This is a genomic window from Xylanibacter ruminicola (genome assembly GCF_900107775.1).
GTDB lineage: Bacteria > Bacteroidota > Bacteroidia > Bacteroidales > Bacteroidaceae > Prevotella > Prevotella ruminicola_C.
On record NZ_FNRF01000002.1, the window covers coordinates 57,672 to 115,342 of the forward strand.

Below are 57,671 nucleotides of genomic sequence, written 5' to 3' on the forward strand. Positions count from 1 at the left end.
ACTTATCAGATACGAATGTTGAGTAAAGAGTCGGGAAAGAGCTTGTGGCAATTGGCTATAGGGGCTACTTGTCGTTATATTGATTTGACAATCAACGGTAATCAAATGACAACTAAGTCATACGGAAAATTTGAAGTGTCTGCCGTTTCTAATTTTATTATCAATTCAGTAACTGTAAGCGAGAATTGTGAAGTAGGTAAGCCAATAACAATTACCGTAAACGTAACAGATAAGAACAAGACAAACAATGCCCCATTGTTCCTGTATGGTAATGCCAGCTTAGAGCAGGGAGCTGATAAGTTCCAACTCTTGACAGGAGGCGGTACCAACCTTGAACCTGGTGAGACGGGCGATGTTGTGCTCGAATATACACCTCAGCGCGCTGGTAAATTTGTGTTCTATTTAAGTGGTAATAGTAGTGAGCTCACAGATTCACTCTATCGTTTCGAGGCTAATGTTTCGGGATTGGCATTAGTGATGGATCTGGAAGTCGAAGGTGCAAAGAAATCCTCTTCTGTTTGGAATGAAGCATCTACAGGAACTGTTTTGAAGGGTGTTGCGCACATTACGAATTACGGTTCGGAAGATTATAATAACAATATTGGTATTATATTGTATGGCGGTAAGGCGCCGAATGAAATTGAGCATATATCTACTGTAGGAAAATCGGTTAATATTGCTATTGGCGCAACTGTGGATGTTCCATTCAGTTTCGAGAATCTTACGGTCGGTAATTATTACCTGCCGCTGTTCTATGGGCGTAATGGCGATGATATATTCCCGCTTAATTTCGAACTCTTTGAGGAGAATGGTGAACAGTATTTCTCATACAGCTATGATTCAGTCTATCTTTTGTTAGAGGATACAGCCATTCAGGGTATCGTGCAGGATGCACCTGACGCCGACGTTTATGACATGCGTGGCGTAAGACTGGGTAAGGCTTCTGAACTGAAGAGTCTGCCTAAGGGCGTATATATTATTAATAAGAAGAAAGTGGTAAACAAATAAACGATTATGATTGATTATATCATGCAACATCTCTGGCAGTTATGGGCTGCTGTAGCACTCATCTGTCTGATACTCGAACTGACGGCGGGCGATTTCTTCATCATCTGCTTCGCTATCGGAGCTGTACCTGCAGCTATCGTGGCAGCTATTGGTGCGGGCACTTATTATCAGATTGTGGTGTTTGCGGTTGTAACACTCGTTAGCTTGTTTTATGTGCGCCCCTTTGCTAAGCGCTATCTGCATAAAGGCGAAGACAAACGCATTAGTAATGCCGATGCGTTGCTGGGTCGACAGGGCAGGGTGGTAGAGCCTATCCAAGCTGATGGTTTCGGACGTGTGCAGATAGATGGCGACATCTGGAAAGCTGTAACCAAGAGCGAGACCGACATCCCAGAGGGTGCCAACGTTGTTGTGGTGGATCGTGCGTCAACCATCATTACGGTGGAGAGAATGTAAAAATTTAAAAATTAAAGAATTAAAAAATGGATATAATGTCTTACATCCTGATAGCCATTGTGGTATGCGTGGTTATCTTTGCCAAAATGGCACTTGTGATTATTCCTCAGTCAGAAACCAAGATCATCGAACGTCTGGGTCGTTACTATGCTACGCTCCAGCCAGGTATCAACATCATTATTCCGTTCATCGATCGTGCTAAGTCGATAGTTGTTCTTCATCACGGACGCTATATGTACTCTACCACCATCGATCTGCGTGAACAGGTATACGATTTTCCAAAGCAGAATGTGATTACAAAAGATAATGTACAGACAGAGATTAACGCGCTGCTGTATTTCCAGATTGTAGATCCTTTCAAGGCTACCTATGAGATTAATAACCTGCCCAATGCTATCGAGAAACTTACTCAGACCACTCTGCGTAACATCATCGGTGAGCTGGAGCTCGACGAGACGCTGACATCTCGCGATACCATCAATAAAAAACTCTCTGCCGTACTTGATGATGCTACCGATAAGTGGGGCGTTAAGGTTAATCGCGTAGAGCTGCAGGATATCACACCTCCAGATTCGGTACTTACAGCGATGGAGAAGCAGATGCAGGCCGAGCGTAATAAGCGTGCCCAGATTCTGACCTCTGAGGGACAGAAGGCTGCCGAGATTCTGGCTTCTGAAGGTGAGAAGACAGCTATCGTTAACAAGGCCGAAGCTGCTAAGCAGCAGGCTATCCTGCAGGCCGAGGGTGAGGCTCAGGCTCGTATCCGTAAAGCCGAGGCCGAAGCAAAGGCTATTGAGCTGATTACTCAGGCTGTAGGTAAGAGCACCAATCCTGCCAACTACCTGCTGGCTCAGAAGTATATTCAGATGATGCAGGAACTTGCAGAGGGCGACAAGACAAAGACCGTCTACCTGCCGTATGAGGCCACTAACCTCCTTGGTTCAATCGGCGGCATCAAAGATTTATTTAAAGCAGAATAATAGCAACACAATTATACATGGTACATAACATTTTTAAAGGTCTGGGCATTGCGCTCATTACCCCATTCAAGGAAGACGGTTCGGTTGACTACGATGCGCTGATACGTCTGGTTGACTATCAGCTTAACAACGGTGCTGACTTCTTTTGCATCCTCGCTACAACAGGTGAGACACCTACGCTGACACGTGAGGAGAAACAGAAGATTAAGGATTTAGTAGTAGACTACGTGCAGGCGCGCGTACCTATATTAATAGGATGCGGCGGCAACAACACCGCTGCTGTCGTAGAAGAGTTACAAACAGCCGACTTCAAGGGCATCGACGGCATTCTTAGCGTTTGTCCTTATTACAACAAGCCTTCGCAGGAGGGCTTGTACCAGCACTTTAAAGCCATCGCAGCTGCTACCCAGTTGCCCGTTGTGCTTTATAATGTGCCTGGTCGTACAGGTGTAAACCTTCAGGCTGCAACTACTGTTCGCCTGGCTCGCGACTGTCAGAATATCGTGGCTATCAAGGAGGCCAGTGGTAATCTGGAGCAGGTTGATGAGATTATCAAAAACAAACCTGCTGATTTTGATGTAATCTCTGGCGATGATTCGCTTACATTCCCTATGGTTAGCTGTGGCGCCGTAGGCGTTATCTCTGTTATTGGTAATGCGCTGCCAAAGGAGTTCTCGCGTATGATCCGTTTGCAGATGCGTGGCGAGTACGATCCTGCGCGCACTATCCATCATCGTTTTACCGATCTCTTCTCGCTGCTGTTTGTAGATGGCAACCCAGCTGGTGTAAAGGCCATGCTTTCGGAAATGGGCTTTATTCAGAATGTGCTCCGCTTGCCATTGGTGCCCATGCGTATCAATAACATGCAGCGTATGTCTGAGATTCTCAAAGAACTGAAGATTTAAGATATGATTGAAAGCAAGGTTATCCATGAGATTACCCAGTTGACGGGAAAGGATGTGCTCTATATTGCCGAACGACATAAAAAAGAGTTCACCTATCCCATCCATAACCATAAGGTTTTCGAACTTAACTTCGTAGAGCATGCCCCAGGCGTTCGTCGCATTGTGGGCGACTCTAACGAGGTGATTGGTGATTACGACCTTGTGCTGATTACCAGCCCCGATCTGGAGCATGTTTGGGAGCAAGGCAGTTGCACCAGCGATGATATCCACGAGGTAACCATACACTTTGAGTTCGACTTCTCTGAGAATAGTATCTTTTCGCGCAATCCCTTCATCTCTATTCAGCAGATGATGCAGGAGGCACGAAAGGGACTTAGCTTCCCGATGGACGCTATCATGCGGGTTTATCAGCAACTCAATACACTTTGCTCCGTAAAGGATGGTTTTTATGCTTTCCAGCAGTTCCTTACCATTCTGTACGAACTTTCAAAGTGCGATGGTGCCCATACGTTGGCCTCAAGTAGCTTTGCTAAGATCGAGGTAACAAGCGATAGCCGACGCGTAACGAAGGTAAAGAACTATATTGAGCAGAATTACACCAAAGAAATCCGATTGACAACACTTGCCGACCTGGCAGGTATGAGTCCTTCGGCTTTCAGTCGTTTCTTTAAGTTACATACCGGTCGTAATCTGAGTGAGTATATCATCGACCAACGATTGGGTTATGCCAGCAGAATGTTGGTGGATAGTACTAATTCGGTATCCGAAATCAGCTATGCTTGTGGGTTCAATAACCTGAGCAACTTTAATCGTATTTTCAAGAAACGTAAGGGCTGTAGTCCCTCTGAGTTCCGCGAAAACTACCATAAAACGCGAATTATCGTGTAAAACTGAACTTTTTTCGAAAAAAGTCCGCCAAAAGTTTGGTGGTTCCAAAAAAAGTCAGTACCTTTGCACCCGCAAATCGGAAATGGTTCCGTAGCTCAACTGAATAGAGCATCTGACTACGGATCAGAAGGTTGTGGGTTTGAATCCCGCCGGAATCACAAAAACGGTTGCAAAATAAAGGAACAATGGTTCCGTAGCTCAACTGAATAGAGCATCTGACTACGGATCAGAAGGTTGTGGGTTTGAATCCCGCCGGAATCACCAAGAGGAGAGAAAATCGAAAGGTTTTCTCTCCTTTTTTTTGTGTATATCGAAATACTTTCGTATCTTTGCAAACAAAAAGAGATTGATATGGAAGATTCAGCATTAAACAGATATTTGGACGAGATTGGGCGTGAGCAGTTGCTAACCAACGAAGAGGAGCGTGAGTTGGCCGAACGGATAGCTAAAGGCGATGAGCGTGCGCTGTCGAAGTTGATCGAGGCTAATCTTAAGTTTGTAGTATCTGTAGCTCGCCAATACAAAGGCAAAGGTGTTGATATGGAGGACCTGGTGAGCGAGGGTAATCTCGGATTGATGAAGGCAGCTACAAAATTTGATGCCAGCAAAGGTGTGCGCTTTGTTAACTTTGCTGTTGTTTACATCCGTCAGGCCATCGAGAAGGCTATCGACCAGCAGGGTGGCCTTTATCAGGTGCCAAAGGACGTTAAGCAAGAGGTTGCACGTCAGCAGTCACAAGCCGTATCTGTTGATGCGCCATTAGGTCATCGTACCAATATGAGTCTGTTGTCGGTATTGGTTAATAAGGATGCGCCCTTGGCTGATGAACGTGTACACTCTGAAGCTATCGAGGATGCTATAGAATTTGCTTTAGGTACGCTTGATGAGCGTGAGCGCCGTGTGATTAATGCCTTCTTCGGCATTAATCAGGAGCACGAAACGATGGCCGAGATAGCCGAGGATATGGATATCAAACGCGAGCGTGTACGCCAGATTCGTGAAAAAGCGGTTCGTAAGTTGCGTAAAGCTTATCGCAACAAGCTTAAATCGCTATAATTTTCTTTCGGTTAATTTGTGTTAATTTTTATCATGCCAATTTGAATTCTTCTGAATAATTTCTATCTTTGCAGAAATATTACGTTCTAACTATTTGATTATAAGACCGTGGAACAATATTCTGTGAAGAAAGATATGAATAAGAAATGGTATGTATTTATTGCTGCATCAGTAGTTATACTGGTGGTTGCAGGTGTATCGTATTGGGCATTCTGCAAAGCCATGCATGCAGAGACGACTGTGCGCTATACAGGTTTGCAGCGATTGGTGTCGGCCCAATTAAATAAAACCATCGTAGCTATGGAAATGAGTGCTACGAATGTGTTTAATGCTGTTGAGAAACATTTGGATACGCCCGAAGCTGTGGTACATGCCTTAGAGGAGGAAGCAAACCTTAATCCTGAAGTACGTGGCTATTTTGCTGCGTTCGAACCCTATTTTTTCCCAGAAAAAGGAAAATGGTATGAACCTTATGTTCACCAGAACGACAGTTCGCTTTTCGAAGTGAGTATGGTTGGTTCTGCTCGGCATGATTATACACAGTCGCAATGGTATAAGCATGCTAAGGATATAAAAATGAGTTTTTGGTCGGATCCGTATTATTACTACGATGGTACCAGTATTAGTGGTCATTATTGCACTTTTGTGAAGCCGATATATGCCGAAGATGGCAAACTGGCTTGTGTGTGTGGAGCTGATATCACGTTTGAGTGGCTTACTAAGGCGTTGCAGAAGATTGACGAAGCTTATCGTCATGAACTACTGGCAAACACGCCTCAATTAGCGCGCGACTTCAACTTCTTCTCTATGGTAGTGGATCACGATGGTTCGTGTATTGTTCACCCGGATGGTATTACCACGTCATTTACCGCCCCGGATGTGTTGAGAGATTTTGAACAGCAGCAGTCTGGTGTGGTTGAGATGGAGGTGGCTGGTGTGCCTTCGCTTGTTTATTATGGTCCGATTGACGGTATCGACTGGTCGGTAGCTGTGGTGGCTCAAAAGGCTGATGTGCAGAAGCCCTTCCATTATGCTGGATGGTTGCTGCTGGTGGTATCCGTGATAGCTATCGTGGCTGTTTGGTTTATATGTAAGCGTATTAGATAATGTATAAGAAATTTAAGCTTGATCGGCTGATTGTTGGCCAAACGTTTTTGTTGTTGGCCATCTCGTTGGGTATTTTGTTCTACTTCTCGCATAAGGTGCTGCTGAAGGAGGCTATGCGCGACGCTGAACTAACGCTTGAGGCTACTGCACAAACTATCGACAATATCCTGATGAGTGTGGAGCAGAGTACAGGTAATATCTATTACGACGTGCTGGAACATATGGATGATCCCGACCGCATGTATGTTTATTGCCGTGAACTTGTTGAGAGCAATCCAAATATTGTAGGATGCGCCATCGCGTTTAAGCCTGGCTATTATCCTGGTAAGGATTTGTTTATGGCCTATGTGCATCGTCGCGCCTTTACTAACGATATCAAGAGCGACCTTGTTACGACCAATTCGTTTACCGAGCGTCCTTATACCGAGCAGTTTTGGTTTACGGCGCCAATGAATGATGGCTGGTTTGGTTGGACAGATCCTTTGAAGGGGGATGACACCGAGAACGAGCCGCTGGTTAATTTCTGTCTGCCTCTCAACGATAAAAGTGGCGAACGTGTGGGTGTGATTGCTGTTGATGTTTCCATCAGTAAGTTATCGAAGATTTTATCGGCAGTCAAACCCTCAGAGCGAGGCTATAGTTTGCTGTTGGCCAAGAGCGGATCGCTGATAGTGCATCCTGATATGGATATGCTGAAATCCGAAAGCATATTGACCAAAATGGTGGAAGGTGCCGACCATACTTATCATGATGCCATCGAAGCCATGCTGTCGGGACAGAGCGGTATGAAGAAATTCAATATGAATGGCGAATCGTGGAGCGTGTTCTATAAGCCTTTTAAACGCGTAGAGTGGGAGGGACGTTCCGACTGGCAGTTGGATTGGAGCGTTGGCGTGGTTTATCCCGATTCTGATATACATCGTGCTCACAACCAGCAGCTATTCTTGGTGGTAGGTATCGCTGTGGTGGGCTTGCTGGTGTTCTTCTTATCTTGTAGTTGGTTTATCCGTCGCGAACTGAAACCATTGCGCTTGCTAACAAAAACGGCACAATCTATTTCCGATGGCAACTACGATGACCCGCTGCCTGCCGTCAGTCGTGAAGATGAGATAGGGCAGCTGCAGAACCGATTCCGCATGATGCAGAAAGAACTGGAAAAACAAACTGCCGAATTTGAAAGCCAGGAACAGCAGTTGCAGGCACAAAGTGAACAGTTGCGTGCATCTTATGATAGGATAGAAGAGAGCGACAAAATGAAAACATCGTTCTTGCACTATATCACCAACCAGATGGCTTTACCGGCAGAAACGATCGACCGTAGTGTCACAACGTTGTGTAACAACTATCAGGATTTGAGCAAGGATGAGATAGATAATCAGGTTGATAGTATTGAGCGTAAAAGCGAAGCGCTGGTAGAACTGCTGAATCATATGGCTCATTTTACTGATAATGAAACAGGAAAGGAGGATAGTCATGATTAAAATACGTCATAGCTTATCAAGAAAACTTAGTGTAGGCATTGTGCTGCTGGCCATTCCCATATTCTTGATTGCCGTGGGTGTACTTTTCCTGCAGTCGCGATATCTGATACAGCAAGAAACAATAGAAAGTTCGCAAAGTTTGTTGAACACCACCTTGCAGCGTGTTGATAACTTCATGCAAACCATTGAAACGGCAGCCAATGTGAATGCCTGGATGATGGAAGAGAATTTTACTCCCCGTACCATTGAGGCGGTATCCAACCGTATTGTGAGCTTGAATGGTAGCGTGGCTAGCTGTTCGGTATATGCTTTGCCGAATACCTTCCCGCAGTATGGCGAAAAATACTCGGTTTATACCAAGCGGACAGGCGACAGTTTGACTACTTTCTGCGAGCCTGATTACGACTATTTCGGCAAGGCCTGCTATACTAAACCGGTAGAATCAGGTAAGGCCTGCTGGGTTGACCCCTTTATTGAATATTCTGATGGAGCGGTCGATGTTAATCAGGCGATAGCTACTTACTGCAAGCCATTGCGACAGAAAAATGGTCGTATGATTGGTGTTGTTGCAGTCGATTTCTCGTTCAGTATGTTGGCCCAGCTTATTAATTCGGATGAGCTTGATTATAATCGGGCTTACTATATGCTGATAGGTGGTGATGGACGTTATCTGATTCATCCCGACACCACTCGTTTGTTCCGCAAGACGCTCTTTTCTGATGCCGATCCAAGTGCGAATTCTGATTTGATATCATTAGGTTACGAGATGATAGCAGGCAAGCGTGGTTCGTTACTTGTTCATACTAGTAATTACCCTTGTCGTGTGTTTTATGAACCGATTGGTGGCACAAACTGGAGTTTGGCTTTGGTTATTCCCGAGCGTCAGTTAATGTCAAGTTACCACAATCTGGGATATGTTATTGTGGCAATTCTTGTTTTTGGCCTGTTTGGCATTTTGTGGTTAACTAGCCGTATGGTGAAACAAACCGTCAGACCGCTGAGCCAGTTGCTGGATGTGACGAATAGAATGATCGGGGGCCAGTATGATGATCATCTTACTGTAAATTTAGGCACGAGCCGGATAGCGCGCCTGCAGACTAGTTATGCAAAGATGCAGATGGCTTTGCACGATAAATTCGAAGGTTTGCGCCATCATGTGGATAAGATGCGATTACGTAATGATGGCTTGGAGCAGAATGTGCATCAGGCTCAGGAAAACGTCATCAAAAAGAACTGCTTTATGCTGCAAGTAACTCAGCACATGCGTTCGCCTTTGAATGTGATCAAGGGGTTTGCCAATGTGCTGCGCGAGAGTGGCGACCATAAGGAGATGATAGGTCAAGAGGAATTCGAGAATATCTCGACGATGATGAAGAGCAACGCTTTCAATCTTAACAGTATGGTGCTGATGCTGTTTGACGCCTCAGAAAGCGATGCTAACGAGGCCTTGCTATGTGTGAAGAACGACGAAGAGGCTGTTAATGCGTTAGCTCACGAATGTGTTCTTTATACGCACACCCACTTCCCCGATGCCAATATCGAGTTCTCTTCAACCGTATCCGATACGCTCTGTATCGTTACTAATCATATTTACTTGATGCGTACGCTGCGTGAGTTGCTTTGTAATGCCGCAAAATATTCGGATGGGCAGCATATTAAGTTGTGTATTACCGAAACGGATACTACCGTTAGCTATACGGTTGAGGATGTCGGTCCTGGATTGCCCGACGACAAGAAAGAGCTTTTGTTCGAGCCATTTACCCGCGAGGGCGATCTGTCCGAAGGTCTCGGCTTAGGTCTCCCATTGGCCAAACGCCATGCTAAGAGCTTGGGTGGCGATCTGGTTTTCGATGCCGATTATCATCAAGGTTGTCGTGTAACGCTCGAGTTACCTAAATAAAAAAAGGCTCCCAATCGGGAGCCTTCTTTATGCTTATTTCATTTATTTAATCAGATCAACTGAACGCTTCAGGAATGCATCGAGTGCCTCACCTTTAAGCATGCCGTTCTGCAGCAGAGCCAGGTCGATCAACTGATGAACAACCGAATTGCCCTTGGCATATTCGGCAATTACAGCCTGCTTCTTGTCTTTCTGCTCCTGTACGGCTTTCTCAGCCTCGGCCTTCTGGTCTTTATCCTCCTGTGTAAGCTCGTCGTACTTCTTCTTATCCTGCTGGGCGCGGATAGCTGCCAGTCGGGCCTCCTGACCCTTCAGCTCGGCAACGATGGGCTTCAGGGCCTCCTCGGTAGCTGCGCTGCTCTCATCAAGCACCTTCTTTACCAGCGGATGATCTGAGTTCAGAACAAGATTGAACGAGTCGGGCATCTGACCATAGAAGCTCATACCTGGCTGGAATCGGCTCATCTCCTTCATACGGCGCATGTACTCATTCTGTGTAATAACTACAGGACGTGCCTCGGCGCCGAGAGCGTCAACCTGAACCATAAACTCGGTATGCTCAATCTTTGGCAGCTGTGTACGGAATACGGCTGACAAATTGTCACTCTGATCCTCGCTCAGGTTGTTCTTAGGTGCATCGCTCTTTACAATCAGACGGTCGATGATATCGCTGTCAACACGTGTGAAGCGACTCTTCTCAAACTTCTGCTCCAGTGTCTGGATGGTGGGCACGTCGAGCTGTCCGTCGAGCAGCAGCACGCTGTAACCCTTATCCTGGGCACCCTTGATGTAACTGTACTGTTCCTCCTTGTCGGTAGCGTACAGATATACCAGCTGGTCGTCCTTATCCTTCTGGTTGGCCTCAATCAGAGTCTTATACTCGTCGAAGGTGAAGTACTTACCCTCAGTATCCTTGAAGAGTGCAAACTCCTTGGCGCGATCGTAGAAACCGTCCTCGCTCAGGATACCGTAGTTGATAAACAGCTTCAGGTCGTCCCACTTCTCCTCGTACTCCTTGCGGTTCTCGCCAAAGATGGCCTTCAAGCGGTCGGCTACCTTCTTAGTGATATAGGTAGAGATCTTCTTAACCTCGCGGTCGCTCTGCAGGTACGAACGTGATACGTTCAGAGGAATGTCTGGTGAGTCGATCACACCATGAAGCAGGGTCAGGAACTCTGGTACGATACCCTCTACCTGGTCGGTCACGAATACCTGATTGCAGTACAGCTGAATCTTGTTCTTCTGCAGCTCGATATTGTTCTTGATTTTTGGGAAGTAGAGGATACCTGTGAGGTTGAATGGGTAATCCACGTTCAGGTGAATCCAGAACAGAGGCTCGTCGCTCATGGGGTAGAGTGTGCGATAGAAGCTCTTGTAGTCCTCGTCCTTCAAGGTGCTTGGAGTCTTGGTCCACAGGGGCTCTACGCTGTTGATGATGTTGTCCTCATCGGTATCAACCTGCTTGCCGTCCTTCCACTCGGTCTTCTTACCAAAGGCCACGGGTACAGCCATAAACTTGCAGTACTTGTTGAGCAGACCCTCGAGCTTGAACTTATCGAGGAACTCCTTGCAGTCATCATCTACGTACAGGATGATGTCCGAACCGTGATCAGCGCGCTCTGCATCGTCAATCTCGTAGGCAGGACTTCCGTCGCAGCTCCACTTCACAGCCTTCGAACCTTCTTTCCAACTCTTGGTGATAATTTCAACCTTCTTGGCAACCATGAAGCTTGAGTAGAAACCAAGTCCGAAGTGACCGATGATGTTGTTGGCATTGTCCTTATACTTCTCCAGAAAGTCGGTAACGCCCGAGAAAGCAATCTGGTTGATATACTTGTCGATTTCCTCCTCGGTCATGCCGATACCGTGGTCGCTGATGGTGATGGTACCCTTATCGGTATCCAGGTTCACACGTACGGTCAGGTCGCCAAGCTCCTGCTTGTATTCACCCTGAGCGGCAAGTGTCTTCAACTTCTGTGTAGCGTCGACGGCGTTCGACACCATCTCGCGGAGGAATATCTCGTGATCAGAATAGAGAAACTTTTTGATGACGGGGAAAATGTTCTCGGTTGTAACCCCGATGTTACCTTTTTGCATAATCTATATATACTAATTTATTATTGTTCTGCCATAGGTTATGCAAATTGCGTGCCAAAGTCACAACCACCCAATCCTCCTTGTCCTAAGGAGGGCTTTTTCATTTTCTTTCTGTCACCAGAAAGAAAACCGAAACAAAAGAAAGAGTGCGAAAACGTCCTGAGCTCGGAGGCCGGTACACAAATTCTTCAAATCACTCAAAGAACTCGCTCCGCTCAAACAGCTTTTCGTATTTCGTAGTTCAGATTGCGTTCCGCAATCCGAAACTCAATATCGATTCAAAGAATTTGCATCCCTCTAAAGACCTCCTCGTGCGGAATGTTTTCGAACGTAGTGAGTAAACATGAAGCGCGTAGTGCGAGCGGGGGCATTGCCCCCTTAAGAAATATATGGCGAATCCGAAGCGTAGCTGAGGACAAAGGCTGGAGAGCCATACCAAAACTTTGATGGAGAGGGTTTTCCCTCGTAATCAACTTAAGCCCCTTTTCCTGGGATAGGGAAAGGGGAGGGGGAAAGAGTCGAGACCCCATCTTATGAAGAGGGGGCTAGGGGGTGATGGAAAAATCCTTAAGATAAGGAGGACTAAGGAGGTTGGGACGAGTGCAGGGTTCACCCAGCACTGGGGTTTGGGGGTATCCCCCAGCAGTTGAACCCTGCAATCTTTGAATGAGGACTATAAAAAAATCCCCCCGATGTGAATCGGAGGGATTGGTTTTTATAGGGTAGGGGTGAGAATTACTTCTCAGCCTTCTCCATCTTAGCCTTCAACTCAGCCAGAGCGTCGATATCACCGAGAGTTGTGCTAGCGGCGATATTCTCGATCTTTGGAGTATCGTTCTTGCGACCGCCCTTCTTAGCAGCTGCCTTCTTCTCCTCGCGAGCGGGATCCTCGAATGTGCGGCTGTGTGAAAGGATGATGCGCTTGCTGTCCTTGTTGAACTCGATAACCTTGAACTGGAGAGTCTCACCAGCCTGAGCCTGTGAACCATCCTCCTTAACAAGGTGCTTAGGAGTAGCAAAGCCCTCTACGTTCTCCTCGAGAGCTACAACGGCGCCCTTCTCGAGCATCTCGCTGATCTTACCCTCGTGGATTGAACCTACAGCGTACTTACCCTCGAATACATCCCAAGGATTCTCCTCGAGCTGCTTGTGACCGAGAGAAAGACGACGGTTCTCCTTATCGATATCCAGAACAACAACCTCAATCTGCTCACCTACCTGTGTGAACTCTGAAGGATGCTTAACCTTCTTAGTCCAGCTCAGGTCGCTGATGTGAATCAGACCGTCAACACCCTCCTCGAGCTCAACAAATACACCGAAGTTGGTGAAGTTGCGAACCTTAGCGTTGTGCTTGCTGCCTACAGGATACTTAGTCTCGATAGCCTCCCATGGATCCTCGCGGAGCTGCTTGATACCCAGAGACATCTTGCGCTCGTCGCGGTCCAGAGTCAGGATAACAGCCTCTACATCGTCGCCAACCTTCAGGAACTCCTGAGCTGAACGGAGGTGCTGGCTCCATGACATCTCTGAAACGTGGATCAGACCCTCAACACCAGGCTGGATCTCAACGAATGCACCGTAGTCGGCAATAACAACTACCTTACCCTTAACGTGGTCGCCCACCTTGAGGTCAGCATCCAGAGCATCCCAAGGATGTGGAGTGAGCTGCTTCAGACCGAGAGCGATACGACGCTTCTCATCGTCGAAGTCGAGAATAACAACGTTGATCTTCTGATCGAGCTCAACAACCTTGTGAGGATCGTCTACGCGGCCCCAAGAAAGGTCTGTGATGTGGATCAGTCCGTCAACACCACCGAGGTCAACGAATACACCGTAAGAAGTGATGTTCTTAACGGTACCCTCGAGGATCTGACCCTTTTCGAGCTTACCGATGATCTCCTTCTTCTGTGCCTCGAGCTCAGCCTCGATGAGAGCCTTGTGAGATACAACTACATTGCGGAACTCCTGGTTGATCTTAACAACCTTGAACTCCATTGTCTTGCCTACGAACTGGTCGTAGTCGCGTATTGGGTGAACGTCAATCTGTGATCCGGGGAGGAAGGCCTCGATACCGAATACGTCAACGATCATACCGCCCTTAGTGCGGCACTTGATGTAACCCTGGATGATAGCGTCTGCCTCGAGAGCCTCGTTAACCTTCTCCCAAGACTGGCTCAGACGTGCCTTCTTGTGAGAGAGGATCAGCTGACCTTTCTTGTCCTCTGCACTCTCAACGTAAACCTCTACCTTGTCGCCGATCTTCAGATCAGGGTTGTAGCGGAATTCAGAAGCGGGGATGATACCGTCGCTCTTGTAGCCGATGTTGACAACTACTTCCTTCTTGTCAATAGAGATTACTGTGCCCTCTACTACCTGATGGTCGGCAACCTTGTTCAGGGTTTCGTCGTAAGCCTTGTCGAGCTCTTCCTTGCTAACATTAGCAACTGTTCCATTCTCGAACTCGTCCCAATTAAAATCGTCGAGTGGCTTAACGTTCTTTGTTAATTCTGACATAATTAAATAAATTTGTGCTCCTCGTTTGTGTGTCGGAGCGGGATCTGTACAGACGTTTAACAGACCATATTTTAAAGGGTTAATATTGATAGGAGCGGGCGCCTGTTCCTACACCTATTGCCCCTATGGGGCGAAAATCGGGTGCAAAGGTACTGATTTTTAGCGAGATAGCTTGTGTTGGATGGTTGATAATTTAAAGATTTATGAATTATTAACAAAAAGAAGAGCCAACTCTCACGAGCTGGCCCCTCCCATTCCAGTTTTAACCTTTTATACTTTACTTTTACTAACTATTTACAAGTTAATGGCGATTTATATTGAAATTTAAACAGTTTCGTCGAGCTTACACGATGCCCTGAGCCATCATGGCGCTTGCAACCTTCATGAATCCGGCTACGTTAGCACCCTTTACATAGTTGATGTAACCATCAGCCTGTGTACCGTACTTCACGCAGTTCTCGTGGATATCGTTCATGATGCGCTTCAGATAGTCGTCAACCTCCTTAGCAGTCCAGCTCAGACGCTCAGAGTTCTGACTCATCTCAAGGCCTGATACTGATACACCACCAGCGTTCGAAGCCTTACCAGGAGCATACAACAGCTTGTTATCCTGGAAGATCTTGATAGCCTCGGGGAGTGAAGGCATGTTAGCACCCTCAGCAACAGCGATTACACCATTGTCTACGAGAGCCTGAGCCTGCTCGCCGTTGATCTCGTTCTGTGTAGCGCAAGGCAGAGCGATATCAGCCTTCTCGTGCCAGGGGCGCTCACCAGCGTGATATACAGCGTTAGGATACTCCTCTGCATATTCCTTAATACGTCCGCGCTCAACGTTCTTCAGCTCCTTAACATAAGCCAGCTTGTCGAAGTCGATTCCGTCTGGATCGTAGATGTAACCGTCTGAGTCAGAGAGGGTCATGGGGATAGCGCCAAGCTGCAGGCACTTCTCAGCAGCATACTGAGCAACGTTACCCGAACCAGAAATCAGCACCTTCTTACCCTTCAGCTCGATACCGCGAGTAGCCAGCATTGAGGTCAGGAAGTAAACTGTACCGTAACCAGTAGCCTCAGGACGGATGAGTGAACCACCGAATGAGAGACCCTTACCGGTCAATACACCCTGGAACTGGTGTGTGAGCTTCTTGTACTGTCCGAACAGATAACCAACCTCACGACCACCTACGCCGATATCACCAGCAGGTACGTCCTCATCAGGACCGATAACGCGGTAAAGCTCGTTCATGAATGCCTGGCAGAAACGCATAACCTCAGCGTCGCTCTTGCCACGTGGTGAGAAGTCTGAACCTCCCTTAGCACCACCCATAGGCAGGGTTGTGAGTGAGTTCTTGAAAGTCTGCTCGAAAGCAAGGAACTTCAGAATACCCAGGTTTACACTCTTGTGATAACGCAGACCACCTTTGTAAGGGCCAATAGCGTTGTTATGCTGGATGCGGTAACCCATGTTGGTCTGAACCTTACCCTGGTCGTCAACCCATGTGATACGGAACTCACATACGCGATCGGGGATACACAGACGCTCGATGAGGTTAGCCTTCTCGAACTCGGGGTGCTTGTTGTACTCTTCCTCGATAGTGGGGAGTACCTGACTTACTGCCTGAATGTACTCAGGCTCATTGGGAAATCTCTGTTTCAGATCTTCTACAACTTTTGCTGCATTCATAATCTTAATACCTTTTTTTAGTTGTTGTTTGTTTGTGATTTAATTTTTTAATTCTGGTTGCAAAATTACAGCTTTTTTCTGAAATAACAAACTTTTTATCACTTTTTTCTCGAAAATGCTTTCATTTTGAAAGATTATTGATTTAAGTCAATTCAAAATGGCAAAAAATAGCCCCTTTTTTGTGTTCGAGCACAAAAAAGGGGCCTATATAATATAATAATGTGTAAGCGATTATTTGCCTATTACTGACAATTTGCTCTTAATTTTGTCCACATACGCATCAATTGTCGCTACAGCCACGATATTTACGACATCTCGTACACTGGCACCAAAGTCGATAAAGTGGATAGGTTTGTTCAGTCCCATCTGGATCGGGCCGATGATTTCGGCGTCGCTGCCAAGCATCTGCAGCATCTTGTACGATGAGCGTGCCGATGTCAGGTTGGGGAATACCAATGTGTTCACCTTCTGTCCCTTCAGCTTGGTGAATGGATACTCCTGGTCGCGCAGCTCGTTGTCGAGTGCAAAGCTCAGCAGCATCTCACCGTCGATAGGCAGATCGGGATACAGCTCGTGCATCTTGGCCACGGTGTCCTTCACCTTCAGGGCGCCATCGCTGGTGCTGCTGCCGAAGTTAGAGTGCGATACCATGGCGATCACAGGCTTCTCGTTAAAGAAGCGTACGGCAGTCGAAATCAGCTTCGAGATATCCAGTAATGCCTCGCGGTCGGGGTTCTCGTTCACCATCGTGTCGGCAATGTAGTAAGTGCCCTTTGGCGAGTTGATAATGTGCATGGTTCCGAAGTGCTTGTACTCAGGACGGATGCCAATTACCTCTTTTACAACCTTAACGGTATTCGAGTACTTGGTGTACAGTCCGGTGATAAAGGCGTCGGCTTCGCCAGTCTCAACCATCATCATACCGAAGTAGTTGCGCTCAAACATCTTGTCGTTAGCCTCCTGGAAGGTGTAACCCTCGCGCTGACGCTTCTCGGCCAGTATGCGGGCATAACGCTCGCGGCGCTCCTGCTCGTTGGGGTGGCGCAGGTTCACAATCTCAATACCGTCCAGGTTCAGATCCATCTGTGCAGCCATCTTGGTAATCACCTCGTCGTTACCCAGCAGGATAGGGTAGCAGATGCCTTCGGCCTTAGCCTGTACAGCAGCCTTCAGCATGGTGGGGTGAACAGCCTCGGCAAATACCACGCGCTGTGGGTGAGCAGCTGCAGTAGCGTAAAGCTTCTGGGTGAGCTTGGTCTCCTGTCCCAGCAGTACCGAGAGCGAACGCTTGTACTCGTCCCAGTCCTTAATCTCCTTGCGGGCCACGCCACTCTCGATGGCAGCCTTGGCAACAGCCGACGATACCTCGGTAATCAGTCGTGGGTCAACAGGCTTTGGGATAAAGTAGTTACGACCGAAAGTCAGGTTGTTAACCTTATATACATCGTTCACCACATCAGGTACAGGCTGCTTGGCCAGGTCGGCGATGGCGTGTACGGCAGCCAGCTTCATCTCCTCGTTGATAGCCTTGGCATGCACGTCAAGTGCACCACGGAAGATGTAGGGGAATCCGATCACGTTGTTAATCTGGTTAGGATAGTCGGTACGACCGGTCGACATCAGTACGTCGGGACGTGCCTCCATGGCATCCTCGTAGCTGATCTCGGGCACAGGGTTAGCCAGCGCAAAAATCACGGGATCCTTAGCCATCGACTTCACCATATCCTTCGAGAGCACATTACCCTTCGACAGACCTACGAATACGTCGGCATCCTTCACGGCCTCGCCCAGGGTGTGAATGTCGGTACGGTCGGTAGCAAAGAATTTCTTCTGCTCGTTCAGGTCGGTGCGCTCCTTCGAGATCACGCCCTTCGAGTCCAGCATCACGATGTTCTCCTTTTTGGCACCGATAGCCATATACAGCTTGGTACAGCTGATGGCAGCAGCGCCGGCACCGTTAACCACAATCTTAACCTTGGTAATGTCCTTGCCTATTACCTCCATGGCGTTCTTCAGTCCGGCTGCGCTGATAATGGCAGTACCGTGCTGGTCGTCGTGCATCACGGGTATGTCGAGTGTCTTCTTCAGTCGGTCCTCGATATAGAAGCACTCAGGGGCTTTGATATCCTCCAGGTTAATACCGCCAAAGGTGGGGGCGATACGCTCTACAGCCTCGCAGAACTTCTCGGGGTCCTTCTCGGCCACCTCGATATCGAACACGTCGATACCGCCATATATCTTAAACAGCAGTCCCTTACCCTCCATCACGGGCTTGCCGCTCAGGGCACCGATGTCGCCCAGGCCCAGCACAGCTGTACCGTTCGAGATAACTGCTACCAGATTACCCTTGTCGGTGTATTTATATGCATCGTCGGGGCGCTCCTGAATTTCCAGACAAGGATATGCTACTCCTGGAGAGTAGGCTAAGCTTAAGTCTGTTTGTGTACGATAAGCCTTTGTAGGCTTTACTTCGATTTTGCCTGGTCGTCCGCTCTCGTGGTATTCGAGTGCGGCTTCTTTAGATATCTTTACCATAAAGTGTATTATTAATAATGTTATTATTCTGAAATACGACCGCAAAAATACAAAAAACTATTGAAAAACATTTTAGTTTTTAGATTTTTTTGTAACTTTGCCCCCAAATTGGAAGATTATGCAAGAAATAAAAGACATTTCGGACTACAAATTAAACTTAAAGGCAAGGATACCCGATGTAGCCATGCAGCTTTTTACCGAGCGAGGCATCAGCGCCGTGAGGATGGATGATGTGGCGCAGGCCATGAGCATATCAAAGCGTACTATCTACGAACTGTATGATAAAAAAGAGGATTTGCTGTTCGAGGTGGTTGTAAAGCACTTCAAGCAGCGTATGGATCGCATGGAGCAGGCTGTGAGTCATTGCACTAACGTGATGGAGATACTGCTCGAGGTATATCACATGAAGGTGAGCGACTTTAAGAAAAACAATCCCCTGTTCTTTACCGAGATGGTCAAATATCCTCAGGTAAAGAAGTTCCTCGACGAGCAGAACAATCTTATGCGCGATAGCAGTTATGGCTTTATTCAGCGTGGTGTCGAAGAGGGCTACTTCCGTGCCGACTTGAACTATCAGATGGCTGTGTTGCAGTTCGATGCCATGGGCGAGTATATCATGCAGAAAGAGCTCTACCGCCAATATTCCATCGAGGACATCTTCCGCAATCTCGTGTTTGTATCCCTCCGGGGGCTCTGTACCGACAAGGGCATCAAAGCCATCGACGAGATGCTGTTCCAATAAACAGCAATACAATAAATCATCCTTGTTCAAAGCGATAGGGATGTTTTTTTTGTATTGTGTCTTATTGTAAGAATCTGGTTTGTTAAAATCTTTCTTTTCCTTAAAACCTCTTCCTTAGTCGTGCTTGAGCGGGTGTAGCCATCTAAAATTTTCTGGTAGGCCTACTAAAAATTTTTCTATGGCTTGAACGCTCAATTTTGTTGCCTTTCAACAATATTGCAAAGGTACAAATAATATTTGAATTGCGCAAATATTTTGGTAATTATTTTCTAATTTTTTTAGCTTTGGACTTTGGACTTTGGACATTGGACATTTTAATTTATCAAATTCAAATACTGCCATATAAGATATTATATATATTATAATATATATAATATTAATAATTCAATATCAAAATCTACAATAATCTATATAATAGGCATCCAATGCAAATGCAAAAACATTAATGTCCAATGTCCAAAGTCCAAAGTGATTGTTCGATTTGGTGATGATTTGATTCAAGTCTCATTCCGCTTCAGGGATATCACTCCACTTGGTGGTGTAGCTTGGACTGCGGAAGTAGTGCATCGTCATGCTTTAGCTCCTAAAATAAACAATAAATCCCCGCTCTTCATGAACAGGGATTTGTTATTATGTTTAACGATATTGTTTACTGATGCTGTTCGCGCAGCAGGTCGTTAACGGTCTTAACGGGATTGAAGGTGCCCAGGGGAACCTCGACAAATACGGTGCTCCAGTTGCTCATGGCACCATTCCAAAGGCCTGGCAACTCGAGGGCCTTGAGCTCTTTACCAGCCTTTGACTTTGATGAGATGAAGCCTGTGGTCTTATCTACAAAGTCGGGCAGGTTGAATGGACGGCCCTGATAGTCCTTAACGGCGCAAACCAAATCAACGGGGTTGAAGTGGGTGCCCTGGGTGAACATCTTCATGTAGGCCTCGTTGTTGGTGTCGATCTGACTGCTCTCGAGAATCTGCAGACTAACGGTACCATCCTGGTTGTAGGTAAGGAATGGGCCGCCACCAGGCTCACCTACATTCTTAACGACACCGCACACACGCATGGGGCGATTAAGCTTGCTGCGCAGGTAAGCGGCATCTACCTTATTATTCTTGGCATCGGTACACAGGCTGTTGGCTACGAATGCGGCAATCTCCTGCAGCTGAGCCTCGCTGGCGCCTGCATCCAGCACCTTGAGGTACTCGAAGGCCTGCTTCTGCAGGGTTACCAATACGCCTGCCAGTACCTGCTTCCACTCTACAGTCTCGGGTTTCAAACGGTCGGGTACTACGTTGTCGATATTCTTAATGAAGATGACGTCGGCCTCGATCTCGTTGAGATTCTCGATGAGGGCACCATGACCGCCTGGGCGGAACAACAGACTGCCATCCTCGTTGCGGAATGGGGTGTTGTCGGGGTTAGCGGCAACGGTATCGGTTGAGGGCTTCTGCTCTGAGAAGGTGATATCGTACTTGATGCCGTATTTCTGTGCAAAGAAGTCGGCCTTCTCGGCAACCTTGGCCTTGAACAGCTCCATGTGCTCGTGACTGACGGTGAAGTGTACGTGAGCCTCGCCGTTGGATGCTGCATAAAGGGCACCCTCTACCAGATGCTCCTCCATTGGTGTGCGTGCACCCTCGGGGTACTTGTGGAACAGCAGCAAGCCCTTTGGCAGCTGACCGTAGTTCAGTCCCTCGGCCTTGAGCATGTTGGCTGCTACAGCCTTATAGTTGCCCTCGGCCATCAGGGCCTTGATGCCTTTGCCCTCGTTCTTCAGGCAAACGGCGTCGAGTGCCTCGAAGAAGGCGAAGTTCTCTATCTGGTCGAAGTATTTCTTCTCAAAGTCGGTGGTGGGCACATCGTAATCGGCATCAACAAATGCAAACATGTTTTTGAACATACGACTGGCGGCACCGCTGGCGGGCACAAACTTTACCACGCGCTTGCCTGCTGCCTTGTAATCGTTCCATGCGGCAACCAGCTTCTGGCGCTCGGCTGCGTCGGGAGCAATAATACCGTTACCGATACCTGCTGCTGACTCCAGCTTCAGGAATGGGAAACCTGTCTTAAACTCGTTCAATTGGTTTTCGATCTGCTCCTTGGTAATACCTTTCTGAGCAATCTGCTTCAAGTCTTTCTCCTTTAACATAATAAAAATGGTATTTAGTCAATAAACTACGGCAAAAGTAACCATTTTTTTCGAAAAATGCGAATTAATTCAAAGAAAAATGTATCTTTGTGGCAAAATTTGGAAATTATGGCGGAAAAATTCGCATTTACATACGAGGAAAGAAAACGAATGGCATCGCAGACGGCCGAGATCCTGACTGAGGAAATCGGTTTGAAAGGCGATGCAATACAGGCTGTGCAGCTGATACCTGAATTAGAGGCGGGAAACATTACGCTGGAAGAGGTAGGGCAGAAGTACGGCGAATCGGTGTCGCGTATATTACATGGACTGAAACGTATAGAGCAACTGTACGATAAGAACCCGGCGGTGGAGAGTGAGAATTTCAGGAATCTGCTGCTTTCGTTTGCCGAGGATATGCGTGTGATACTGATTATGATTGCCTATCGCGTGAACCTGATGCGACAGATTCGCGATACGGAGAACGTGGAGGCAAAGCTGGAGGTATCGCAAGAAGCGGCTTATCTGTATGCCCCGTTGGCGCATAAGTTAGGACTCTATAAGCTGAAGAGCGAACTGGAGGACCTGTCGCTGAAGTATATGGAGCACGATGCCTATTACCATATTCGCGAAAAACTGAGTGCTACCAAGGCGGCACGTGATGCTTATATAGACAGGTTTATTAAGCCTGTTGAGCAGAAGATGATGGAGGCGGGTATCCGTTGCCATATTAAGGGTCGTACCAAATCAATCCACTCTATCTGGCAAAAGATGAAGAAGCAGAAGTGCCCGTTTGAGGGTGTGTACGATCTGTTTGCCATCCGAATTATTATCGATTGTCCGCTGGAGCAGGAGAAAATGCAGTGCTGGCAGGCTTACTCGATTATTACCGATATGTATCAGCCTAACCCTAAACGACTGCGCGACTGGCTGTCGGTACCCAAATCGAATGGCTATGAGAGTCTGCACATTACTGTGTTGGGACCAGAGCAGAAGTGGGTTGAGGTACAGATACGTACCGAACGTATGGACGAGATTGCCGAACGTGGTGTGGCTGCCCACTGGCGCTATAAAGGCGTGAAGGGCGAGACAGGACTGGACGAGTGGCTGACAAATATCCGTACGATGCTGGAGCATGCCGACGGACTGGATGCGATGGACCAGTTTAAGATGGAACTGTACGAAGACGAGGTGTTTGTGTTTACACCTGCAGGCGATTTGTGGAAGTTCCCCGTAGGTGCTACGGTGCTTGATTTTGCCTATCATATCCACTCGAAACTGGGCAACCAGTGTACGGGTGGTCGCATTAGCGGAAAAGTGGTACCGATACGTTACGAACTGAAGAGTGGCGATCAGGTTGAAATCCTGACATCGGCTAACCAGAAACCCCGACAGGAGTGGCTGAATATCGTGAAGACCTCGCGTGCCAAATCCAAGATACGTTTGGCGCTGAAGGAAACCCAGGTTAAGGACGGACTGTTTGCCAAGGAGATGCTGGAGCGTAAGTTCCGCAACCGTAAGATTGAACAGGACGATAGCATCATGTTTAACGTGATCCGTAAGATGGGTTACAAGGAGGTGAGCGACTTCTATAAGGCCATTGCCGATGGTGTGCTTGATACAAACGATGTGCTTGATAAGTTCTTGGAACTCAGAGAAAAAGAGACTGTTGTTACAGGAGATAATCAAGCGCGTTCGGCTTCGGAATTCGAACTCGATGAGTCGAAGATTGCGGGGTTGAATCAGCAGGTGAACGATGACGTGCTTGTGATAGACCGCAACCTGAAAGGCTTGGATTACCAGCTGGCAAAATGCTGTTCGCCTATCTATGGCGACGATGTGTTTGGCTTTGTTACCGTTAATGGCGGTATCAAGATTCATCGTTGCGATTGTCCGAATGCCCCCGAGTTGCGCCGCCGTTTTGGCTATCGTATCGTTAAGGCCAAGTGGAGTGGTAAGGGTTCGTCGCAATATAGCATCGCCCTGCGTGTGATTGGTAACGACGATATCGGTATCGTGAATAATCTTACCAGTATCATCTCGAAGGAAGAGAAACTGGTGCTGCGTAGTATCAATATTGATAGTCACGACGGTTTGTTTAGTGGTAATATCGTGGTGATGCTCGAAGATACTTCACGCCTGGAGGCGCTGATTAAGAAGCTGCGTACCGTTAAGGGTGTAAAACAGGTAGATAGAATATAATGATGATAGATGCAAGTATGAGTAAAAAACTATTGTATGTTGCGGTTGGTATATTGCTGCTGTCGGCTTGTCGTGGTCGATCTCAGTCGCAGAAGTATGTTGAGGAGGAAGTTGAATATCATCCATTGGTGACTGATTCGGCAGCAATCGACTCGATTAATAGTGCTGGTATGGTAGATGTGGATGCCGCTATGGAGTATCCCGAAATGCCGTCCGACCAAAGAATCAACATGAAAGCCAACGATGATGAGATTAAGGATATAATCGATGGTACTGGTGATGGTGATATGACCAAAGAGGAGGGTAATTACTGATTACTCGCGATAGATCCAAGCCAAAAGTTTATTCACCCATCTGATGGAGAAACGGAACCATCGGTAGGTGCTTTGCTCCTTGCCGCCGAAACGTAATATGAATTCGCGGTAAGGATTTTTGTGGAAAGGCAGTCCCACATCCATGAATCGCATATGTTGATAGCCCTCGTTGTAGGCGTGCTTCATCACATCCCACACCACAATGGTGTCGGGGTGTAGGGCATGGAATGTTTTGCGCCTGAAGGCCGAATACCATAGGTAGGCATCGCCCTGACTATATACGCAGGCGGCACAGGCTATCACTTTCTCGTGATATTTGGTTACAAACAGATTGCCGTTCTGGCCCTCCATCAGTTCGCGGAAGAAAATGTCGTCGGGGATATAGCGTTTGGGCTTCAGGATATGGTGCTTGCGTAGCAGTTTCGAGAAAGCCTTAAAGTCGTGCTCGTTGCTGACTATCTCGGTTCTTGCACCTCGTTCGTGGGCGTGATCGATGCGTTTCTGCAGCTTGGGGGTGATACGCTCTTCGGGGGCGTGGCGATGCAGCGAATTGTGTATCGACATCCAGTTTACGGGGTAGTAGCCGTTCTCGCGCAAAACCTTATAGCCAAACATCTTGGTGCCCAGGTTACTCATCTCCATAAACAGTACGCGTTTGTTAAGCTTGTGGGTTAGCGCACTCAGCATCCGGTCGAACAGCTCGTCTTTCTTATAGCCGCAGTCTTCGTCGTACACGCCTTCGCCTAATATCCGACAATGTATCAGCAGGAATGGCGGCAGTATCAGAGTACGGTATCTCACAATGCCCAGCATGTGGCACAGTTCGCGGCCTGATTCATCGTTGATTACCACCATATAAGGGCGCTGGCGCGGGGCGGTCTCGCATACTTCCATCAGCTCCTGACTGTGGAAATAGCTACCCTGGCGCAATGTTGGCATGCCTTTGGATTTGGTGTATATGGTAGTAATCAGTTGGTTCATGGTGCAAAAATACGTTTTTTTAGGCACGGATTTCACGGATTACGCTGATTTTTAAAGAAAATTATTATTAATCCGTGTTAATCTGCGTAATCCGTGCCAAATTTTATATATCTTTGCACAAAAAATTGTGAGAATATGACAAGTTTTAAAGATTTGGCGCAGCTGCGCCGCAGCCATCGCAAGTTCTCTGATAAGGAGGTTGATCCCGAACATCTCAAGCTTATTCTGCGTGCAGGGTTGATGTCGCCCACATCAAAGAGTCAGCGTGCCTGGCAGTTTGTAGTCGTAGATGATAAGATGGATCTCGAGAAATTGGCTGATGCCAAGAATATGGGTTCTCAGTTTCTGAAGGATGCCCCAGTGGCTATTGCCGTTCTGGGTGATCCCATGCAGAATGATTGTTGGGTAGAGGATGGTTCGATTGCTACTATCTCTATGCAGTATCAGGCCGAAGAACTGGGATTGGGTTCTTGCTGGATTCAGATGCGAGGTCGCGGATTGAGCGACGGCACCACAGCCGACGAGGTGATTCGTGGCGTGCTGGGTATTCCCGATAACTACAATTGCTTGTGCATTCTTGCCATAGGTCATTGGACTGATGAGCGCAAGCCTCAGGACGAAGAGAAACTGAAGTGGGAAAACGTTCACCTGAACAAATTTTAAAGTTCAAAGATCAAAGCTCAAAGTTCAATGATTAACTACGATTTAAATAAAATCAAAGCCATCATCTTTGATATTGATGGCGTGCTGAGTGCCGAGACTATCAATCTGAGTGCTGATGGCACACCGCTACGTACGGTGAATATCAAGGATGGTTATGCCATCCAGTTGGCCATGAAGTTAGGCTTGCGTATTGCCATCCTTTCTGGTGCAAGGGTAGATAGTCTGCGTGTGCGCTACGAGGGTCTTGGTGTTGAAGATATTTACCTGGGTTGTGCCGTTAAGATTGCCACATATGATGAGTTCCTGGCCATTTATGGCTATACCGACGAGGAGGTGATGTATATGGGTGATGATATCCCCGATTTGGAGATTATGCGTAGGGTAGGATGCCCTGTATGCCCCAATGATGCATGTGCTGAGATTCGTGAGGTGAGTGTGTATGTGTCAGATCGTGATGGCGGTTATGGCTGTGGTCGCGATGTGATCGAACAGGTATTGCGTGCCCAGGGTAAATGGGTGATGAATGCTAAAGCATTTGGATGGTGATGGACATTGAACATTGAACATTGAACATTGAAAATGGACAATTATAGATATATTCTGGCGAGTAATTCGCCACGTAGAAAAGAATTGTTGGCAGGATTGGGTCTGGATTTCGAGGTGCGTGTGATTGATGGCATCGATGAGTCGTACCCCGAAACTTTGCCTGCAGCCGAGGTGGCACAGTATATTGCTGAGAAGAAGGCTGCTGCTTACAAGCCTACACTCGAGACTGGTGAGCTGATTATTACGGCTGATACGGTGGTGATAGTGGGCGATGATATTTTAGGTAAGCCTCACGACGAGGCTGATGCCGTACGTATGCTCCGCGAAATTAGTGGGCGTACCCATCAGGTTACAACAGGCGTTTCGCTGCTCACCGCTACCAGTCAACGTTCGTTTTCGGTTACTACCGATGTGACCTTTAAACAGCTTACCGACAGCGAGATACAACATTACGTTAAATGTTATCGTCCGTTTGATAAGGCTGGTGCCTACGGCATTCAGGAGTGGATAGGTTATATTGGTGTTACAGGACTTAACGGCAGTTATTATAATGTGATGGGCTTGCCCGTGCAGCGCATTTATACCGAACTGCAAAATATGTAAAATAATATGGCTGCAGGAAAATGGATTGGCGGATTTGCCGGCTGGATGGCCGGTGGTCCACTTGGTGCGCTGGCAGGCTATCTGCTTGGTTCGCTATTTGATACTATGCTGAATGGGGTGAATACCCCCGAAAACTCAGGTACCTGGCAATCGTATAACGAGAGCTACCAGCAGGCTTACCAACGGCAACAGCAGCAAGGACAGCGTAACAGTTTTATGTTCTCGCTCCTGGTGTTGTCGTCGTATATAATCAAGGCTGATGGTAAGGCCATGCATTCCGAGATGGAACTGGTTCGACAGATGTTGCGCCAGAACTTCGGTAATGCTGCCGTACAGCAGGGTAACGAGATATTAAACCGACTTTTTGAGGAGCAGAAACGCGAAGGCTGGCAGCAGTTCAAGCAAACGGTACGCGACTGCTGTGCACAGATGAGCCGACAGATGGACTACTCGCAGCGTTTGCAGCTGCTTAACTATCTGGTGATGGTGGCTAAGGCCGATGGTAATGTGCCCCAGAGTGAGATTACAGCGCTGAAAGAGTGCGCCCAGTGGATGGGATTGCATGCTAACGAGGTCGACTCGATGCTGCACCTTGAGGGTGGTAGTCTTGAGGATGCCTATAAGGTGCTGGGCGTGAGTCCTGATGCAAGCGACGATGAGGTAAAGAAGGCCTACCGCAAGCAGGCTTTGCAGCACCATCCTGATAAGGTGGCTGCTCTGGGAGAGGATGTACGAAAGGCTGCCGAGAAGAAATTCCAGGAGATAAATGCCGCCAAAGACCGCATTTGGAAGGCACGTGGACTTTAATTTGCCGCATTTCTACCTCTAATTTGCTACTTTTTCAAGAAAAAGTTTGGAGGTTTAAAGTTTTTTTTCTACTTTTGTACCCATCAAGCATAAAGCTTGAGGTTGATAATTTATGAAGCTGAGACTGATTAACATTCTACTTATATTAACGTTTGCCCTTAAGGTAAATGCTAACAATCTCGGCTATTCTGATTCTAAGCCTTTGATTCTCGGAATCGATCAGGACTATCCGCCATTAGAGTATGTTGATGAAAAAGGAAAACCTAGTGGCGCCGATGTGGAATTCTCGAAGATTCTGATGAAGCGGATGAACATCCCGTTTAAGTTTGCACCTAACACATGGGGAGCTATTGCAAACGATATCTTAGGTGGTAAGGTTGATTTGGGTATGATGGTTTATTCGCCTTATCGCAAGGATGTTACCAATTACTCGCGTGCCGTGATCAGACTGTACTACCAGTTGGTAACTCGAAAGGGTACCAAGAGGAACTACGGACTGCGCGACATGCACAATGTAGAGGTGGCGCTGATGGCCAGTAGGCCCGTACGCGACACGCTGCAGAAGATTGGTGCACGACTGGTGATAGTAGATGACCTGACCAAGGCGATGAAGGAACTGTCGGCAGGCAAATACGATGCGGTGGTATGCTATCGTTATCAGGCTAAGTATCTGATAGGCAAGTATAAACTGCAGAATCTGGAGCAGGAAGACCTGACGCTGACACCACGCGAATACTGCTACGCAAGTAGCAACAAAAAGTTGATTAATGCTATCGACAAGGAATTGGATAAGATGGAGGAAGAGGGCCTGATGGACGAAGTGTATGGCAACGTGGCTTCGACATTCAATGGCATTATCATACCGCGATGGGTATATATCGCCATTGTGGCATTTGTGATTGTGGCGCTGCTGGCTGTGATATTAAACCAGATGCATAACACGCGCCAGCTGAAGAAGGCGCTGGATACAGCCCGTGAAAACGAGGAGAAAGCTAAAGCCAGCGAGGAAAAGGCACGCCAGAGTGAGGAGGTGGCACGTGCTAATGCCGAGAAGGCTAGGGAGAACGAGGCTATTGCTAATGCTAATGCCGAAAAGGCCAGGGCCAGCGAGGCAGAGGCACAGCGTATTGCCGATGTGGCAAAGCGCAATGCTAAGGAGGCCGAACATAATGCTATGGTAGCCAGTCAGAATGAGGCAAAAGCTCGCGAGGCAGCTGAAGCTGCCCGAAAGAGCGAAGAACTGAAGGATATCTTCCTGGGTAATATGAGTCACTCGCTCCGTACACCGCTGAATGCCATCATCGGATTCTCGGATCTGCTGATGACGATGGATGATAGTGCTTTGCCACCCGAGGAGCGTGCCAATCTGTTGCAGCTGATTAATAAGAACGGACTGGAACTGCTGCACCTGATTAACGAACTGTTATCGTTAAGCGAGGTTGAGGGTGATACTCAGCTGTTTAAGCGCGAGGTTACCGATGTGGATTACGAAATGGGACAGTATGCCTCAGAGATTCGTATGCAGCTGAAAGATGGTGTAACCCTTGAGGTGATTGAACCTATCGACGGTTTGCGTGCGCTGGTTGACAAGAAGCTGATGCGAATTGTAACCATGCACCTGCTTGAGAATGCCATGCAGCATACTACTGAGGGTAAGATCACCCTGTCTTACTACCTGAAAGAAGGCGGTATGTATGTAGAGGTGAAGGATATGGGTGAGGGACTGCCCGAGAAACTGAAACAGAATATATTCGGACTGTTGGCCGACAAGAATACATATACCCACGACGAGAATCAGGATAATCCAGGATTGGGACTGAGTGTTTGTAAGGCCATTATCGACCGATGCAACGGAAAAATAGGTGCGCGCGATAACACAGAAGACGGCAGAGGCACAATCTTCTGGTATTGGACGCCAACTGAGATATTAAACTAGGAGGCATAGGGAAATGACACTAATCATCGTCATATTACTATTGTTAGGTTACGTTGTGATTGCCACAGGCCATACAACGGGTGTAAACAAATCGGCTATTGCCATCTTTATCGGCACCGTGGGGTGGGTGGTATACATCTGCTACGGCACCGATTTCGTTATGCAGCGCCATGCCCAGGATTACTGGGAGTTCTTAGCAGGAAGCTTGCCGTCGAGCGAGGCCGTTAAGTACTATATATATAATAATGTATTTCTTTATTATGTAGGTCGTGCTGCCAGCATTGTGATGTTCCTGCTGGCTACCATGAGTATTGTTGAGATTCTGCATAACAATGGTTGCTTTGATTTCGTTACCAAGTGGATCAGAACCCGTAACTCAAAGCGCCTGTTATGGACCATCACATTGGCTACTTTTATTCTGTCGGCTAATCTCGACAACCTTACTACGGCTACCATGATGCTGGTTATTATGCATAGCATTGTGCAGAACCGTCGTCAGCGTATGCTGATAGGTGCTGCCATTGTGATTGCTGCCAACTGTGGTGGATGCCTGACGGTGATTGGCGATCCTACCACTCTGGTACTGTGGGGCGACGAGGCTATCACAGCCACCAACTATTCGTCGTATCTGGCCCTGCCAGCCCTCTTGGCTTGGATAGTACCTACCATACTGATTAACCGCGAACTGCCTGAACGCCTGGATACCCAGTGGGCACCTATGCCGTTTCGTGGCGACGATACCAATCTGTTGCCTTGGCAGCGTGTGGTAATGCTGTTTGTAGGTATCGGTGGTTTGTGGTTTATCCCTACCTTCCATACCATCACCAAACTGTCGCCATTCCTTGGCGCCCTGTGTGTGCTCAGCATTCTATGGGTGGTAAACGAGGTGATGAACCGCAAGCTGAATAGTGCCGACCAGATGATGCAGCGCCTGACACCACGTTCGGTACAGTACGGCTCGTTACAGCAGATACTGTTTGTGATGGGTATCATGCTGGCGATGGGTGTGGTAACCGAAACAGGCGTGTTTGGCGATGTGGCCGAGTGGATAGATGATACCGTTCACAGCGTATGGGTACTCGGTATCGTATCTGGTTTCCTCAGCGGTATCGTTGATTCTTTCACCATCGCCATGAGCGATATCTCACTTTATCAGATAGCCGATGCTGCACTTGTTGGTTCGTACGACGAGAATTTCGTAACCAATGGCGCCTACTGGAAGATTATCGCTTTCTGTACCGCCGTAGGTGGCTGTCTGCTCAGCGTTGGTTCGGTTAGCGGACTGGCCCTGATGAAGATGGAGCACATGCGTTTAGGCTGGTATATTAAGAACCTGACGCTGAAGGTGCTGGCAGGTATGCTGGTAGGCTTGGGTGTGCTGTGGATTGAGTTGAATTATGTATAACTAAACAATTATAGTAGTAATATGACAAAGATTAAGACAATTGGTATCCTGACGTCGGGAGGCGATGCTCCAGGAATGAATGCCGCTATTCGTGCTGTGACACGTGCCGGTATTTACAACGGTTTTAGGATTAAAGGTATATATCGTGGTTACGAAGGACTGATTCATGATGAGGTTCAGGAGTTTACCACCGAGAATGTAAGTGGCATTGTTACTCGTGGTGGTACTATTCTGAAAACGGCCCGCTCAAAGGAGTTCCCAACACCCGAGGGTATGCAGAAGGCTTACGAGACTTGTGTAAAGGAAGAGATCGACGCACTGGTAGTTATCGGTGGTAACGGTTCGTTGACTGGTGCCCGTAACTTCGGTATGGAGTTCGACTTCCCTGTAATCGGTCTGCCTGGTACGATTGATAACGATTTGTATGGCACCGATTCTACTATCGGTTATGATACAACCATGAATACCATCATGGAGTGTGTGGACCGTATCCGTGATACAGCCAACTCGCATGAGCGTATCTTCTTTGTCGAGGTGATGGGGCGTGATGCCGGATTCCTGGCACAGAACTCGGCTATTGCATGTGGTGCTGAGGCTGCTATCGTACCCGAGGAGAGTACCGATGTCGACCAGTTGGCACAGTTCATGAGTCGTGGTATCCGTAAATCAAAGAAGTCGTGTATCGTGATTGTGTCGGAGAGTCCTAAGTGTGGCGCTCTGTACTATGCCGATCGCGTCAAGAAGGAGTTCCCTGAGTTTGATGTACGTGTGTCTATCCTGGGACATCTGCAGCGTGGTGGTACACCATCAGCGCGCGACCGCATTCTGGCTGCTACCACAGGTGTTGGTGCTATCGAAGCCATCAAACAGGGACAGCGCAACGTGATGGTTGGTATCCGCAATAACGAGGTGGTTTATGTACCTTTCAGCGAGTGCATCCGTACTGATAAGCGTTTCGACAAGCGACTGATTAAGGTACTCGACGAGCTCAGCATTTGATATTAAACATTCTTGGCGATGCCAAGCGTACTAAAGAAACGATTAAAAGATTAAACATTAAATGCCAGATATAAAGAAAATAGTTCTGACAGGAGGACCTTGTGCTGGTAAGACTACCGCGTTGGTAAAGATTACCGAGTATTTCTCAGGGTTTGGTTACAAGGTGTTCAACGTGCCCGAGGTGCCTACTATCTATAGTACCGCAGGCTGGAACTACCTTACGCCTAACCGTAAATTGTACTATCAAGGCGAACGTGCCATTCTGGAAACCCAATTGGCACTCGAAAACCAGTTTATGAAGTTGGCCGAGGTTTGTGAAGATCCCGTGCTGGTGGTTTGCGATAGAGGCGCGATGGATATTTCGGCCTATATCAAACCCGAGGAGTGGGAGGAGATAACCCACATGGCTGGTACCAATTCCGAGGCTTTGCGCGAGAGCTACGATGCTGTGCTGCACCTGGTGAGTGCGGCCGATGGCGCCGAGCAGTATTATACTACTGCCACCAACGCCACCCGCTACGAGCAAGCCAACGAAGAAGGATTGCGTATTGCCCGTGAACTGGATAAGAAGGTGATCGAGGCTTGGACCGGTCATCCCCATCTGCGTGTGATTAACAATCACGACGATTTCGATAATAAGATCAAGCGTGTGCTTACTGAGATTTCAAAGGTTGTAGGTTTGCCACAGCCTGTGCAGGAGGAGCGTATCTTCCGTGTTGAAATCATCGGTGAAATTCCCGAGTGCTCCGAGAGCTTGATTACCCAGACCTATCTGGTAGCCGAGCCTGGTAGCGAGGTGCGCCTGCGCCGCCGCGAATGGAGTGGGGGTAAGGTGGTGAATGTTCACCGCTCGAAGAAACGCATTAGCGAAACCGAAGTGATTGAGACAGAGCGTCAGGTTGATAACAACCTGTACGAGCAGATGCTGCAGCAGGCCGATCCTTACCGCGTAACCATCCACAAAAAGCGTCAGAGCTTTATCTGGAAAGGTCAGTTCTTCCAGATCGACACCTTCCAGGACCCTGTCAGCAATCTGGTAATGATGGAAACCAAAGGTATTTCGGAACAGGAAACCGTTAACTTCCCCCCGTTCGTAAAAGTGCTCGAGGATGTGACCGGAAATCCTAAATATCTGAACTATAACATCGCTTTGCGCCGATGAAAAGTCGCCAAAAATGGTGAATTTGGGAATTTTGTCGTGTAAAAGTTCGTTTGTTCGGATAATATTACTTACCTTTGCAAGCATTATAACGAAAATATAAATCTATAGTAACTTAAAAAATAAAACAGCGTATGTCACAAATTACTGGACACATTTCGCAGATTATCGGCCCTGTTATCGACGTATATTTCGATACCGAGGGCCAGGATGCCGAAAAGGTGTTGCCAAAGATTTACGATGCTCTGAAGATTGATCGTGGCGACGGGCGCGACCTGATTGTCGAGGTGCAGCAGCACATCGGCGAGGATACGGTGCGTTGCGTAGCTATGGATAATACCGACGGATTGCATCGTGGACTTGAGGCTATCCCCCTGGGCTCACCTATCGTGATGCCTGCAGGCGATCAGATTAAGGGTCGAATGCTGAACGTTATCGGTCAGCCTATCGATGGTATGAAACAGCTCGATATGGAAGGCGCTTATCCTATCCACCGCGAGGCTCCAACATTCGAAGAATTATCAACCAAGAAAGAGATTCTGGCTACAGGTATTAAGGTTATCGACCTGCTGGAGCCTTACATGAAGGGTGGTAAGATCGGACTGTTTGGTGGTGCCGGTGTAGGTAAAACGGTGCTTATCATGGAGTTGATTAACAACATTGCCAAAGGTCACAACGGATTCTCTGTATTCGCTGGTGTAGGTGAGCGTACCCGTGAGGGTAACGACCTGATCCGCGAGATGATTGAGAGTGGTGTAATCCGCTACGGTGAGAAGTTCCGCGAGGCTATGGATCAGGGTAAGTGGGATTTGAGTCTTGTTGATCCTGAGGAGTTGAAGAAATCGCAGGCCACACTGGTTTACGGACAGATGAACGAGCCCCCTGGCGCACGTGCTTCGGTAGCCCTCTCTGGTCTGACAGTAGCCGAGGGATTCCGCGATGGTGGCGGTAAGGATGGCGGTGCTGCCGATATCCTGTTCTTCATCGATAATATCTTCCGTTTCACCCAGGCAGGTTCTGAGGTATCAGCTCTGCTGGGACGTATGCCATCAGCTGTAGGTTATCAGCCCACACTGGCTTCTGAGATGGGATCGATGCAGGAGCGAATCACTTCTACCAAGACTGGTTCTATCACCTCAGTACAGGCTGTATATGTACCTGCCGACGACTTGACCGACCCTGCACCTGCAACCACGTTTACACACCTGGATGCTACTACCGTGCTGGATCGTAAGATTGCCGAGCTGGGTATCTATCCTGCTGTTGATCCTCTGGGTTCTACATCACGTATCCTCGATCCACTGATTGTGGGTAAGGCTCACTACGATTGTGCCCAGCGTGTAAAGGAGATTCTGCAGCGCTATAAGGAACTTCAGGATATTATTGCTATTCTGGGTATGGATGAGCTTTCCGACGAGGATAAGCTGACTGTGAACCGTGCACGTCGTGTACAGCGCTTCCTGTCGCAGCCATTCTCGGTAGCATCACAGTTCACCGGTCTGCCAGGTGTAATGGTACCTATCGAAGAGACTATCAAGGGCTTCAATGCTATTCTCGATGGCGAGGTCGACGATCTGCCCGAGCAGGCATTCCTGAATGTTGGTACTATCGAGGATGCCAAGGAGAAAGCCAAGAAACTGCTCGAAGCTGCCAAAGCGTAACATTAAACATTAAAGATTAAACATTAAACATTAAAGTTTATGTTACAGCTTAAGATTGTTTCTCCCGAAAAGATAGAGTTCTGCGGTGCGGTTGAGAGCGTATTCGTACCTGGCACAATGGGCCAGTTTGAGATACTGCAGGATCATGCGCCAATCATCTCTACCCTCCAGTGCGGTACTGTGGAATATACCACAGCCGAGGGAAAAGCCCAGCTGGAGATACAGGGTGGTTTCGTGGAGGTGCAGAAGAATGTGGTAAGTCTTTGTGTAGAACTGAAGTAATTTTGAGTTAATCGTATGACAATGGATATCCAGAAGTTGAGCGTAGCCTACATCCGACAGGGACTGATGGTAACAGTAGCTCTGGCACTCATCGCTTTCCTGGTGATGCAGGTAAAGTATCTCGACTTGCTTACACCCGTCATCGTTAGTGTGGCATTCTCGCTTGTAGTATGCGTGAGTATCGCCCTGATATGGCGCCGTGTGGCCCTGCGTTCAGCCGATAGCCTGCCTACCTTCTTTACGGCGGTGTCAGGCTTCCGTATGCTGTTGGCGCTGGCGGTTATGTTTGTCTATTATCTGGTTGATACTCAAGATTCTATGCTTCGTTTCTTCATGGTGTTTATAGCATTCTATTTTGCTATGCTTGCACACCATTCCATCTTCTTCGCCAGAATTAATAATAGATAAGTAGTAATGAAAACAATTAGAACGATAATCCTCCTGATGATGGTAGCCCTGCTGCCTGTGCCTGCCCTGGCTAACGAGGGTGGAGAAGGTGAGGAGCTCGACATCCCCGAGATTGTACTCGAGCACCTGGCCGACTCTTACGAATGGCATATCGCCAGCTATCAGGGTAGTCATATCAGCATTCCGTTGCCAATCATCCTTCGTAGTGCGAGCGATAATCCAGGACAAAAGTGGTTCTTCTGCACCGCTCACAGTCTGCCCGAGCAGTTCTTCTTCAGCGAGGAACATCATGGCAAGATATATGAGCGTGTAGGAGGCGAAGAGGTACGCCCCCTCGACCTGAGCATCACCAAGAGTGTGCTGCAGATATGGATTGTGGTGGTAGTGCTGATTACGGTTTTCCTGAGCTGTGCCCGCTGGTATAAGAACCACGATGCGAAGAGCGAGGCTCCGAAGGGATTTGTAGGAGCCATGGAGATGATCGTGATGACGATTCATGACGACCTCATCAAGTCGTCGATAGGTGAGAAGCGCTACAAGCCGTATGCCCCTTACCTGCTCACGGTGTTCTTCTTTATCCTTACCTGTAATCTCATCGGATTGATACCTGTATTCCCAGGCGGCGCCAATGTTACTGGCAACATTAACATCACCTTCTTCCTGGCGGTGTGCACCATGTTGGCCATTAACCTGTTTGCCAATAAGGAGTACTGGAAGGAGATTTTCTGGCCCGAGGTACCTCTGTTCCTCAAGGCCTATCCCGCTCCGGTAATGCCACTCATCGAGTTGTTCGGCGTGTTCACCAAGCCTTTTGCGCTGATGATCCGTCTTTTTGCCAACATGATGGCAGGTCACGCTGTGATACTCTCGTTCACCTGTGTGATTTTCCTCGGTTGGTCGATGGGTGTAGGATTCGGTCTCGGACTGAATGCTTTCAGCATCATCATGCTTCTGTTTATGAATGCACTCGAGTTGCTGGTAGCTTTTGTTCAGGCTTATGTATTTACCATGCTTAGTGCGGTGTTTATCGGGCTTGCCCACAAAGAGCACCACGCAGAGTAAAATCTAAGAATTGCAAAATTCAAAAATTGAAATAGAAACAACATTATTAATAATTAAAAATTAAAAGTATTATGATTTCAGCTTTATTTTTAGCCGAGGGTCTGGCTCAGCTGGGCTGCGGTATCGGTGCAGGTATTGCAACAATTGGTGCAGGTTTGGGTATTGGTAAGATTGGTGGTAGCGCTATGGACGCTATTGCTCGCCAGCCAGAGGCTACTGGTAAGATTCAGACCAACATGATTCTGACATCTGCTTTCGTTGAGGGTTGTGCCCTTTTCGCTATCGCAGCTTGTGCATTCCTTATCAAGTAAGGATTGAAGAATTCAAGAATTGAAGTTTTCAAGAACTGAAAAATTTTAAATAATATGGATTTCAGTAAACTGCCAGCAATCCTCACCCCCGATCTGGGACTCTTGTTCTGGATGCTTCTGGCGTTTGCCGTCGTCTTCTTCGTACTTGCCAAGTACGGTTTTCCTGCCATCGTAGGTATGGTTGAGGAGCGAAACCGTTACATTGAAGACAGTCTCAAAAAGGCCCACGAGGCCCAGGAGCGTTTGGCTAACATCGAGAAGGAGGGAGAATCCATCTTGCAGGAGGCACGTGCCAAGCAGGCTCAGATACTGAAGGAGGCTGCCGAAACACGCGACGCTATTGTGGAGCAGGCTCAGGAGAAGGCTAGGGCCGAAGGTGCCCGACTTTTGGAAGATGCCCGTGTGGCTATCGACCAGGAGAAGAAAGCCGCCATTGCCGATATCCGTCAGCAGGTTGCCGCTCTGAGTGTTGGCATCGCCGAGAAGGTTCTCAAGCAGAGCCTGAAGGACGACAAGGCACAGATGGATTTGATTGACCGTATGCTGGATGATGTTTCTACTGATAAATAAGCATTAAACGTATGGATATAGGAGTCATATCGGTAAGATACGCGCGAGCACTCCTCAAGAGTGCCACCGACGCCAAGATAGAGCAGCAGGTGTATGCCGAGATGCAGCAGATAGCCAAGAGCTACATCGAGGTGCCACAGTTGCGCTCTACGATTGACAATCCGATGCTCTCGAAGGATAAGAAGGAGGCGCTGCTGCTCACAGCGGCAGGCAAGGAACCTTCGGCTCTGATGAAGGCCTTCGTACAGCTTGTGCTGAAGGAAGACCGCGAGAGTGTGATGCAGTTCATCGCCAATTCGTACGTCACGCTTTACCGCCAGCAGAAGAATGTCATCCGCGGACGACTCATCACCGCTGCAGCCGTATCGCCTGAAACAGAACAGAAGATGCGCCGCATGGTGGAGAGTAAGACTAATGGAACAGTAGAGTTTGAGTCGCAGGTAAACCCCGACATCATCGGTGGTTTCATCCTCGAGTACGACACCTACCGCATGGACGCCAGTGTCAAGACCAAACTCAACAGTATTCTCAATACATTAAAAAAGTAAACAACAATGTCAGATAAGATTAAACCAAGCGAAGTTTCCCAGGTGCTGCTCGATCAGCTCAAGGGAATCTCGGATGCCGAGAAGTTCGACGAGGTAGGTACCGTACTCACCGTCAGCGATGGTGTGGCACGTATCTACGGACTGCGCAACGCCGAGGCTAACGAGCTGCTGGAGTTTGAGAACGGTACCATGGCTATCGTGATGAACCTTGAGGAGGACAACGTAGGTTGTGTGCTCTTGGGCTCTACCTCAGGCATCAAGGAAGGCATGGTAGTGAAGCGTACCAAGCGTATCGCCTCTATCCGTGTAAACGACAACATGCTCGGTCGCGTTATCAATCCGCTGGGTCAGGCTATCGACGGTAAGGGTGATATCGATCTCACCGAGGCATTCGAGATGCCTCTGGATCGTAAGGCCCCTGGTGTTATCTACCGCCAGCCCGTTAAGGAGCCTCTGCAGACAGGATTGAAGGCCATCGACTCGATGATTCCTATCGGTCGTGGACAGCGTGAGTTGATCATCGGCGACCGTCAGACGGGTAAGACCGCCATCGCCGTTGATACCATCATCAATCAGAAGAGTTTCTACGAGGCAGGTAAGCCCGTATATTGTATCTATGTAGCTATCGGTCAGAAGGCCAGTACCGTTGCTGCCCTCGTTTCTACACTGCAGGAGCACGGCGCTATGCCTTACACCATCGTGGTAGCCGCTACAGCTGCCGATCCTGCTGCTATGCAGTACTATGCACCATTTGCCGGTGCTGCTATCGGTGAGTACTTCCGCGATCGCGGTCTGCCAGCCCTGGTAGTTTACGACGATCTGTCGAAGCAGGCTGTGGCCTATCGTGAGGTATCGCTGATTCTGCGTCGTCCTTCAGGACGTGAGGCTTATCCTGGTGATGTGTTCTATCTGCACTCACGCCTTTTGGAGCGTGCTGCTAAGATGAACGAACAGCAGGAGGTAGCCGAGCAGATGAACGACCTGCCCGAGTGTATGAAGGGCCATGTAAAGGGTGGTGGTTCGCTTACCGCTCTGCCTATCATCGAGACTCAGGCCGGCGACGTATCGGCTTACATCCCAACTAACGTAATTTCGATTACCGACGGACAGATCTTCCTCGAGAGCGACCTCTTCAACCAAGGTTTCCGTCCTGCCATCAACGTAGGTATCTCGGTATCTCGTGTGGGTGGTTCAGCTCAGATCAAGAGTATGAAGAAGGTGGCTGGTACCTTGAAGATCGACCAGGCTCAGTATCGTGAGCTCGAGGCCTTCTCTAAGTTCTCGAGTGATATGGATGCCGTAACAGCGATGACACTGGACCGTGGACGTAAAAACAACCAGTTGTTGATTCAGCCACAGTACAGCCCAATGCCAGTAGGCGAGCAGATCGCCATCCTGTATTGCGGTGTACATGGTCTGATGCGTGAAGTGCCCATCGCTAAGGTACGCGAGTGCCAGACATCGTTCCTTGATAAGCTGCGCTCAGCTCATCCCGAGGTTATCGAGACCCTGGCCAGTGGTAAGATCGACGATGCTACCACCGCAACTATCGAGGCTGTAATGGCCGACATTGCTGGAACGTATAAAGCCTGATAGCCTATGCCTAGCCTGAAAGAAATTAAAGGCCGCATAGCCTCAGTCAATTCTACGCGAAAGATTACGTCGGCTATGAAGATGGTTGCCTCCAGCAAACTGCACCACGCACAGGTGGCTATTCAGAATATGCTGCCTTACGAGGAGTTGTTGGAGCACATCCTCAAGTCGTTCTTAGCTGCCGAAGCCGAGGCTCAGACTATCTACGATCAGGAGCGCCCTGTAAAAAGGGCTGCGCTTGTGGTGTTCTCAAGTAACTCGTCGCTTTGCGGCGGTTTCAATGCCAACATCATCAAGCAGATGACACATGCCGTGGATGAGTACGCCGAAACCATAGGTCGCGATAATGTGGAGATTTATCCCATTGGTCGCAAGGTGTACGAGAAGGCACGCAAGATGGGTTTGAATGTGCAGGGCGAGTATTCGGCCCTTGCCGATCATCCCAATGTGCACGACTGCATTGAGATAGCTATGGAGCTGGGTCGTAAGTTTGCTCAGGGCGAGATTGATAAGGTTGAACTCATCTATCACCACTTTAAGAGTGCAGGTTCGCAGGTACTTACCCGCAAAACATTCCTGCCAATCGATGTGGAGAGTGAGTTGAAGGCTGATCATGAGCGCGATCTTGAGAGTGTGATTGCCACCAAGCAGAGTCAGGAGTACCTTAAGAATAGGGGAGAGCGTAAGGACGAGGGTGCTAAGAGCGAAGAGGTTAAGCCACTTAACGATAACTTTATCGTTGAGCCCGACATGAACTGTGTGCTCTCGCTGCTCATGCCAAAACTGGCTCACCTGATGCTCTACACAGCCCTGTTGGATAGCAATGCCTCCGAGCATGCAGCCCGAATGGTAGCTATGCAAACGGCCACTGATAATGCCGATGAATTGCTGCGCCAGCTCAACTTACAATACAACAAGAGCCGCCAGCAAGCCATTACATCCGAATTGCTCGATATTGTGGGTGGTTCGGTTAATAACTAACATGTAAAAGAAGTTTGCGAAACCAAAAACGCAAACTTCTTTTATTTTTATTCTAAATTATGTTAAACACCAAACTCAATTTTTGAGTTTTTGCAAGATTTTTTATAATTTTGCACTCGCTTAAAAAGAGGATATTGATTTAAAATTATTTAAAAAATTAAAGTGCGACAAGTAAACTACTGTCTACTACGACACTTGTGGTGTGTGTTATTCGTGCTTTTAGTCCAAGCAAACGCTTTGGCTCAGAAGCCTGATGTGCGGCTATACAAACAGCTGCCCGATTACCCTTTTGTGTTTGTTTCCGATTCCCTTGTGTCTACACCACCGGTTATCAGCGATTCGCTGTTCGATATGATTGCGCGAGGTGTGCGATTCAAAGTAAACAGAACCGAACTGCCCACCAACGATTCCTTTATCTCGTTGTATAACGATAGCTTGGTGCCTTGGCTCAAGAATCACAATCTTATTCTGCGCCAGGTGTTTGTTAAGGGAGCAGCTTCGCCCGAAGGTCCTTATGATAACAACCTGCGTCTCAGTCGTGAGCGTACCAATCGCTTGATTGAATTCCTGAGCAGCAACATCAATCAGCCCATAGCTCATCGTCCCATCAATTCAAAGTTTGTAACCGAGGATTATGCCTATCTGGTAAAACTGATGGAGCTGGCTGGCGATGCCGAATATCAGCAGGTAAAACGCATCTGGGATAGCTGCAATGGTGATGAGCGCCTGTGCAAAAGTAGACTGATGGCGCTGAATGGCGGCACCACCTGGAATCGCCTGTTGCAGGTGTATTATCCCACATTGCGCCAGAGCCGTATGGTGCTTTGGTATATGATTAATCCCGAGTACATGCCTATCCCCAAGTGCAACTCTGTGCTTAGGGCTGATATGCTGGCTGTACCTGGTGTTGCAGCCTATCTGCCGCTATCATCCGATAGCACGTCAACCAAGGTGTACAAGCGCCGCCACTTGATAGCTATCCGTACCAATCTGCTGCACGATTTCCTGTATGTGCCCCAGTTCGGTTTTGCTCCTGGTGCCAATATCCAGTTAGAGTATTATCCGCTGTCGGGCCACTATACCTATAATGCAGGTTTCACTTTTACCAATCATCGCCATTGGGACACCCATAAATTCATGCAGATTCGCGATGCCCAGTTAGAGGTCCGTCGCTATTTTAAAGGTCAAGGTCAGTTCCTGGGTACCTATCTCGGCGCCTATGCCGAAGGTATGGTTTACGGCATCGGCTTTAGCGCCACCAAAGGCTGGGAAGGCGAGGGTGGAGGTGCAGGCCTCACTATCGGTCACACCTGCAAACTCAACAAAAAAGGCAGTCTGCGTTTAGAACTGAGTCTGAGTGCAGGTGCGTTTGTTACGGTTTATGATCCCTATGTATGGGGCAATCCTATCAATGGTACCATCGATGGACTCTACTACTATGATTACCATGGTAGTACCAGTTTGTTTAAGGAGCGAAACCATCGCTTTATGTGGTTCGGTCCCACCAATGCAGGCATCCATCTTACTTACGACATTATTTACCGAAAGAAGAAGGAGGTTACACGATGAAACGCTTACATATTATATATATAACAGTTATCATGCTGAGCCTGGCCTCGTGTATCGAGCCGCCCTTGCATCTGCCCGGACAGGAGCTTGCCGTTGATCTGCAGGTAGCCCAGACTGAGTTGAATGTCGTATGGGACAACGAGGTACAGTTAGAACACGAGTGGTATTACGGCTGGGACCTGAAGGACGACTCTATCTGGGGACATATCGGTTATCCCACACCTACGCGTTACGAGGTGCGCCGCTATTACAAGGGCGATAATCCTTTAGGTATGCATACTAATTTGGATGCCTTTACTACCAACACTAGTAGGTTCCGCCGTTACTTCCAGTTTGGATATTACGACATGCTGTTCTATAGCGACATCGACTCCGAAGATGGTACACAGGTGCTGGTGATGAACGAGACGCCCGACTCTGTGATTGCTACCACCACAGGCACACGAGGCATTTCGCGAAGCATCCTGAATATGAGTCGTGCCAATAGTGGTGACTCTACGGGAGTTATCGGATTGCTCAACCAGCCCGAGATTTTCTATGCCGCCTATACCGAGAACGTGTATATATCAAGTGATTTGAACGATTACGAATACGATCCCGTTGAGAATATCTACATTAAACACCTCGAGGCTAAGTTGCGCCCGCTGGTTTATATCTATCTGGTGCAGTTTATCCTGTATAACAACGAGGATGGCAAGATTACAGGTGTTAACGGTAATGCGGCGCTGTCGTCGATGGCCAGCGCCACCAACGTAAATACGGGTCATACCAGTAGCACACCCGCTGTGGTTTACTTTAATACCCGCATGAAGAAGAACCAGGTGGTTGATGGACAGGCGTGCGATGTGATTGGTGGAAAACTCACCACCTTCGGACTCTGCGATAACGAGCCTTACACCCGTTCGGGTTCTACCTATTCTGGTTCACGTGGAAACCTGAAGAACTACCTGTATTACGACCTGGTTTGGAACAACGGACAGGTGAAGACCTATGATTTCGAGGTTACCGACCAATGTCTGGCTCAGGCACATGGTGGTATTCTTACTGTAAAGATCGACTGCTCAAAGCTTACCCCTCCCGAAAGCGAAGAGTCGGGTAGTGGCAGTCTGTTTGTCCCCACCGTCGAGGATTACGATGAGGTGTTCTGGGAGATTGAGATTTAAAACAACGAAATAATAATAACACGATATTAAACAGTTACGCAAAATGAAAAAACAAGTATTATTCGCAATCGCAACCATGACCCTGGCCAGCTGCAGCAGCGATGGCCTGGTAAACAATTCGTCATCAGGCGGTGGCGAGGCACCTATTGCCTTTAGTGTAGAGAAAAAGAACATCACCCGTGCTACAAATCTTGAGACTTTGGGTCACTACAACTTCGGTGTTTGGGCTTACAAGTACAAGGAAGGCGCCAAAACAGGTGCAGAGGTAATGAATCATTATCTTGTAGGTTATTCAAATGGCGTTGATGAGGGTTACGACAAATCTAAGGCTACCACATGGGCTGGAAGTACAGATTCTGATGAGGACCACGTATCACCTTGGTTCTATGAAGGTCTTGGAAATGGCGAATATTCAACAACAAACTCAAAGTTCTATCAGAGTGGTCAGACTGCGTATATGGCTAAGAACTCAAAGCAGATTCTGCGTTATTGGGACTTGGCTTATGCTACAACAAACTTCTATGCATATGCTCCATACAATCAGAATGTTACTTTTGAAGAGAGTTCAACTGGTGCAAAGACAATGACTTTTGGTGCCACCAATACCATTCGTGATGGTTATGACAACCCTTTGAATAGCGCTTATACAGGTTTTGATCGTTCATTGTCAGAGTATATGTATGCAGGTGTTCAGGCTACAAATTCTGCAAAGAAGGACGTGATTGTACCTTTCAAACACATGGGTGCTCAGGTTAACGTCCGTTTCTATGAGGATATTCCTAACTACCGTGTAGAGATTATCGACTTGGGTGCTGATAATGGTACATTTGCTACTGATGTTAAGGATGATTTGAAAAAGGGCATCCAGGCTACTCCTGCAAAGAAAACAGAAGATACTTATGGAAGCAGTAAATATTTTACTACAAATGGTGCCACAATAACCTTTGATGCTGACGCAACACCAACTTTTAAATATACAACTGAGGGTAGTAATGAAACTTCGGATAACCTGATGTTCTTGGTTCCTAATACGAATCTTGATGAGACTACAATTCCTGGTCATAAGTTGATCCCAGAGGCTGTAACCTCTGGTACTCAGACTGCATTTGCAACATCTCCAACAGTATACTATGCTGTAGCACAGCCAGATAACAGCGAAACAGGCTTCACCTTCCATATCTCTTATCGTATTATTGCAGAGGATAATAAGGAAGTAATCACAGTTCATAATGCTACAGTATTTGTTCCTGCAAAGGATGGCTCTGAATTTATTGCTGCTTGGCAGCCTAACGTAAAGTATACCTATTCTTTCAAGATTACAAAGAACTCTACTGGTACAACATATCCTGAAACAGAAATTAAACCAACAGATCCAACACCAAGCACTAAAAAGAGTCTTTATCCTATCGTGTTTGATGGTGCTACTATCGAAGATTATACACCAAATTCGAATGCGAAAGAATACTAAAAAATATAATTATACCCTGTGGTGGGCTGGCGCACTTTTGTGCGCTGGCCTTACCGCTTGTACTGCCGACACTACCATTCAAGAGGAGGATGTGGTTGATAACCAAACGCCTATGGCATTTGGCACATCGCTCTCAACATCTGAGTCGGCTGTTACCCGTGCCGCTACCTCGTTAGCTGCGGGGTTTAAGGTTGGCACATGGAAGAAATTTAAACAGGAAGGCGAGCAGCTGGTGATGGATGGCTATCAGGTAAATTACAACTCCGCTGCCACCACCTATCGCTGGTATTACGAAGGTGTTAACAACCAGGTGCTGCGCTACTGGGACCTCTCGGCCTATCCCTACGAGTTCCGTGCCGTATCGCCTTACTTCGATGGTGCCACAATCACAACATCAGGCTTAGATTTAAACTTAACAGGCCACCGTCCGTTCAAGGCACAAATCTATATAAACGGCACGTATAATGTTTCTAACGATGAGAGTGAGCCCTGTGTAGTGGCGCAAGTATGCCGCAAGCAGAATGGCTCTTATTTTGAAGACTACGACGAAATTAAATCTACAGAGATTAATACTGATGGCAAGACAAATGCCGTACGCGAGGTGCAGATGCCTTTTCATCACTTGATAACCAAAGTGGGATTCCGTATCTTTATCGACGATCCTCAGCCTTCATCGCCAACCTATAAGGTTACGCTGAAGAGCATTAAAATCTCAGTGGTAAATGCTGATAATCAGTTTATTACAGCCAGCAATCGCTATACCGCAACCAATACTCAGGGCTTGGGCAGCGGTACCTTTGCTGAGAATACTAGAGCAACAGACGAATTTACGCTGCTGCAGCATGGCGAATACACAGACGAGAACCTGCGTGAACACCTGAACCGTGCAACGGCTTACGACTTGTGCGAAAACTACATGCAGCAGATACCCCAAAAAGATGTTCAGATTCGTGTGCAGGTTGAGATGCTCACCTACAACGAGGTAAACGGAACAATGGTAGATACCAAAAACATTACTTACGATCGCGTGCTCAGCTTGGATAAAACAAGCACCACAGGCGATAAGTTTACTTGGGAGCCTGATACCCGCTACATATATTATCTGCATATCCCCAACTTGATAAAAGACGATATCTACCTTGACACGTGCGAGGTTTTGTTGTGGGACGAGGTGCAGACTTCAGATATCACCATAGAATTATAATAAAAAAAAGAAAGAATAAGATAATGACTACACTTTTTAAGTACACCCTGTCAATGGTTGCCCTTTGTGGCGCTTTGGCTTCATGTTCCGACGAAACCACAAGCGGTGGTAATGCGAACAACAACGATGGTAAGGAGCTGATTGCTCTTTCAGGTAACGACAACGGCGTAACTCGCGCCGCCCTCACTCGTGGTGGTTTTTCTGCTGCCACAACAGTTGAAATGCGTATAAAAGCTGAGGATATTAGTGGTATTGTTACAACTGATCGCTACGCTAAAGCTACTGCAACAGCATCAGCAACTACGGGTAACGATTTGTCTTCGCTCACTTATGCTGGCGGTATGGCACGTTATTGGGACGATGCTTTTGGCCGTAATTCACAGTTAACGATTTATGCGTTTGCTATCCCTGGTAAAACCGATGCTACTTTGCTGCCTACTTGGTCATCTGACGGCTGGACAGCTGTTGATGCAAGCACTAACCCTAACTGGTATATAGGTACTGAGTACACAACAGTAACTTGGGGTGTAGAAACAGTCCAGACTGCTGCCACAATGCTTGAGGACGACCTTACCTATAGTAATAATATTAGTGCAAATGGTAAAGGTGGCCGTTATTATTATACATACAATACAAGCAATAGTACTTGGACTGAAAACAAATTTGGCGATGGCCCATTAACATGGACTGCTAAGGCTAAAGGCGAGACCACTGGTAAGTTTGATAAGGGCCACTTGGTTTTCAAGCACGCTTTGGCTAAGATTGAGATTAACCTGAAGGAGAGTAACGGCTACGACACATCTTCTGCTGGTGATTTTCAGTGGACGAATACTGCCACTGGTCAGAACATCACCCTGACAGGCTTTAACACCAGTGGTACTTTCGATGTGTCTGATGGTTCGTGGGATGGTCTGTCTTCTTCAAAAATCACCCAGATGGATGAAGAAACTGGTACACCTGCAGCTCAGACTACTCGTCAGTTGTATGCATACGTATTGCCTGGTACCAATCTCTATAATACTACTACCAATGTTGTAGAGTTCGAGATTGATAACTCGAAGTATTATGTAACAGGTACTCAGATTGCTAATGCTATTCGTAAGTACTATGAGAATGCTACGGATGCAACTGCTGCTTACAAAACATTTACTACAATCGAGTCAGGTAAGCACTATGTCATCAACCTCTCTGTCGCCAAGAAGAGTATTGAGCGCATCACGGCTGCAATCGTAGACTGGGAGACTGTTAACTCTGACGATGCCGATGCCCAGAATACCTATGCAAAGTTTACTTTGGACGATCGTGGTTCAAAACTTACTGATGTAAGCGATTTGAAGTTTAACCTCTATCGTGCCGCTAAGGATGCCGGCGACTACATTACAGCAAACACTGAAGCAAACTACGATTGGAAATCTGGCTATTCAACAACTGCTGCCACCAAATTGTATGATACAAACAACAGTTTATGGACGACAAATTGGTACTACGATAACAACCAAACTTATTATCACTTCCGTGCTGTCGGTGATAATGATGGTGCAAATGTTGGTATCAATACCGATGCCAACAATGGCGATTACTTTTCCATCGGTTCTGGTTCTGCTTATAAGGATTACATCTGGGGTGCTCCATTCAATAAGAATACTGGTAATACATTTACTTACTCTACCACTTACGGTTTCGATGGCGCTAGCACTACTACCCACCAGCTGGCGCAGGCTATTAGTTCAACAGGTAGTCAGATCAATATGCTGCTGTTCCACGTAACCAGCCATATTACGGTAAATATAAAGACTACAACAGGTGACAATAAGGTAACTCTGGATGGTACTAACACGAAGGTTGAGATTCTGAAATTCCTCCCCGATGGAAAAGTGCTGATGGGTAATGGTTTGGTTTCTGCTTCTGGCACAAGAACTACTAAAGCAATGAATCTTGACGCCTATACAGTTGAGAATGGTACAACTCCCGCTCAGGTTACATTTAGCTATGGTGTTGTTCCACAGTCACTTTCCGATGGTACAACTGACGGCACTATCGGTCTGCGCATCACTACACCTGATGGCAACCAGTATGTGGTAAGTGATTTGAGCAAATGTACAGCTACTGCGATAACAAATGACAACTTGACCAATCCTTACACAGAGAAAGATGATAAAGGTAACTACAAAATTACCTCTTGGTTTCCTGGTTACAAATACACTTATAACATTACCATCAAGAAGACTGGTATTGAGCGTATAACCGCTGCTGTTGTAGGATGGGAGACTGTAACAGGTAAGGATATTGAGATCGACCTGGAGAATTAATTATTTGTAACTACACTACTAAACGTATTATTAGATTTACAAAATGCTTAAAAAGGCAAATAAGTATATAGCACTTTCGGCTGTGTGCATGCTGACAATCTCGGCATGCAGCACAGACGAAGGTCTGTCTGCTTCCAACAATCAGGATAAAACCCCAATTGAGCTGTCGGCAGGTGTAGTGGGCGAGAGTCCTGCCACCCAGCATGCCGCCACGCGTACTACGGTTACATCAGGCACAGGTTCTGCTTTTAGCAAAACCACCAGCGTGTATATGGTTCTGAAGAGTGAGAATAGCGCAGATGCCACAGCCGATGCTCTTTACACACGTACCATTGGTTATCTACAAGGTGGCACAACGGGAAGTAAAAATTCTATTGATTTTTCAAGTAGTTTTGCACGTTACTGGGAGGATAGCTACTCACGTAACTCTCAGGTGTCAGCTTATGCTACATGTGTGCCAGGCTATTACCTAGCTTCTTCTGTCAATGAGTCATTGAAAGACAATCCTAATGGTACTTCGGATTCCGACATATGGAGTGATGGTAGTTCTGAATTTTATAATAATGAATGGAGCTCAAGCTATGGCAACACCACTTTGGCGTGGCCACTACGTAGTGCAACTGCTGATAACCAGAATACAGGTGATTTTGTAAATAGTCAGGACCTCTGTTTTAGTAACAATTTATCAAATTTAGGTACTGATAGTCGCTTGACTTTCTCAACAGAAACTAAGACATTCGGCAAAGGCGAACTTGTGTTTAACCACGCCCTTACCCGTGTTACCTTTAAAATCAAGAAGGGTGATGGCTTTACAACGAGTGACCCATTTGCGTTTTCTAATGATAACGAGAATATCGTTATTCTGGGTGTAAACACTTCAGGAACTTTCGACTTTACTGCAGGTGGGTTTAGTTCTTTAAGTACTGGCGATATCAAGCAGTTTGCCGTTACCGATAATCGTTCTACCGATGGCGCTACTTATGCCTATGAACTTAACGCATTATTGGTACCTGGTTCTGATTTGAGCAGCACAACTGCAGGCCAAATTTACTTCACTATCGACAATAACCTCTATCAGTTGAGCAAATCTACATTGATGACTGCGTTGGATGGCAAAACTCTGAGCGATAATACCACATCTGCGTTAGACGCTGAAAATAAGATGCGCCCAGGTGTGCACTATGTGTTTACCATGACTGTGGGTAAGAAGAAGGTAAGCAACTTTACTGCCTCTGTTGTGGAGTGGGAAACGGTAACAGCCGAAGAAACCACCCCCACCAACGCACGTATCACCATGACGCTGATGGATAATAACGCCAAGATAACAGGCGAAGCCGAATTTGCCCTCTATCGTTCAACTGTTACTTCGTCTACTATCGATGACAGCTATGAGAATTACTCTTGGACAACTGGTTATACCCCTGCAAAAAATAAAGCCCAATTGGTAGAACATTCCGAGAAAACAGGTGTTTACGCAGCTCAGGATGCAGAGAAACCGAATGCTGATTGGTATTGGCCCGATAATAAAACATTCTATCATTTCCGTACTGTGATGCCAAAAGCTACTGTTGTGAATGAGGGTGATACTAATGGCAATTACATTTCTTTGGCAGCTGGCTTTAACAAAAAATATATCGATAGTGGCACCTATACCGATGTTTGCTGGGGTGCCCCATTTGCTTCTACCACTAGTAAGTTGAATTACGACTATGATGTAAATGGCTTTGATGGCAAAGACGCTCCTACGCCCCATCAGTTGTATAAGGCTATTGGTCCTACGGCACAGACGATTAACATGATTATGTTCCACATGATGAGCGATGTAACCATCAAGCTCACTACGACAGGTGATGCTGATCCTGATAAAGTTGATCTTACAAATGCTAAGATGCAACTCAGTAATGTTTATAAAGAGGGTAATGTGCTGATGGGTAATGGCTTGGTTGTGCCTACTGAAACTTCGAAAGGAACTATCACCAACGAAACTGGAACTAACACCTATCAAGTAGATTGGCATTATGGTTTTATTCCACAATCGCTAGCGAACGTGGTACTTACCATCACCACCGCAGATAACAACCAGTATTTTGTGACTATGAACGAGGTTTTGGCTGCTACGGTTGGTTCAACCATTATTGCCAATCCTTATACGCAGAAAAATGGCAAATATGTTATCGATCGCTGGTTGCCCAATTATCAGTACACTTATACCTTTAAGTTATCAAAGTCGGGCATTACCCAGATATCAGCATCGCTGGCAGATTGGGAGAATGTAGAAGCCGGAGATGATAATGTACAAATACAATAATTGCAATGAGACTGAGACATTATTTATATATAGTTAGCTTGGCAGCCTTGTCAGCTTGTAATAGCGAGGAACTGAACACATCGGATACTGCTGATGGCGAGATTCGTCTGTCGGCTGCTACGATAGAAGGTAGTACAGCTGTAACCACCCGTACCATCACTCCTGGTTCGCCTAAGGCATTAACAGAAGGTACAGCTATTGCCTTGCAGGTAAGCGGCACATGGACGAAAGAATCATCATCCGAAACGGTTGTGAAAACCCCAACAGCTACCGCAGCAGCATCAACTACAACCGCAAACAGCCTGACGTTGAATCCATCCCTTTATTGGGATGACTTCGGCACAGCCGACCCTGCTAATGCTACTACAGGCCGTACCAGCGGATTAACTATCTATGGTGTTGCGATTGATGGCGTAACTACGGCACCAGAGGTTACAAGTTGGACATCCCTTACTTGGGATTTGGGTGCCGTCCAGACTGGAGGTATTAGTGCCAAGGATTTGTTGTTGTCAAACAATGTGTCTGGAACTAACACCTATAAGTTTTCTGATAGCAGAAAACAGCTGGAGTTCAAGCATGTGTTAAGTAAGATAACCGTGAATATACTGGCTGGCGAAGGTTTTGATGGTAAGTTTACCAACGACCCCGTGGTTGTGCTGACTAGCAACGAGGCTAACAGTACTACCAACGCAGAGTGGGCTTATACCTCAGGTACATTTGATGTTACCACAGGCAAACTGGATGAGTCATCGCTTATTCGTAATGCAGTTACCATGGCTCAGGTTGCCACAGCAGCTACAAATTATACCGTAACCAAAGAGGCATTGGTAATGCCTGGTAGCACTTTTGCCAGCGATGCTGCCACCATTATGCGAATTAACGCCGATGGCAACATCTATTATATCACAGCTGAGAAAATCCGCACGGCTATCGATGCTACAGATCATGCAAATGGTACAGCTTATCCTACAAAGGCAGGCAAAAACTATATCTTTAAAGTGAGAGTAAACAAAACAGGAGTAGAAGTTACTGCCACCGTAAAGGATTGGGATACCGTTGATTCTGAGCAAGAAACACCTGCCATTAGCTTCACCGCCGATGTAACAAGTAGCACAAACACTACCACTGGTAGCAATTTGAGTAATGATGCCAGTCTGAAGAGTGGGGACTCATTCTCGTTGTGGATGTCTACCGACAAATCAAGTTTTGGTTCGATAGCAACCACAGCTACATACAATGCCGATGATAGCAAGTTCGTAAATTCGCCAACCATCTATTGGCCAAACAGTTCTACCAGCTATTATTTCCGTGCTTTGGCGCAGAAGACTGACACCCATACGCTGGAGGCCGTTACCACGACAGCGGTCAGCCAGGGCACCGACTTGCTTTGGGGTACTACCGCTGCCCACACCGGCACATATTCAGAAGGTTCGAAAGAGTATGCTGAAAGCGCCATCATCAATCCACGTACAGGTGCTGTGCCTTTGATTTTTAAACACGCGATGAGTAATGTGGTTGTGGAATTGTCAACAAGCACAGATGCTGCCTCTGCAGTTGTTTTGAAAGATGCCAAGGTTACACTTACCAATCTTAATACCGAGGGCACGATTAATATTGCTGATGGAGTAATTTCTTCCAAAACACCAGTTGAGCAAGCTTTTTCTGGTAAGGTTGATGATACGGATCATATGACCTCTGAACTGATGATGCCTCAGACTATTGGCAATACCTCGAAATTGATTGTCACCCTTGCAGATGGCACAACTTACTCTTTGCAGCTTAACACCTGCACAAATGATGCCAGTAGCACGGCTATCGCTTCTTGGGTTGGTGGCAGCAAGTACACCTATAAAATCTACTTGGAAAAGGAGGCAATGAAGTTTAGTGTTACTATTACGGGTTGGGATCCGGTTTATGGTAGTGGTAACGCAACGCTTGATTGGGATTAATGCAATGAAGATAGAAAAGTATTTATATATGGTCACAGCGGCCTTGGCGATGGCGATAGCCCTGACTTTGGGGGCTTGCACGGAGGCTGAGGTTGAAAACGGCGGTACCCAGCAGAGCCAGGAACCAGTATTGTTTACGGTAGGTAATATAGGATCTGCTGTTACTCGTGCGTCGATTGGGTATTTGCAGGCAGACAGTAGATTCGTCTGCTCGATGTTCTTTCATGCAGGTGCCAAGGATACGGATAACTCTGCATTTTATTCTACCGCTAACCCGCTTGCAAGCGATGTTAACATGACAACTACGTGGCTCAAGATAAACGATGCTACAGGTAATGCGGTATATCGCCAGAGTTCATTCAGCGAAACTGGTATAACACTGGATTATTTCGGCTTTGATAAGGCTGCCAAGATTTTTTATTGGCAGAACCGCCTGAATCATATATTTCTGGCGCTGACGGATAATAACAAACTGAAGACTCAAGATGGTACTGATGATACAACGGCCGGAACGCTGAAACTCTTTCCCGATGTGCAGACTGTAGATGCCAATGGAAACTATATGCTTGAATACGATTTAACTACCGGTAGTAAGATGACTGATCAGCCCGATCCAATTCTGGCTTTTACCACCATGAAGCCCGAAGGCGCCAGTCCCGAGGCTAACCGTGTAGAATTGCTTTTTAAGCACCAGTTTGCTCAGGTTCAGGTAAACTTGAAGAATTCGCAGGATGCCACCTCGGTTGTTATTGGCAATTCTGAGATTATTTCGGTTGAGCTGTTGGGTGTTGCCGAAAAAGCTTATGTACCATATTGCATTAATGCTGATGGTACGCTGCCAGCCGTAGTGGCCGAAGATATTAATATTGATGAAGCGAAGTATAACGACACCAAGAAATCAAATCCTTATGGTTCTTCGTTCAGTCTTTTTGTAAGTGATAATACTACCTCGGGTTATCTTAAAACTTTCGAGGGTATTGCTTTTGGTACTATACAACGTATTCGTGTAACTTGGAAAGAGCCCGATTACGATGTCACACATACGACTATACTGAATAGCGTTCTCGAGCAGCAACTGGAGAGCGGCAAGAAATATATCTACAATATTGAGTTACGTCGTAGTTCGATAGCCCAGGTAACACCCAAGATAGTAGATTGGGGTACGGATGGTACTTACGAAGCCGATGGTACAATAGTGAATAAAGATGATGAAAAGTAATAGATTAAGGATAACACAACTGCTACTGTTGTTTGGTTTTACGTTGCTTGCTTCGAGCTGCCGCGAAACCATCGGAAAGTTATTTTCGGACGAGATGGAGGCTGGCGACGAAGTTAACTTTACTGCTATTGTGCAGGAGCGTACAGCCGCAACCCGTACTACCGAAACTCAGGTGGCCAGCGTGGCCTATGAGTTTGCTATTGGTATGTATAAGAAGGTTGATACAAGTGTAACGCAAGTGGGCGATGATGGAATTTATACCGTGGGTGAGGATGGTGGCCTCTTAGAGGCTAAAGCTAATACAACACCCTTGTATTGGCCCGATAACACTACGGCTTATGGATTTAAAGCTGTGGCAGGTACAGATAAGATTGAAGCCGACCAGAGTACCAAGGCCAATTGGCTGAAGCAAGATAGGTTAGAGGGTGGCACATCGGTATATCTTACAAATCAAGGATGGAAATCAGCTACAGGCAGTACAATTATACCACTCAAAGTATCGCACACCCGCTCGCTGATTACTATTATCTTGAAGGCAGGCGAGGGTGTTAGTCGCAAGGCTTTAGATTATGAGGTGGCCGAGAACGACTTGAGTGCTAATATTTATTCGTACACCACCGATACCAACGGCAATCTTGTAACGTTGGAGATAAATCCGTTGGCAGCCACAACTACGGTTGATTATACAGCTGATGATGATGGTGAAGCCGAAACTGACGTTAGCTCTACCCGTTACGATGCGATTGTGGAGCCTTACGAATACGCTACCAATTCGTCTAATCTCATCACAAAAATCAGTCTGTCGGGACAGAAGTATTCGTTCTACGCTCAAAACGATAAGAATTTCACTACCAACGAAACTCGGTACAATCTTGCTGCTGGTCAGCATCTTACCATCACCGTTACTTTGGGCCGTGATGGACGAAAGACGCTGATGACAGCCAAACTTGAGGATTGGACAGAAGAGGTTACCACCACCATTTGCGACGACAATGGTAATGCCGGCGAGCCTATAGAGATTAACAATCGCGATGAATTGATTGCCTTCCTTTCTGATAATAATAAGAATAAGGCAGGAAACGTAGCTCTAGTAACAGCTTCATTTGATCTTGATGTGCCATCTACCGACAATAAAGGTGATTGGTCGGCGTATAATAAATACGACCTTAATTGTACCCTGAACTTGGGACATAAAACGCTAACAGGTAATCACCGCTTCCTCAGCAAAATTGCCAATGCAGGTAGTTTGCTTAATGGCACCATCCAGATTGGCGGTACTGTTGATGCTGCGATAGCTACCGAGAATAACGGAACGATTAATGATGTGCAGATAACCGCTACCACAGGTGCTACTGATGCCTATGCTACTGTGGCTGGTGTAGTGATTGATAATAATACCGGTACTATATCTAAGTGTAGTTCGGCGCTGAAGGTGGTTGGTACCGATGCCACATACGTAGGTGGTATCGCCGCCCAATCTATCACATCGACCAGCAAAGCCTCGGTTATTGATGGTTGTACGGTTACTAATCGTGTTTCAAGTAGTGGTTCTACAGCCGTAGGTGGTATTGTAGGTCGCGCCAACGGCTATGTTACAAACAATACCTTTGAGTATGGTATTACCTTGTTGCAAGGTAGCAACCATCAGAATATTGTTGGCGAAAAGAATACCGACCACACCTCTACGTTTACCGGTAATGCATGGCCCACCACAGCCACCAATCTGGAGATGACTAATGCTTATTTAAATCCATATAATGGAATTATCAGCACTACTGATGAGCTGAAAGAGACGATAAAAAGCGATTACAATCAAACAGGTAAACGTTATCGCATGTCGGAAGATATTGCTGTTAGTTCTACTATAGGAACAGCCACCACTCCTGTGGCTTACGAGCTGAATGGAAATGGCAAGCAGATTTCTACTACAGCTATGATATTTAAAGCCATCACCGGTAAAGTGCACGATCTTAAGATTCTGCTTAATGGTAGTTTGACGGTTACTCAGCAAACCGGTGGTACCGATGCGATAGCAGCATTGGCCGAAGAAGTTTATGGTACCGATGCCGTGATTAGCAACGTATCGGTAGATATGGCTGATAATACGTACGAAATAAAGGCTTCTAACCCAGCTGGCTTGGTTGTTTGGTTATGGGGAGGTGCCACAGTTAGCAACTGCCAAGTTAAGGCAAACATCGTATCGCAGGCACCCGCATCAATGACCGAAGGTTATAAACTGGCTGGCGGCATTGTATCTACCGTAACAAAGGGTACTGTTACCCAGTGTGTATTCTGTTCGGGTAGTACGCTCTCAAGTGCAACAAATGCCTCTGTGGCTTATTATGGCGGTATCGTGGGCGGCATAGTGTGGAAGGATTCGGACAAAGAGGAAGTAGAGCTTACCTTGACCGACTGCACCAGTTATGTTAGTGTGGGTACCGATAATGCAAAGTACGGCAGCGTGTTAGGTTATTCGCTTAATAAGGGCTCCGAAAAGAATTACACCTCGAGAGATTGTCAGGGTAACTGGTGGCCAGCCGATAGTCGTGCTGTTGGTACCTGTATTGGTAGAGACGAAACAGTAATAGGTAAGCGAAGCTCGATGTCAAAACAGTAAATAATAAAAAGATGGATATCAAGAATAAATATATCAGTTTTGCGATGGGGGCTCTGCTTATGTGGAGCTGTAACGCGCACGATGATGTTCAGACGCCTGCCGATGATGAGGCTCTGCTTATTCGAGTAGGTGGCGTAACAACTGCCGATATGACGGTTACAGCTACAACCCGTGCCGATGCAACTGCTGCACCCGGATGGTTAAACAAGGGATTGAATGAACTGGGCATGAACATGGTATACGATTTGGGTACCACTGAGCAGTATGCCCTTTTAACATATGATGGTAGTAGCTATAGTATGAATATATATGATACCGAAGGCAAACCCAAAATACCAGCCAAGTGGCTGGGTAACGGTGCACATGTGTTCCGTGGTGCTTATGTGCCTAAGGGGTTGCGAGTTGCTAATACAACTAAGACCTACACCGACCTCGAGCAGTACACATCGTTGCCCCCAAAGAAGGAAATATATGCTACTATCCAGCAGATTACCATCCCCACTCAGCACCGTCTGGCTCGTGTGGTGGCTTATGTGCTGATTGATAACTCTATTAAGAATTTTAACGGCGATAAAACCAAGTTAAAGGGCTATGATGCCGACGCTACGCATGCCGACAACACCAAACTGCGTTTTTGCAATGTAGATGTGTTGGATTTTGTTGATACAGATGGTCATCCGATATGGAAAACGGAGGATAAAGTAATTCCGCATTTTATTAAAGAAGAGAATATTACCATCTATCAGGAAACAGGCACCAATAATTACGTATTCCCTACAGATGGTACTGATTATGATTCGGCTAAAGAAAATAGCAGCAAATATACAGCTATCTCTTATGGCGCATCGCCTTGCTACGATATTATTGTGCGCCCCACCTACACCGTTACTACCAACAAGGCTATGGTGATGGGCGATGAGTTGGATGCCAACAATACCGATGCTAATAAAAACAAGATTGATTTTGAACTGACGCTCGAAAACGGTCTGGAGTATGAGAAGACGTTTACGTTCGATCTGAATGCCAACGACGAAACGGTGGTGTATCTGCGTGTTAGTCCCGAGAAAATCGACTATAACAGCACAGGTTCGCGCTTATGGAAAACCCAGAGTTATGACGATAAATATTATGGTGTAGACAACTCCGATCACGAACTGTCAATGGCAGGTAGCAGCTGGCAACGCGCATATACTATCGCCACAACCAATCCTGCTATAACCGATGGTAGCGCCTATAGTTATCAGTATATAACCGAATCTGATTATCTCACCAAGTTGTCTCAGGCTTATGCCGGTGGCACTTACGATGGTTGCTATTTTATACTGAAGAGTGATTTAACTATCGATTTGAGTACAT

The 57,671-nt window shown here is 47.0% G+C and carries 46 protein-coding genes and 2 tRNA genes (2 of these 48 cut by a window edge); 41 read left to right on the plus strand and 7 right to left on the minus strand.

What is annotated here, in order from left to right; all coding sequences use genetic code 11:
- From BLU97_RS04340 to BLU97_RS04390, 11 genes are all read left to right on the plus strand, one after another.
- Positions 1–1,008, plus strand: partial view of a C10 family peptidase gene (locus BLU97_RS04340; RefSeq protein ID WP_074760435.1) — the 3' portion only. Its footprint begins 1,362 nt before the window's first position; 1,008 of the gene's 2,370 nt are visible here — the last part of the coding sequence; its start codon lies beyond the left edge, outside the window; its stop codon occupies positions 1,006–1,008.
- Positions 1,009–1,014: 6 nt separating this feature from the next.
- Complete coding sequence (locus tag BLU97_RS04345) at positions 1,015–1,464, plus strand: NfeD family protein (RefSeq protein WP_074760436.1); 450 nt, start codon at positions 1,015–1,017, stop codon at positions 1,462–1,464.
- Positions 1,465–1,490: 26 nt separating this feature from the next.
- Positions 1,491–2,444: an SPFH domain-containing protein gene (locus tag BLU97_RS04350; RefSeq protein WP_013064961.1), complete on the plus strand. Its 954-nt coding sequence runs from the start codon at positions 1,491–1,493 to the stop codon at positions 2,442–2,444.
- Positions 2,445–2,461: 17 nt separating this feature from the next.
- A complete protein-coding gene (dapA, locus tag BLU97_RS04355) occupies positions 2,462–3,349 on the plus strand; it encodes a 4-hydroxy-tetrahydrodipicolinate synthase (protein ID WP_013064109.1) in 888 nt (295 codons plus the stop codon).
- A 3-nt stretch (positions 3,350–3,352) separates the two neighbouring features.
- Positions 3,353–4,237, plus strand: a complete 885-nt coding sequence (locus tag BLU97_RS04360) for an AraC family transcriptional regulator (RefSeq protein ID WP_074760437.1) — start codon at positions 3,353–3,355, stop codon at positions 4,235–4,237.
- Positions 4,238–4,321: 84 nt separating this feature from the next.
- Positions 4,322–4,395, plus strand: a tRNA-Arg gene (locus tag BLU97_RS04365).
- Between the two features lie 29 nt (positions 4,396–4,424).
- A tRNA-Arg gene (locus BLU97_RS04370) sits at positions 4,425–4,501 on the plus strand.
- Positions 4,502–4,588: 87 nt separating this feature from the next.
- A complete protein-coding gene (locus BLU97_RS04375; protein WP_254771659.1) occupies positions 4,589–5,293 on the plus strand; it encodes an RNA polymerase sigma factor RpoD/SigA in 705 nt (234 codons plus the stop codon).
- Positions 5,294–5,428: 135 nt separating this feature from the next.
- The gene (locus tag BLU97_RS04380) at positions 5,429–6,400 is read left to right on the plus strand and encodes a hypothetical protein (RefSeq protein ID WP_139208798.1); all 972 of its coding nucleotides are present in this window, start codon (positions 5,429–5,431) and stop codon (positions 6,398–6,400) included.
- Complete coding sequence (locus BLU97_RS04385) at positions 6,400–7,881, plus strand: cache and HAMP domain-containing protein (RefSeq protein ID WP_074760439.1); 1,482 nt, start codon at positions 6,400–6,402, stop codon at positions 7,879–7,881. Before BLU97_RS04380 ends, BLU97_RS04385 begins: the two co-directional genes overlap by 1 nt.
- Positions 7,874–9,781 (plus strand): ATP-binding protein, encoded by a 1,908-nt coding sequence (locus BLU97_RS04390; protein ID WP_074760440.1) that lies wholly within the window; start codon positions 7,874–7,876, stop codon positions 9,779–9,781. Before BLU97_RS04385 ends, BLU97_RS04390 begins: the two co-directional genes overlap by 8 nt.
- A 42-nt stretch (positions 9,782–9,823) precedes the next feature.
- On the opposite strand, the gene htpG is transcribed toward BLU97_RS04390, so the two are convergent.
- From htpG to BLU97_RS04410, 4 genes are all read right to left on the minus strand, one after another.
- A complete protein-coding gene (gene htpG, locus BLU97_RS04395; protein WP_074760441.1) occupies positions 9,824–11,878 on the minus strand; it encodes a molecular chaperone HtpG in 2,055 nt (684 codons plus the stop codon).
- A 735-nt stretch (positions 11,879–12,613) separates the two neighbouring features.
- Positions 12,614–14,392 (minus strand): 30S ribosomal protein S1, encoded by a 1,779-nt coding sequence (gene rpsA / locus BLU97_RS04400; protein ID WP_074760442.1) that lies wholly within the window; start codon positions 14,390–14,392, stop codon positions 12,614–12,616.
- A 343-nt stretch (positions 14,393–14,735) separates the two neighbouring features.
- The gene (locus BLU97_RS04405) at positions 14,736–16,073 is read right to left on the minus strand and encodes an NADP-specific glutamate dehydrogenase (RefSeq protein WP_013064508.1); all 1,338 of its coding nucleotides are present in this window, start codon (positions 16,071–16,073) and stop codon (positions 14,736–14,738) included.
- A 231-nt stretch (positions 16,074–16,304) separates the two neighbouring features.
- Positions 16,305–18,608 (minus strand): NADP-dependent malic enzyme, encoded by a 2,304-nt coding sequence (locus BLU97_RS04410; protein WP_074760443.1) that lies wholly within the window; start codon positions 18,606–18,608, stop codon positions 16,305–16,307.
- A 118-nt stretch (positions 18,609–18,726) separates the two neighbouring features.
- Between BLU97_RS04410 and BLU97_RS04415 the strand changes: the two genes are divergently transcribed.
- Positions 18,727–19,350 (plus strand): TetR/AcrR family transcriptional regulator, encoded by a 624-nt coding sequence (locus tag BLU97_RS04415; RefSeq protein WP_074760444.1) that lies wholly within the window; start codon positions 18,727–18,729, stop codon positions 19,348–19,350.
- 504 nt (positions 19,351–19,854) lie between these two features.
- On the opposite strand, the gene BLU97_RS16415 is transcribed toward BLU97_RS04415, so the two are convergent.
- Both BLU97_RS16415 and BLU97_RS04425 read right to left on the minus strand, forming a co-directional pair.
- Positions 19,855–19,923, minus strand: coding sequence for a DUF4113 domain-containing protein (locus BLU97_RS16415; protein ID WP_074760929.1), 69 nt, complete (start codon positions 19,921–19,923; stop codon positions 19,855–19,857).
- Positions 19,924–19,999: 76 nt separating this feature from the next.
- Positions 20,000–21,499 carry a DUF4301 family protein gene (locus BLU97_RS04425; RefSeq protein WP_074760445.1) on the minus strand — a complete coding sequence of 500 codons (1,500 nt, stop codon included), beginning with the start codon at positions 21,497–21,499 and terminating at the stop codon, positions 20,000–20,002.
- A gap of 108 nt (positions 21,500–21,607) precedes the next feature.
- On the opposite strand from BLU97_RS04425, the gene BLU97_RS04430 reads away from it, so the two are divergent.
- Entirely contained in the window at positions 21,608–23,680 is a 2,073-nt protein-coding gene (locus tag BLU97_RS04430) for a RelA/SpoT family protein (protein WP_074760446.1), read from the plus strand.
- 17 nt (positions 23,681–23,697) lie between these two features.
- Positions 23,698–23,994, plus strand: a complete 297-nt coding sequence (locus BLU97_RS04435; RefSeq protein ID WP_139208800.1) for a hypothetical protein — start codon at positions 23,698–23,700, stop codon at positions 23,992–23,994.
- On the opposite strand, the gene BLU97_RS04440 is transcribed toward BLU97_RS04435, so the two are convergent.
- Positions 23,995–24,975: a GNAT family N-acetyltransferase gene (locus BLU97_RS04440; RefSeq protein WP_074760448.1), complete on the minus strand. Its 981-nt coding sequence runs from the start codon at positions 24,973–24,975 to the stop codon at positions 23,995–23,997.
- 135 nt (positions 24,976–25,110) lie between these two features.
- Between BLU97_RS04440 and BLU97_RS04445 the strand changes: the two genes are divergently transcribed.
- The 27 genes from BLU97_RS04445 to BLU97_RS04575 form a co-directional block, all read left to right on the plus strand.
- Positions 25,111–25,638, plus strand: coding sequence for a nitroreductase family protein (locus BLU97_RS04445; RefSeq protein ID WP_074760449.1), 528 nt, complete (start codon positions 25,111–25,113; stop codon positions 25,636–25,638).
- Positions 25,639–25,665: 27 nt separating this feature from the next.
- A complete protein-coding gene (locus BLU97_RS04450) occupies positions 25,666–26,184 on the plus strand; it encodes a KdsC family phosphatase (protein WP_074760450.1) in 519 nt (172 codons plus the stop codon).
- 33 nt (positions 26,185–26,217) lie between these two features.
- Positions 26,218–26,787 carry a Maf-like protein gene (locus BLU97_RS04455; RefSeq protein WP_074760451.1) on the plus strand — a complete coding sequence of 190 codons (570 nt, stop codon included), beginning with the start codon at positions 26,218–26,220 and terminating at the stop codon, positions 26,785–26,787.
- A gap of 6 nt (positions 26,788–26,793) precedes the next feature.
- Positions 26,794–27,594: a DnaJ domain-containing protein gene (locus BLU97_RS04460; protein WP_074760452.1), complete on the plus strand. Its 801-nt coding sequence runs from the start codon at positions 26,794–26,796 to the stop codon at positions 27,592–27,594.
- A 112-nt stretch (positions 27,595–27,706) separates the two neighbouring features.
- Entirely contained in the window at positions 27,707–29,530 is a 1,824-nt protein-coding gene (locus tag BLU97_RS04465) for a transporter substrate-binding domain-containing protein (protein ID WP_074760453.1), read from the plus strand.
- A gap of 13 nt (positions 29,531–29,543) precedes the next feature.
- A complete protein-coding gene (locus BLU97_RS04470) occupies positions 29,544–30,935 on the plus strand; it encodes an SLC13 family permease (protein WP_073043020.1) in 1,392 nt (463 codons plus the stop codon).
- Between the two features lie 21 nt (positions 30,936–30,956).
- Positions 30,957–31,934 (plus strand): 6-phosphofructokinase, encoded by a 978-nt coding sequence (gene pfkA / locus BLU97_RS04475; protein ID WP_013064537.1) that lies wholly within the window; start codon positions 30,957–30,959, stop codon positions 31,932–31,934.
- Between the two features lie 61 nt (positions 31,935–31,995).
- Positions 31,996–33,096, plus strand: a complete 1,101-nt coding sequence (locus BLU97_RS04480) for an AAA family ATPase (RefSeq protein WP_074760454.1) — start codon at positions 31,996–31,998, stop codon at positions 33,094–33,096.
- 131 nt (positions 33,097–33,227) lie between these two features.
- The gene (atpD, locus tag BLU97_RS04485; RefSeq protein WP_013063092.1) at positions 33,228–34,754 is read left to right on the plus strand and encodes a F0F1 ATP synthase subunit beta; all 1,527 of its coding nucleotides are present in this window, start codon (positions 33,228–33,230) and stop codon (positions 34,752–34,754) included.
- 39 nt (positions 34,755–34,793) lie between these two features.
- On the plus strand, positions 34,794–35,036 hold the full coding sequence (atpC, locus tag BLU97_RS04490; protein ID WP_074760455.1) for an ATP synthase F1 subunit epsilon: 243 nt from the start codon (positions 34,794–34,796) through the stop codon (positions 35,034–35,036).
- Between the two features lie 21 nt (positions 35,037–35,057).
- A complete protein-coding gene (locus BLU97_RS04495) occupies positions 35,058–35,444 on the plus strand; it encodes a hypothetical protein (protein ID WP_254771660.1) in 387 nt (128 codons plus the stop codon).
- 6 nt (positions 35,445–35,450) lie between these two features.
- Positions 35,451–36,506: a F0F1 ATP synthase subunit A gene (atpB, locus tag BLU97_RS04500; RefSeq protein ID WP_074760457.1), complete on the plus strand. Its 1,056-nt coding sequence runs from the start codon at positions 35,451–35,453 to the stop codon at positions 36,504–36,506.
- 68 nt (positions 36,507–36,574) lie between these two features.
- Positions 36,575–36,817, plus strand: coding sequence for an ATP synthase F0 subunit C (atpE, locus tag BLU97_RS04505; RefSeq protein WP_028913239.1), 243 nt, complete (start codon positions 36,575–36,577; stop codon positions 36,815–36,817).
- 54 nt (positions 36,818–36,871) lie between these two features.
- Positions 36,872–37,387, plus strand: a complete 516-nt coding sequence (gene atpF / locus BLU97_RS04510) for a F0F1 ATP synthase subunit B (RefSeq protein WP_013065315.1) — start codon at positions 36,872–36,874, stop codon at positions 37,385–37,387.
- Positions 37,388–37,398: 11 nt separating this feature from the next.
- Complete coding sequence (locus BLU97_RS04515; RefSeq protein WP_074760458.1) at positions 37,399–37,935, plus strand: F0F1 ATP synthase subunit delta; 537 nt, start codon at positions 37,399–37,401, stop codon at positions 37,933–37,935.
- A 6-nt stretch (positions 37,936–37,941) separates the two neighbouring features.
- Positions 37,942–39,528: a F0F1 ATP synthase subunit alpha gene (gene atpA, locus BLU97_RS04520; protein WP_028908455.1), complete on the plus strand. Its 1,587-nt coding sequence runs from the start codon at positions 37,942–37,944 to the stop codon at positions 39,526–39,528.
- A 6-nt stretch (positions 39,529–39,534) separates the two neighbouring features.
- Positions 39,535–40,509, plus strand: a complete 975-nt coding sequence (locus tag BLU97_RS04525; RefSeq protein ID WP_074760459.1) for a F0F1 ATP synthase subunit gamma — start codon at positions 39,535–39,537, stop codon at positions 40,507–40,509.
- A 237-nt stretch (positions 40,510–40,746) separates the two neighbouring features.
- Positions 40,747–42,078 carry a DUF3575 domain-containing protein gene (locus BLU97_RS04530; RefSeq protein ID WP_139208802.1) on the plus strand — a complete coding sequence of 444 codons (1,332 nt, stop codon included), beginning with the start codon at positions 40,747–40,749 and terminating at the stop codon, positions 42,076–42,078.
- The gene (locus BLU97_RS04535; RefSeq protein WP_074760461.1) at positions 42,075–43,241 is read left to right on the plus strand and encodes a hypothetical protein; all 1,167 of its coding nucleotides are present in this window, start codon (positions 42,075–42,077) and stop codon (positions 43,239–43,241) included. The genes BLU97_RS04530 and BLU97_RS04535 overlap by 4 nt, the downstream gene beginning before the upstream one ends.
- Before the next feature lie 43 nt (positions 43,242–43,284).
- On the plus strand, positions 43,285–44,709 hold the full coding sequence (locus tag BLU97_RS04540; RefSeq protein ID WP_081352868.1) for a hypothetical protein: 1,425 nt from the start codon (positions 43,285–43,287) through the stop codon (positions 44,707–44,709).
- Entirely contained in the window at positions 44,693–45,913 is a 1,221-nt protein-coding gene (locus BLU97_RS04545) for a fimbrillin family protein (protein ID WP_074760463.1), read from the plus strand. Before BLU97_RS04540 ends, BLU97_RS04545 begins: the two co-directional genes overlap by 17 nt.
- Before the next feature lie 23 nt (positions 45,914–45,936).
- Entirely contained in the window at positions 45,937–48,222 is a 2,286-nt protein-coding gene (locus BLU97_RS04550) for a fimbrillin family protein (RefSeq protein ID WP_081352869.1), read from the plus strand.
- A 43-nt stretch (positions 48,223–48,265) separates the two neighbouring features.
- On the plus strand, positions 48,266–50,530 hold the full coding sequence (locus tag BLU97_RS04555) for a fimbrillin family protein (protein ID WP_074760465.1): 2,265 nt from the start codon (positions 48,266–48,268) through the stop codon (positions 50,528–50,530).
- Positions 50,531–50,535: 5 nt separating this feature from the next.
- Positions 50,536–52,479 carry a fimbrillin family protein gene (locus tag BLU97_RS04560; RefSeq protein WP_081352870.1) on the plus strand — a complete coding sequence of 648 codons (1,944 nt, stop codon included), beginning with the start codon at positions 50,536–50,538 and terminating at the stop codon, positions 52,477–52,479.
- Positions 52,480–52,483: 4 nt separating this feature from the next.
- Positions 52,484–53,698, plus strand: coding sequence for a fimbrillin family protein (locus BLU97_RS04565; protein WP_175456303.1), 1,215 nt, complete (start codon positions 52,484–52,486; stop codon positions 53,696–53,698).
- Positions 53,685–56,315, plus strand: a complete 2,631-nt coding sequence (locus BLU97_RS04570; protein ID WP_139208804.1) for a hypothetical protein — start codon at positions 53,685–53,687, stop codon at positions 56,313–56,315. Before BLU97_RS04565 ends, BLU97_RS04570 begins: the two co-directional genes overlap by 14 nt.
- A gap of 11 nt (positions 56,316–56,326) precedes the next feature.
- On the plus strand, positions 56,327–57,671 hold the 5' portion of the coding sequence (locus BLU97_RS04575; protein WP_139208806.1) for a hypothetical protein. It continues 257 nt past the right edge of the window; 1,345 of the gene's 1,602 nt are visible here — the first part of the coding sequence; its start codon is at positions 56,327–56,329; the stop codon falls past the right edge of the window.

What these genes read in the sequence shown, in the direction of transcription:
- BLU97_RS04405 (WP_013064508.1), bottom strand. Translation starts at nt 16,073, where the DNA reads ATGAATGCAGCAAAAGTTGTAGAAGATCTGAAACAGAGATTTCCCAAT.
- BLU97_RS04345 (WP_074760436.1), top strand. Translation starts at nt 1,015, where the DNA reads ATGATTGATTATATCATGCAACATCTCTGGCAGTTATGGGCTGCTGTA.
- BLU97_RS04385 (WP_074760439.1), top strand. Translation starts at nt 6,400, where the DNA reads ATGTATAAGAAATTTAAGCTTGATCGGCTGATTGTTGGCCAAACGTTT.
- BLU97_RS04360 (WP_074760437.1), top strand. Translation starts at nt 3,353, where the DNA reads ATGATTGAAAGCAAGGTTATCCATGAGATTACCCAGTTGACGGGAAAG.
- BLU97_RS04440 (WP_074760448.1), bottom strand. Translation starts at nt 24,975, where the DNA reads ATGAACCAACTGATTACTACCATATACACCAAATCCAAAGGCATGCCA.
- BLU97_RS04410 (WP_074760443.1), bottom strand. Translation starts at nt 18,608, where the DNA reads ATGGTAAAGATATCTAAAGAAGCCGCACTCGAATACCACGAGAGCGGA.
- atpB (WP_074760457.1), top strand. Translation starts at nt 35,451, where the DNA reads ATGAAAACAATTAGAACGATAATCCTCCTGATGATGGTAGCCCTGCTG.
- BLU97_RS04555 (WP_074760465.1), top strand. Translation starts at nt 48,266, where the DNA reads ATGCTTAAAAAGGCAAATAAGTATATAGCACTTTCGGCTGTGTGCATG.
- BLU97_RS04465 (WP_074760453.1), top strand. Translation starts at nt 27,707, where the DNA reads ATGAAGCTGAGACTGATTAACATTCTACTTATATTAACGTTTGCCCTT.
- BLU97_RS04425 (WP_074760445.1), bottom strand. Translation starts at nt 21,499, where the DNA reads ATGTTAAAGGAGAAAGACTTGAAGCAGATTGCTCAGAAAGGTATTACC.
- rpsA (WP_074760442.1), bottom strand. Translation starts at nt 14,392, where the DNA reads ATGTCAGAATTAACAAAGAACGTTAAGCCACTCGACGATTTTAATTGG.
- atpD (WP_013063092.1), top strand. Translation starts at nt 33,228, where the DNA reads ATGTCACAAATTACTGGACACATTTCGCAGATTATCGGCCCTGTTATC.
- htpG (WP_074760441.1), bottom strand. Translation starts at nt 11,878, where the DNA reads ATGCAAAAAGGTAACATCGGGGTTACAACCGAGAACATTTTCCCCGTC.
- BLU97_RS04450 (WP_074760450.1), top strand. Translation starts at nt 25,666, where the DNA reads ATGATTAACTACGATTTAAATAAAATCAAAGCCATCATCTTTGATATT.
- BLU97_RS04390 (WP_074760440.1), top strand. Translation starts at nt 7,874, where the DNA reads ATGATTAAAATACGTCATAGCTTATCAAGAAAACTTAGTGTAGGCATT.
- dapA (WP_013064109.1), top strand. Translation starts at nt 2,462, where the DNA reads ATGGTACATAACATTTTTAAAGGTCTGGGCATTGCGCTCATTACCCCA.
- atpC (WP_074760455.1), top strand. Translation starts at nt 34,794, where the DNA reads ATGTTACAGCTTAAGATTGTTTCTCCCGAAAAGATAGAGTTCTGCGGT.
- BLU97_RS04430 (WP_074760446.1), top strand. Translation starts at nt 21,608, where the DNA reads ATGGCGGAAAAATTCGCATTTACATACGAGGAAAGAAAACGAATGGCA.
- BLU97_RS04535 (WP_074760461.1), top strand. Translation starts at nt 42,075, where the DNA reads ATGAAACGCTTACATATTATATATATAACAGTTATCATGCTGAGCCTG.
- BLU97_RS04550 (WP_081352869.1), top strand. Translation starts at nt 45,937, where the DNA reads ATGACTACACTTTTTAAGTACACCCTGTCAATGGTTGCCCTTTGTGGC.
- BLU97_RS04460 (WP_074760452.1), top strand. Translation starts at nt 26,794, where the DNA reads ATGGCTGCAGGAAAATGGATTGGCGGATTTGCCGGCTGGATGGCCGGT.
- BLU97_RS04570 (WP_139208804.1), top strand. Translation starts at nt 53,685, where the DNA reads ATGATGAAAAGTAATAGATTAAGGATAACACAACTGCTACTGTTGTTT.
- BLU97_RS04565 (WP_175456303.1), top strand. Translation starts at nt 52,484, where the DNA reads ATGAAGATAGAAAAGTATTTATATATGGTCACAGCGGCCTTGGCGATG.
- atpF (WP_013065315.1), top strand. Translation starts at nt 36,872, where the DNA reads ATGGATTTCAGTAAACTGCCAGCAATCCTCACCCCCGATCTGGGACTC.
- BLU97_RS04445 (WP_074760449.1), top strand. Translation starts at nt 25,111, where the DNA reads ATGACAAGTTTTAAAGATTTGGCGCAGCTGCGCCGCAGCCATCGCAAG.
- BLU97_RS04545 (WP_074760463.1), top strand. Translation starts at nt 44,693, where the DNA reads ATGCGAAAGAATACTAAAAAATATAATTATACCCTGTGGTGGGCTGGC.
- BLU97_RS04495 (WP_254771660.1), top strand. Translation starts at nt 35,058, where the DNA reads ATGGATATCCAGAAGTTGAGCGTAGCCTACATCCGACAGGGACTGATG.
- BLU97_RS04380 (WP_139208798.1), top strand. Translation starts at nt 5,429, where the DNA reads ATGAATAAGAAATGGTATGTATTTATTGCTGCATCAGTAGTTATACTG.
- BLU97_RS04350 (WP_013064961.1), top strand. Translation starts at nt 1,491, where the DNA reads ATGGATATAATGTCTTACATCCTGATAGCCATTGTGGTATGCGTGGTT.
- BLU97_RS04560 (WP_081352870.1), top strand. Translation starts at nt 50,536, where the DNA reads ATGAGACTGAGACATTATTTATATATAGTTAGCTTGGCAGCCTTGTCA.
- BLU97_RS04435 (WP_139208800.1), top strand. Translation starts at nt 23,698, where the DNA reads ATGAGTAAAAAACTATTGTATGTTGCGGTTGGTATATTGCTGCTGTCG.
- atpA (WP_028908455.1), top strand. Translation starts at nt 37,942, where the DNA reads ATGTCAGATAAGATTAAACCAAGCGAAGTTTCCCAGGTGCTGCTCGAT.
- BLU97_RS04540 (WP_081352868.1), top strand. Translation starts at nt 43,285, where the DNA reads ATGAAAAAACAAGTATTATTCGCAATCGCAACCATGACCCTGGCCAGC.
- BLU97_RS04480 (WP_074760454.1), top strand. Translation starts at nt 31,996, where the DNA reads ATGCCAGATATAAAGAAAATAGTTCTGACAGGAGGACCTTGTGCTGGT.
- pfkA (WP_013064537.1), top strand. Translation starts at nt 30,957, where the DNA reads ATGACAAAGATTAAGACAATTGGTATCCTGACGTCGGGAGGCGATGCT.
- BLU97_RS04455 (WP_074760451.1), top strand. Translation starts at nt 26,218, where the DNA reads ATGGACAATTATAGATATATTCTGGCGAGTAATTCGCCACGTAGAAAA.
- BLU97_RS04525 (WP_074760459.1), top strand. Translation starts at nt 39,535, where the DNA reads ATGCCTAGCCTGAAAGAAATTAAAGGCCGCATAGCCTCAGTCAATTCT.
- BLU97_RS04470 (WP_073043020.1), top strand. Translation starts at nt 29,544, where the DNA reads ATGACACTAATCATCGTCATATTACTATTGTTAGGTTACGTTGTGATT.
- BLU97_RS04515 (WP_074760458.1), top strand. Translation starts at nt 37,399, where the DNA reads ATGGATATAGGAGTCATATCGGTAAGATACGCGCGAGCACTCCTCAAG.
- BLU97_RS04375 (WP_254771659.1), top strand. Translation starts at nt 4,589, where the DNA reads ATGGAAGATTCAGCATTAAACAGATATTTGGACGAGATTGGGCGTGAG.
- BLU97_RS04415 (WP_074760444.1), top strand. Translation starts at nt 18,727, where the DNA reads ATGCAAGAAATAAAAGACATTTCGGACTACAAATTAAACTTAAAGGCA.